General features: G+C 64.4%; 44 protein-coding genes, 1 tRNA gene and 1 pseudogene. 16 read left to right on the forward strand and 30 right to left on the reverse strand.

The features are described from left to right. From tuf to truB, 12 genes are all read right to left on the reverse strand, one after another. On the reverse strand, positions 1 to 1,219 hold a 1,219-nt coding region (tuf, locus tag L0D18_RS07995; RefSeq protein WP_243028357.1), incomplete at its 3' end, for an elongation factor Tu. 56 nt (positions 1,220 to 1,275) lie between these two features. Then, positions 1,276 to 3,351, reverse strand: coding sequence for an elongation factor G (gene fusA, locus L0D18_RS08000; protein WP_243028358.1), 2,076 nt, complete (start codon positions 3,349 to 3,351; stop codon positions 1,276 to 1,278). Positions 3,352 to 3,354: 3 nt separating this feature from the next. Further along, on the reverse strand, positions 3,355 to 3,825 hold the full coding sequence (gene rpsG, locus L0D18_RS08005) for a 30S ribosomal protein S7 (RefSeq protein WP_243028359.1): 471 nt from the start codon (positions 3,823 to 3,825) through the stop codon (positions 3,355 to 3,357). A gap of 7 nt (positions 3,826 to 3,832) precedes the next feature. After that, positions 3,833 to 4,246 (reverse strand): 30S ribosomal protein S12, encoded by a 414-nt coding sequence (gene rpsL / locus L0D18_RS08010; protein WP_019551715.1) that lies wholly within the window; start codon positions 4,244 to 4,246, stop codon positions 3,833 to 3,835. A 204-nt stretch (positions 4,247 to 4,450) separates the two neighbouring features. Then, positions 4,451 to 4,525: transfer RNA gene (locus tag L0D18_RS08015), tRNA-Thr, on the reverse strand. Between the two features lie 40 nt (positions 4,526 to 4,565). Next, entirely contained in the window at positions 4,566 to 5,687 is a 1,122-nt protein-coding gene (locus L0D18_RS08020; RefSeq protein WP_243028360.1) for an ABC transporter permease, read from the reverse strand. A gap of 19 nt (positions 5,688 to 5,706) precedes the next feature. Further along, complete coding sequence (locus tag L0D18_RS08025) at positions 5,707 to 6,135, reverse strand: 3D domain-containing protein (protein WP_243028361.1); 429 nt, start codon at positions 6,133 to 6,135, stop codon at positions 5,707 to 5,709. 200 nt (positions 6,136 to 6,335) lie between these two features. After that, a complete protein-coding gene (locus L0D18_RS08030) occupies positions 6,336 to 7,121 on the reverse strand; it encodes a hypothetical protein (protein ID WP_243028362.1) in 786 nt (261 codons plus the stop codon). A 94-nt stretch (positions 7,122 to 7,215) separates the two neighbouring features. Further along, on the reverse strand, positions 7,216 to 8,781 hold the full coding sequence (locus L0D18_RS08035; RefSeq protein ID WP_243028363.1) for a DAK2 domain-containing protein: 1,566 nt from the start codon (positions 8,779 to 8,781) through the stop codon (positions 7,216 to 7,218). Beyond that, positions 8,774 to 9,115 carry an Asp23/Gls24 family envelope stress response protein gene (locus tag L0D18_RS08040; RefSeq protein WP_243028364.1) on the reverse strand — a complete coding sequence of 114 codons (342 nt, stop codon included), beginning with the start codon at positions 9,113 to 9,115 and terminating at the stop codon, positions 8,774 to 8,776. Before L0D18_RS08040 ends, L0D18_RS08035 begins: the two co-directional genes overlap by 8 nt. Before the next feature lies 1 nt (position 9,116). After that, a complete protein-coding gene (ald, locus tag L0D18_RS08045) occupies positions 9,117 to 10,226 on the reverse strand; it encodes an alanine dehydrogenase (RefSeq protein ID WP_243028365.1) in 1,110 nt (369 codons plus the stop codon). 1 nt (position 10,227) lies between these two features. Further along, on the reverse strand, positions 10,228 to 11,166 hold the full coding sequence (gene truB, locus L0D18_RS08050) for a tRNA pseudouridine(55) synthase TruB (RefSeq protein WP_243028366.1): 939 nt from the start codon (positions 11,164 to 11,166) through the stop codon (positions 10,228 to 10,230). Positions 11,167 to 11,212: 46 nt separating this feature from the next. On the opposite strand from truB, the gene L0D18_RS08055 reads away from it, so the two are divergent. From L0D18_RS08055 to L0D18_RS08070, 4 genes are read left to right on the forward strand one after another with little or no spacing between them, the layout of a single operon-like run. Continuing rightward, on the forward strand, positions 11,213 to 11,998 hold the full coding sequence (locus L0D18_RS08055; protein WP_243028367.1) for an enoyl-CoA hydratase/isomerase family protein: 786 nt from the start codon (positions 11,213 to 11,215) through the stop codon (positions 11,996 to 11,998). A 1-nt stretch (position 11,999) separates the two neighbouring features. Continuing rightward, positions 12,000 to 12,710 carry a pseudouridine synthase gene (locus tag L0D18_RS08060; RefSeq protein WP_243028368.1) on the forward strand — a complete coding sequence of 237 codons (711 nt, stop codon included), beginning with the start codon at positions 12,000 to 12,002 and terminating at the stop codon, positions 12,708 to 12,710. Continuing rightward, on the forward strand, positions 12,707 to 13,252 hold the full coding sequence (hpt, locus tag L0D18_RS08065; RefSeq protein WP_243028369.1) for a hypoxanthine phosphoribosyltransferase: 546 nt from the start codon (positions 12,707 to 12,709) through the stop codon (positions 13,250 to 13,252). The genes L0D18_RS08060 and hpt overlap by 4 nt, the downstream gene beginning before the upstream one ends. Next, positions 13,249 to 13,917 (forward strand): queuosine precursor transporter, encoded by a 669-nt coding sequence (locus tag L0D18_RS08070; RefSeq protein WP_243028370.1) that lies wholly within the window; start codon positions 13,249 to 13,251, stop codon positions 13,915 to 13,917. The genes hpt and L0D18_RS08070 overlap by 4 nt, the downstream gene beginning before the upstream one ends. A gap of 12 nt (positions 13,918 to 13,929) precedes the next feature. Here L0D18_RS08070 and L0D18_RS08075 read toward each other — a convergent pair whose 3' ends face one another. Then, complete coding sequence (locus L0D18_RS08075) at positions 13,930 to 15,189, reverse strand: RNA-guided endonuclease InsQ/TnpB family protein (protein ID WP_243028371.1); 1,260 nt, start codon at positions 15,187 to 15,189, stop codon at positions 13,930 to 13,932. Between the two features lie 120 nt (positions 15,190 to 15,309). Between L0D18_RS08075 and L0D18_RS08080 the strand changes: the two genes are divergently transcribed. Then, positions 15,310 to 16,536 (forward strand): adenylosuccinate synthase, encoded by a 1,227-nt coding sequence (locus L0D18_RS08080; protein ID WP_243028372.1) that lies wholly within the window; start codon positions 15,310 to 15,312, stop codon positions 16,534 to 16,536. Positions 16,537 to 16,700: 164 nt separating this feature from the next. Here the strand turns inward: L0D18_RS08080 and trpD are convergent, their stop codons facing one another. From trpD to L0D18_RS12055, 9 genes and pseudogenes are all read right to left on the reverse strand, one after another. Beyond that, positions 16,701 to 17,690, reverse strand: a complete 990-nt coding sequence (trpD, locus tag L0D18_RS08085; protein WP_243028373.1) for an anthranilate phosphoribosyltransferase — start codon at positions 17,688 to 17,690, stop codon at positions 16,701 to 16,703. Continuing rightward, complete coding sequence (locus L0D18_RS08090; RefSeq protein WP_243028374.1) at positions 17,678 to 18,259, reverse strand: anthranilate synthase component II; 582 nt, start codon at positions 18,257 to 18,259, stop codon at positions 17,678 to 17,680. The genes trpD and L0D18_RS08090 overlap by 13 nt, the downstream gene beginning before the upstream one ends. Next, complete coding sequence (trpE, locus tag L0D18_RS08095) at positions 18,256 to 19,674, reverse strand: anthranilate synthase component I (RefSeq protein WP_243028375.1); 1,419 nt, start codon at positions 19,672 to 19,674, stop codon at positions 18,256 to 18,258. The genes L0D18_RS08090 and trpE overlap by 4 nt, the downstream gene beginning before the upstream one ends. A 241-nt stretch (positions 19,675 to 19,915) precedes the next feature. Then, the gene (gene pruA, locus L0D18_RS08100) at positions 19,916 to 21,466 is read right to left on the reverse strand and encodes an L-glutamate gamma-semialdehyde dehydrogenase (protein WP_243028376.1); all 1,551 of its coding nucleotides are present in this window, start codon (positions 21,464 to 21,466) and stop codon (positions 19,916 to 19,918) included. Positions 21,467 to 21,486: 20 nt separating this feature from the next. After that, on the reverse strand, positions 21,487 to 22,410 hold the full coding sequence (locus tag L0D18_RS08105) for a proline dehydrogenase (protein ID WP_243028377.1): 924 nt from the start codon (positions 22,408 to 22,410) through the stop codon (positions 21,487 to 21,489). After that, the gene (locus L0D18_RS08110; protein ID WP_243028378.1) at positions 22,407 to 23,069 is read right to left on the reverse strand and encodes a GntR family transcriptional regulator; all 663 of its coding nucleotides are present in this window, start codon (positions 23,067 to 23,069) and stop codon (positions 22,407 to 22,409) included. The genes L0D18_RS08105 and L0D18_RS08110 overlap by 4 nt, the downstream gene beginning before the upstream one ends. A gap of 74 nt (positions 23,070 to 23,143) precedes the next feature. Then, on the reverse strand, positions 23,144 to 23,587 hold the full coding sequence (locus L0D18_RS08115; protein WP_243028379.1) for a hypothetical protein: 444 nt from the start codon (positions 23,585 to 23,587) through the stop codon (positions 23,144 to 23,146). After that, positions 23,520 to 23,858 (reverse strand): integrase core domain-containing protein, encoded by a 339-nt coding sequence (locus L0D18_RS12050; RefSeq protein WP_479725463.1) that lies wholly within the window; start codon positions 23,856 to 23,858, stop codon positions 23,520 to 23,522. The genes L0D18_RS08115 and L0D18_RS12050 overlap by 68 nt, the downstream gene beginning before the upstream one ends. After that, positions 23,838 to 24,173, reverse strand: a pseudogene (locus tag L0D18_RS12055) (helix-turn-helix domain-containing protein); the annotation flags it as partial. The pseudogene L0D18_RS12055 and the gene L0D18_RS12050, both read right to left, overlap by 21 nt. Positions 24,174 to 24,347: 174 nt before the next feature. Between L0D18_RS12055 and L0D18_RS08125 the strand changes: the two are divergent. After that, a complete protein-coding gene (locus L0D18_RS08125) occupies positions 24,348 to 25,535 on the forward strand; it encodes a glycine C-acetyltransferase (protein WP_243028381.1) in 1,188 nt (395 codons plus the stop codon). A 23-nt stretch (positions 25,536 to 25,558) separates the two neighbouring features. Further along, a complete protein-coding gene (locus L0D18_RS08130) occupies positions 25,559 to 26,785 on the forward strand; it encodes an Eco57I restriction-modification methylase domain-containing protein (RefSeq protein WP_243028382.1) in 1,227 nt (408 codons plus the stop codon). On the opposite strand, the gene L0D18_RS08135 is transcribed toward L0D18_RS08130, so the two are convergent. Beyond that, positions 26,767 to 27,153 (reverse strand): hypothetical protein, encoded by a 387-nt coding sequence (locus L0D18_RS08135; protein WP_243028383.1) that lies wholly within the window; start codon positions 27,151 to 27,153, stop codon positions 26,767 to 26,769. The two genes, L0D18_RS08130 and L0D18_RS08135, sit on opposite strands and share 19 nt — an antisense overlap. A 143-nt stretch (positions 27,154 to 27,296) precedes the next feature. Between L0D18_RS08135 and L0D18_RS08140 the strand changes: the two genes are divergently transcribed. The 9 genes from L0D18_RS08140 to L0D18_RS08180 all read left to right on the forward strand — a co-directional run bounded on the left by L0D18_RS08140 (position 27,297) and on the right by L0D18_RS08180 (position 37,925). Beyond that, positions 27,297 to 29,234 carry a DNA topoisomerase subunit B gene (locus L0D18_RS08140; protein ID WP_243028384.1) on the forward strand — a complete coding sequence of 646 codons (1,938 nt, stop codon included), beginning with the start codon at positions 27,297 to 27,299 and terminating at the stop codon, positions 29,232 to 29,234. A 204-nt stretch (positions 29,235 to 29,438) separates the two neighbouring features. Beyond that, the gene (locus L0D18_RS08145; protein WP_243028385.1) at positions 29,439 to 29,831 is read left to right on the forward strand and encodes an SCP2 sterol-binding domain-containing protein; all 393 of its coding nucleotides are present in this window, start codon (positions 29,439 to 29,441) and stop codon (positions 29,829 to 29,831) included. Next, entirely contained in the window at positions 29,828 to 30,862 is a 1,035-nt protein-coding gene (locus tag L0D18_RS08150) for an alcohol dehydrogenase family protein (RefSeq protein ID WP_243028386.1), read from the forward strand. The genes L0D18_RS08145 and L0D18_RS08150 overlap by 4 nt, the downstream gene beginning before the upstream one ends. Before the next feature lie 370 nt (positions 30,863 to 31,232). Next, complete coding sequence (locus tag L0D18_RS08155) at positions 31,233 to 31,643, forward strand: hypothetical protein (RefSeq protein WP_243028387.1); 411 nt, start codon at positions 31,233 to 31,235, stop codon at positions 31,641 to 31,643. Positions 31,644 to 31,706: 63 nt separating this feature from the next. Further along, positions 31,707 to 32,717, forward strand: coding sequence for an LptF/LptG family permease (locus tag L0D18_RS08160; protein WP_243028388.1), 1,011 nt, complete (start codon positions 31,707 to 31,709; stop codon positions 32,715 to 32,717). Next, positions 32,714 to 33,757: an LptF/LptG family permease gene (locus L0D18_RS08165; RefSeq protein ID WP_243028389.1), complete on the forward strand. Its 1,044-nt coding sequence runs from the start codon at positions 32,714 to 32,716 to the stop codon at positions 33,755 to 33,757. Before L0D18_RS08160 ends, L0D18_RS08165 begins: the two co-directional genes overlap by 4 nt. A 17-nt stretch (positions 33,758 to 33,774) precedes the next feature. Continuing rightward, the gene (locus L0D18_RS08170) at positions 33,775 to 36,240 is read left to right on the forward strand and encodes an LPS-assembly protein LptD (protein ID WP_243028475.1); all 2,466 of its coding nucleotides are present in this window, start codon (positions 33,775 to 33,777) and stop codon (positions 36,238 to 36,240) included. Continuing rightward, a complete protein-coding gene (locus L0D18_RS08175; RefSeq protein WP_243028390.1) occupies positions 36,237 to 37,238 on the forward strand; it encodes a hypothetical protein in 1,002 nt (333 codons plus the stop codon). The genes L0D18_RS08170 and L0D18_RS08175 overlap by 4 nt, the downstream gene beginning before the upstream one ends. A gap of 3 nt (positions 37,239 to 37,241) precedes the next feature. After that, on the forward strand, positions 37,242 to 37,925 hold the full coding sequence (locus tag L0D18_RS08180) for an SDR family NAD(P)-dependent oxidoreductase (protein ID WP_243028391.1): 684 nt from the start codon (positions 37,242 to 37,244) through the stop codon (positions 37,923 to 37,925). Here L0D18_RS08180 and L0D18_RS08185 read toward each other — a convergent pair. The 7 genes from L0D18_RS08185 to glmU are packed head-to-tail and all read right to left on the reverse strand — an operon-like array spanning position 37,879 to position 43,104. After that, a complete protein-coding gene (locus tag L0D18_RS08185) occupies positions 37,879 to 38,181 on the reverse strand; it encodes a VanZ family protein (RefSeq protein WP_243028476.1) in 303 nt (100 codons plus the stop codon). The two genes, L0D18_RS08180 and L0D18_RS08185, sit on opposite strands and share 47 nt — an antisense overlap. A 40-nt stretch (positions 38,182 to 38,221) precedes the next feature. After that, entirely contained in the window at positions 38,222 to 38,623 is a 402-nt protein-coding gene (gene mce / locus L0D18_RS08190; RefSeq protein WP_243028392.1) for a methylmalonyl-CoA epimerase, read from the reverse strand. A 9-nt stretch (positions 38,624 to 38,632) separates the two neighbouring features. Continuing rightward, positions 38,633 to 39,574, reverse strand: a complete 942-nt coding sequence (locus tag L0D18_RS08195; RefSeq protein ID WP_243028393.1) for a 4Fe-4S dicluster domain-containing protein — start codon at positions 39,572 to 39,574, stop codon at positions 38,633 to 38,635. After that, positions 39,575 to 40,639 carry a bifunctional 3-deoxy-7-phosphoheptulonate synthase/chorismate mutase gene (locus L0D18_RS08200; RefSeq protein WP_243028394.1) on the reverse strand — a complete coding sequence of 355 codons (1,065 nt, stop codon included), beginning with the start codon at positions 40,637 to 40,639 and terminating at the stop codon, positions 39,575 to 39,577. Positions 40,640 to 40,672: 33 nt separating this feature from the next. Beyond that, a complete protein-coding gene (tatC, locus tag L0D18_RS08205; RefSeq protein ID WP_243028395.1) occupies positions 40,673 to 41,416 on the reverse strand; it encodes a twin-arginine translocase subunit TatC in 744 nt (247 codons plus the stop codon). Beyond that, the gene (locus tag L0D18_RS08210) at positions 41,413 to 41,700 is read right to left on the reverse strand and encodes a twin-arginine translocase TatA/TatE family subunit (protein WP_243028396.1); all 288 of its coding nucleotides are present in this window, start codon (positions 41,698 to 41,700) and stop codon (positions 41,413 to 41,415) included. Before L0D18_RS08210 ends, tatC begins: the two co-directional genes overlap by 4 nt. Positions 41,701 to 41,742: 42 nt before the next feature. Then, positions 41,743 to 43,104 carry a bifunctional UDP-N-acetylglucosamine diphosphorylase/glucosamine-1-phosphate N-acetyltransferase GlmU gene (gene glmU, locus L0D18_RS08215; RefSeq protein ID WP_243028397.1) on the reverse strand — a complete coding sequence of 454 codons (1,362 nt, stop codon included), beginning with the start codon at positions 43,102 to 43,104 and terminating at the stop codon, positions 41,743 to 41,745. Positions 43,105 to 43,426: the final 322 nt, after the last annotated feature.

Consider the following 43,426-nt stretch of genomic DNA (forward strand, 5'->3'; position numbering starts at 1 on the left):
ACTCCAGGATCTTGGTGACCACGCCGGCGCCCACGGTCCGCCCACCCTCACGAATGGCAAACCGCAAACCCTCCTCCAAGGCCACCGGCTTGATCAGCTCCACCGTAAACGTCACATTGTCCCCAGGCATCACCATCTCCACACCCGCCGGCAGCTCCACCACCCCGGTCACATCCGTGGTCCGAAAGTAAAACTGCGGCCGGTATCCCGTGAAAAAACCCGTGTGCCGGCCCCCCTCCTCCTTCTTCAAGATGTACACCGAGGCCTCAAACTTGGTGTGCGGCGTAATGCTCCCAGGCTTCGCCAACACCTGCCCCCGCTCCACCTCCTCCCGGCTTACACCCCGCAACAACAACCCCACATTGTCCCCAGCTATACCCTCCGAAAGCGTCTTACGGTGCATCTCCACACCCGTCACCACCGTCTTCCGCGTCTCAGAAGCTAAACCTACAATCTCCACCTCGTCCCCAACCTTCACCTTCCCCCGCTCAATCCGCCCCGTGGCCACCGTCCCACGACCCGTAATCGTAAACACGTCCTCCACCGGCATCAAAAAAGGCTTGTCCACATCCCGCACCGGCGTGGGGATGTACTCGTCAATGGCGTCCAACAACTCCCAAATCTTATCCACCCACTCGTTCTCCCCACGCCGCGTCTTCGGGTTCCGGTGCATCTCCTCCAGCGCCAACAACGCGCTCCCCCGGATCACCGGCACCTCGTCCCCAGGAAACTCGTACTGGTTCAAAAGGTCCCGCACCTCCATCTCCACCAGGTCCAAAAGCTCCGGGTCGTCCACCATGTCCACCTTGTTCATGAACACCACGATGTACGGCACCCCCACCTGGCGAGCCAAAAGAATATGCTCCCGCGTCTGCGGCATCGGCCCGTCCGCCGCCGATACCACCAAAATCGCCCCGTCCATCTGGGCCGCACCCGTGATCATGTTCTTGATGTAGTCCGCGTGCCCAGGACAATCCACGTGCGAATAGTGCCGCTTCGCCGTCTCGTACTCCACATGCGCCGTGTTAATCGTAATCCCCCGCGCACGCTCCTCCGGCGCCTTGTCAATCTCCCCGTAGTCCTTCACCTCCACATTCGGGTTCTCCACCGCCGCCACAAACGTCAACGCCGCCGTTAGCGTCGTCTTCCCGTGGTCCACGTGCCCAATCGTCCCCACGTTCACGTGAGGCTTCGTACGGATAAACTCGCCCTTGGCCATCTTCGCTCTCCTTTCTCCATGCGGGGTAGGCCCTAAGGCCTACCCGAAAGGCATCCTTACTGCCCCTTGATGAGCTTCTCCTGCACCTGCTTGGGGACTTCCTGGTAGTGGTCAAAGAACATGACGAAGGAGCCCCTACCCTGGGTCTTGGAACGCAGATCGGTGGCGTAGCCGAACATCTCCGCCAAGGGCACATAGGCCCGGATCACCTGGGCGTTCCCCCTGGGCTCCATGCCCAGGATCTGGCCCCGGCGGGAGTTCAGGTCACCGATGACGTCGCCCATGTACTCCTCAGGGGTGGTGACCTCCACCCGCATGATGGGCTCGAGGATCACCGGATCCCCCTTCTGCACCGCCTCCTTGATGGCCATGGAGCCGGCGATCTTGAAGGCCATCTCACTGGAGTCCACCTCGTGGTAAGAGCCATCGTAGAGGGTGACCTTCACGTCCACCACGGGGAAGCCGATCAGGGGACCCGACTGCATGGCCTCCTCAATCCCCTTCTGGACGGCAGGAATGTACTCCTTGGGGATCACCCCACCCACGATGGCGTTGACGAACTCAAAGCCTGACCCCCGAGGCAAAGGCTCGGCCTTGATCTTCACATGGCCATACTGGCCACGGCCACCCGTCTGGCGGATGAACTTGCCCTCCACGTCCACGGGGCGGGTGATGGTCTCCCGGTAGGCCACCTGGGGCTTGCCCACGTGGGCGTCCACCTTAAACTCCCGCTTCAGGCGGTCCACGATGATCTCCAGGTGGAGCTCTCCCATCCCGCTGATGATGGTCTGCCCGGTCTCGGGGTGGGTGGAAACCCGGAAGGTGGGGTCCTCCTCCGCCAGGCGGGCCAGGGCCTGGGAGAGCTTGTCCTGGTCCGCCTTGGTCTTGGGCTCGATGGCCACGTCAATGACGGGCTCGGGTACCTCTATGGACTCCAAGACCACCCGGGGAGCACCCTCTCCCACCAAGGTGTCCCCGGTGATGGTCTCCTTAAGGCCCACCACCGCCCCCAGGTCCCCGGCCCGAAGCTCCTCCACCTCCTCCCGGTGGTTGGCGTGCATCCTTAGGAGCCGGGCCACCCGCTCCTTGCGGCCCTTGGTGGTGTTGTACACGTAGGAGCCCGAAGTGATGGTGCCGGAGTAAACCCGGATGAAGGTGAGGCGGCCCACATAGGGGTCGGCCATGATCTTGAAGGCCAAGGCCGCCAGGGGACCCTCGGGGTCGGGGTAGATCTCCACCTCGTTCCCCTCGGGCGTGGTGCCCTTGATAGGGGGGATGTCCAAGGGGGAGGGCAGGTAATCCACCACCGCATCCAGAAGAAGCTGTACGCCCTTGTTTTTAAGGGCCGAACCCAGGAACACGGGGGTGATCTGGATGTCAATGGTGCCCTTGCGGATGGCCGCCACCAGCTCTTCCTCGGTGGGGCTTTCCCCCTCCAGGTACTTGAGCATCACGTTTTCGTCAAAGTCGGCGGCCACCTCGATGAGCTTCTCGTGGTACTCCCGGGCCTGGGGGAGGTACTCTTCCGGAATGGGAATCTCGCGGATATCGGTGCCCAAGTCGTTGCCGTAGGTGTAGGCCTTCATCCTTAGGACGTCAATGATCCCCGAGAAGGTGTCCTCCCGGCCAATGGGAAGCTGCATCACCACCGGCCTGGCCCCCAGGCGCTCCTGCATGGTGCGGATCACCAGCCAAAGGTCCGCCCCCGTCTTGTCCATCTTGTTGGCAAAGGCGATGCGGGGAACCTTGTACTTCTCCGCCTGGCGCCAAACCGTCTCCGACTGGGGCTCCACCCCCTGGCTGGAGTCGAAGACCACGATGGCCCCGTCCAAGACCCGCATGGAGCGCTCCACCTCAATGGTGAAGTCCACGTGGCCCGGGGTGTCGATGATGTTGATGCGGTGGTCCTTCCAGAAGCAGGTGGTCACGGCGGCGGTGATGGTGATGCCCCGTTCCCGCTCCTGCTCCATGAAGTCCATGGTGGCCGCACCCTCGTGAACCTCCCCGATCTTGTGGATCTTGCCGGTGTAGTAGAGGATGCGCTCGGTGGTGGTGGTCTTACCGGCATCAATGTGGGCGGCGATGCCGATGTTGCGGAGCCTCTTTAGGTCGTACTCTACCTTAACCGCCATGGCTTACCACCGGTAGTGGGCGTAGGCGCGGTTGGCCTCGGCCATGCGCTCCACGTCCTCTTTCTTCTTTATCGCTCCGCCCTTGCCCTCGGCTGCGTCCATGAGCTCATGGGCGATGCGCACGGCAGCCCCCCGCTCGGAACGCGCATTGGCCGCCTGGACCAGCCAGCGTAGGGCCAAGGACTGCTGCCTTCTGGGGGAGACCTCCATGGGCACCTGGTAGTTGGCCCCACCCACGCGGCGGGAACGGACCTCCATCCTTGGCTTCACGTTCTCCACCGCCTGCTTAAAGACCTTCAAAGGCTCCTGCCCGGTCTTTTCCTGGATGATGCGGCAGGCCTCGTAGAAGATGCGGGCAGCCAGGTTCTTCTTGCCCTCCCGCATGATCTTGTTGATGAAGGCCGACACCACCACATCCCCGTAGACCAGGTCGGGCTGGAGTTGGCGTACCTCTGCTCTTCTTCTCCGTGCCATAGTTCACCTACTTCTTCTTGGCCGGAGCCGCGCCCTTGGTCTCCTTGGGCTTCTTGGTCCCGTACTTGGAGCGGCTCTTCTTGCGGTCCTTCACCCCTTGGGTGTCGTAGACCCCACGCACGATGTGGTAGCGCACACCCGGCAGGTCCTTAACACGGCCACCCCGGATGAGGACCACGGAGTGCTCCTGCAGGTTGTGCCCCTCGCCAGGAATGTAGGCGGTAACCTCGTACCCGGAGGTCAGGCGCACCTTGGCCACCTTCCGCAAGGCGGAGTTGGGCTTCTTGGGGGTTACGGTGCGCACCACGGTGCACACTCCCCGGCGGAAGGGCGACCCCTTCAAGGCCGGAACCTTGCTCTTCTTCTGGACCTTCTCGCGGCCCTTTCTGACCAGCTGGTTGATCGTCGGCAGTGCCACCACTCCCTTCTTCTTGGACTTGCCCCCGTGTTCTCAAGATCCACCCGGGGGAGTTGCCTTCCCCCGGCTTTTGCCCACACAGGGCACCACCCTCAGGGCCAGGGGCTGGCCCTGAGGGCCCTCAACTTGATTAGTGTACAGGGCTAGGCCTCTTTTGGCAAGCCGGGGGGCGAAGAAAAACCCAGCCCTCGAGGGGCTGGGGGGTTCTGGAGCCGGTGGCCGGATTTGAACCGGCGGCCTACCGCTTACGAGGCGGTTGCTCTACCGCTGAGCTACACCGGCCCGCCCTAAAGAGTCTAGGGCAGAACTCCCGTTTGCGCAACTAGCGCAAGACGACACCAGGCTGGACCCTTAGGGCGCGAAAGAGGGGCAGCAAAGCAGAAAGGAAAGTGGCCAAAAGGCTTGCCCCGCTCACCCAGAGGAAATCCGATAGGCGCATCTCCACGGGCAGGTGGGTGAGGAAGTAAAGCTCCCCGGGAAGGTCCACCGGGCGGAGGGCCAAATAAAGGGAAAGGAGATAGCCGAGGAGGTTGCCTAGGAGCACGCCGCCCACGCCCAAAAAGACCCCTTCGAGGGCAAAGACCAAGCCCACGGTGAGCCTTGAGGCGCCCATGGCCCGAAGGAGGGCGATCTCCGGGGTCTTTTCCACCACCTTGAGCACCAAGAGGTTAGCCACCCCTAAGGCGGCCACCGCCACGATCAAGAAGATCAGGATGCCCAAAACCCTCTTCTGCAAGGAGAGTTGCTCCAAGAGGGTGCGCTGGGTGTCCTGCCAGGCCTGGGGGAAGAACCGGGTACCCGCCAGTTCCCCACCCAGCTCCTTGGCCCGCCAGGGGTCCTTGAGGCGCACCTGGTACCCTTGAGCCCTGATCCCGGAAAGCCTTTCCACCGTCTTTAGGTCCACAAAGGCATAGGCGGAATCCAGGAGATAGTTACCGGTACGGAAAGCCCCCAGGACCTTAAGCTCCACCCGTTCCTGGGTGGCGGACATGGCGTAAAGCCTATCCCCCACAAAGGCCCCCAAAGACTGCTGCAGGGCCGAGCCCAGATAGATGCCCCCGGGCTCCAGCCTTAGGCCCAGCTCCGGGTAAAGGGCCTCCCCGCCTTGGCCCAGGCCCACCAGGGTGGCGAAGTCCACCCCCGGGCCCCTGGCGCCCTCCGCCGGGCGGGTTAAAAGGGCCTTGGTGGCAGCAAAGGGGGCGTAGGCCTCCACCCCGGGATGGTCCCGCCCGGGAAAAGGAGGTAGCTCCTCGCTCAAGCTGAAAAGGACCAGATGGGGATAGGCCTTCAAGGTGGCCCGCACCAGGCCGCTCACAAAGCCGTTGGTGAGGGAAAGGGCGGTGAGGAGGACCGCCACCCCCACCCCTACCCCCAAAAGGGCGAGTCCCGTCTGCAAGGGTCTTCGCTTGAGGTGGGCTAGGGCCAGAAAGAGGGCAAAGCGCACGCCCTTAGGATACGGGGGCCTAGCGCCTGGGGTACTCCACCACCACCAGTTCCACCAACCTCCGGCCAAAGCGCAAGGCGGTGGCCCGGTCGGGAAGCCAAACGTCCACCTTTTCCCGCATCCTGGGGTGCATCACGTCGGCCACCACAAAGACCCGATCCCGGAACAGGTAGTCAAACTGTCCCCGGCCCCGGCCATAGACCGAGCCCAGGTCGCGAAGCCGCACCTTGGTACCATAGGGCAAAACCTTGAGGAGGTCCGGGCTCACCGCCAAAACCCCCAGGCGGGTGCGCATCCCTGTGGCGGTGATGAAGGGGGTGGAGTCGGTTTCCCGGACGCTGGAGGTGTAGGCGGTGGCCTCGAGGAGCATGCTTTTTCGTACCCCAGACTGGGCCCAAGCCCCGGCAACGGCCAGGGCGAAGAGGAGCAGAATCAGGAAACCCCGCATAGCGCCCTTGAGTATGCGGGTTAATCCTGGAGCTTTCTGAGAAGAATGAGGGGGCTGGCTCATCCAAGCCAGCCCCCAAGGGCCATGGAACCATTCCGATCACTAAGCGGCTGCCCCGCCAAGGGACGTTATCGGAAAATACCAGATTAGAAAATCCTTAGGACCCTTTAGCTAGCTCTCAATCCGTTCCCACCCAAAACCTAGGGGCAAGGGGTGGAGGAGATCTCCAGGCGGTAGCGGCCGCTATTCCCCTCGTCAAACCCCGCCCGGACCAAGCCCCGGTCCCGCACCACCAAAAAGGTGGCGGGGGAGATGGGGGCACAGGCCATCACCGGGTCCAGGACCAGAGGAGAGGGGTCTGAGGGGCCCGTGTACAGAAGGGCCACCAGGTCCAAGGGGCCGGAATAGGTGAGCCTTAGGTACCCCGTGGCGGAAGAGACATCGTAGCGGTCAAACTCCCCCACGAACTCTATGGCCCCCTGCCGGGTGCCGGTGGTGAAGACCTCCCCTTTTCCAGCTGGATTGGGGCTAAAGGCGTTGGCGTACAGGGTCACCCGGTCCTCGCTTAGGGCGTAGTTTTCCACCCTCAGGTAGAAGACCTGGCCCGCCTGCCCCTCGAAGTTCAGGCGGTATCCGGGATCGGTGGTGATCTGGGGACGCAGGGAAAGGGGGGTAAGTTCTAGCCGGGCGGCAAACCAGTTCCGGGCCACGCTCACCGCCTGCACTACCCCTTTGTCGTCCAAAAGCACCAGGCGGAGCCGAGCCCTTAGTTGCAAATCGCTGGAAACCGCACTTACCGTTACCGCCCCATCTTGGGAAAGGACGATCCGGTAGACCTTGACCCCCGGACGAAGCTCCCCCCCGCTTTCTTGGGCAGGGGGAAGTTGGGCAACGACATACCCCCCTACGGGCAACTCCCCGCTCACCGGTAGGGTGCCCTGCAGGTTGCAGCCCGCGAGCACCAAGGCCACAAGGCTGGCAAGCAAACCCCTACCTATTCCTGGCCTATCCCACCACATAACCCCCCCTTTTCCCAAGGATAACCCGGGGAAAGGGGGAAAGGGCTTAGGCTTTCTTTAGCTACTCCAAGACCCCCAGATAGGCGTAGAGGTCAGGCCCTCCCGGGAGGATCTCCACCACCAGCTCTGGAAACTTCCCCGCCAGTTCCTCGACCCTTTCCCGGGAAGCATGGGGGCCCAGGAAAAGGGTGAGGACCTCCTTGCCCTCCTGGGCCAGGCGGATGAGGCCCTCCAGCACCTCCTCTGGGGTTTCCCCCATGAGGACCAGCCTCCCATCCAGGAGGCCGATGGGCTTGTCCTTTAAGACCTTAACCCCGTCCAACTCAACATCCCGGCTGGCCCAGGTGACCTCGAGGGTCACCGCCCCCCTCATGGCCTCCTCCATCTCCGGAAGGAGCTCCTCCGCTTCCACCTCGGGGAGGTAGCGCACCGCGGCCGCTAGGCCCTGGCCCAGGGTGCGGGTTTTCAGCACATGCACCTCCTTACCCCATTCCTTGGCCAGTTCCGCCGCCCTCTCCGCCGCCAAAAAGACGTTGGGGTTGTTGGGAAGGAGGATCACCTTGGGGCTGGCCACGCTCCTGATGGCGGCAAGCAGGTCCTCCACGCTGGGGTTTTGCGTCTGCCCTCCCGCCACCACCCGGGCCCCCAGGCTGCGGAAGGCCCGGGTGGGCCCATGCCCCAGGGCCACGGCCACCAGGCCCGTGGGGGGCGGGGCCCCCTCCCCTGCCCCCGCCATGGCCAGGATCTCCGTGTGCTGCTCGGTCATGTCCTCCACCTTGGTGCGCACCATGCGGCCGAAGCGGGCCACGGTGGCCAGGAGGCCATCGGGGTCATCGGTGTGGATGTGCCCCTTCACGTACCCCTCGGCCCCCACCACCAAGAGGGAGTCCCCAAAGGGGGCCACCGCCTCCCGGATCCTCTCAATAGGCACCTCCACCCCCTCCATGAGGAACTCGGTGCAGTAGCCGAACTCCTCCGTGGCGAAGGCGGTCTGGGCGTAGCGCTCCACCTTGGGGGGCTCGGGCAGGGGTAACCTCAGGAGGTACCCCCGTAGGCCCTCCAGAAAGCGCACATACCCCGCACCCCCGGCGTCCACCACCCCTGCCTGCTTCAAAACGGGAAGGAGCTCCGGGGTCTCTTCCAACGCCTCCCGGGCGGCCTTAAGGGCATGTTCCAGGACTTCCTCGAGGACCTCCCCTCTAGCCCCTTCCCCCGCAGCCCGGGCCACGGTGAGGATGGTCCCCTCCACCGGCTTCATCACCGCCTTATAGCCGGTTTCCGCCCCCAGGCGCAGGGCCTCGGCCAGGGTGGGGGCATCCAGCACCTCCTTTTGGCGGAGGGCCTCGCTAAAGCCCCTAAGGATTTGGGAAAGGATCACCCCGCTATTCCCCCGGGCCCCCAAAAGGCTCCCGTAGGCGATGGCCCGGGCCACCTCGGGCATCTTGGAGGTGTCCGCCAGGTCCAGCTCCCGCCGGGCGGACTGGAGGGTGAGGTGCATGTTGGTTCCGGTATCCCCATCGGGCACGGGATAGACGTTGAGGGCGTTGAGCTCCTCCACGAACACGGAAAACCAATCCGTGGCGTAGCGGAAGGCTTCGGCAAGCTCCTCCGGCCCCAGGCTAGCCACGCCCCACCCCCACCACGTGGACCCGCACCTGGGAAAGCTCCACCCCCGCGAGCTTTTTGGCGGCATAGGCCACCCGCTCCGCCAAGGACTCCACCACCGTGGGAATCCGGGTCCCCACCGCCACCACCACGTAGAAGTCCGCGGTGTACCGGCCAGGGTGAGCCGGGTCCTGGCGCACCACCACCCCCTCGCTGGCCTCCTGCCGGCCTAGGATGCGCACCACCTGGTCCTTAAGCCCCGCGGGGGCCATCCCCACCACCCCCGGCACCTCGTGCGCCGCCAGGGCCAACAAGGAGGCCAAGGCGCCTTCGGTTACCGTCACACGGCCGGCCATCCTACCTCCTTAGGGCCTCCTCGGGGGACGTATAGGGCAGGCCGAAGGCCTCGGCCACACCGGGGTGGGTGAGAAGCCCCTTATGGGTGTTCAATCCTTTAAGGAGGGCGCTATCCTCCAGGAGGGCTTCCAGGCCTTTTTCCGCCAGCTTCAGCACGTAGGGGAGGGTCTGGTTGGTGAGGGCGAAGGTGCTGGTCCTGGGCACCGCTCCCGGCATGTTGGCCACCCCGTAGTGCACCACCCCTTCCACCACATAGGTGGGTTCGGCATGGGTGGTGGGGCGGATGGTCTCCACGCACCCCCCTTGGTCCACGGCCACGTCCACGATCACCGAGCCCTCCTTCATGAGGGGGAGCATGTCCCGGGTCACCAGCTTGGGGGCCTTGGCCCCCGGCACCAAAACCGCCCCAATGAGAAGGTCTGCGTGCTGGATGCTCTTCTTGATGTTGGCCTCCGTGGCGGTGAGGGTGACCACCCGGCCCCCAAAGATATCGTCCAGGTACTGCAGGCGCCTATGGTTCACGTCCAGGATGGTCACCTGGGCCCCCATGCCCAAGGCGATCTTGGCGGCGTTGGTGCCCACGGTGCCACCCCCCAGGATGACCACGCTGGCCGGGGCCACTCCCGGCACCCCGCCCAGGAGCACCCCCCGGCCCCCATGGGGCTTCTCCAGGAACTGGGCCCCCACCTGAGGGGCCATGCGCCCCGCCACCTCGCTCATGGGTACCAGGAGGGGCAAGGAACCATCGGGAAGCTGCACGGTTTCGTAGGCGATCCCCGTGACCCCGCTTCCCAACATGGCCTCGGTTAGGGTACGGTCCGCGGCCAGGTGGAGGTAGGTGAAGAGGATAAGCCCGGGGCGCAAAAAGGGGTACTCCTCGGGAAGGGGCTCCTTCACCTTCACCACCATCTCCGCTCCCCAGGCTTCCTCCCGGCTTACGAGTTCGGCTCCGGCCCGTTCGTACTCGGCATCGGATAGGCCGGAGCCTAGGCCTGCTCCCCGTTCCACCAGCACGGTATGCCCCCGCTTGACCAGGCTTTCCACCCCACCTGGGGTCATGGCCACGCGGTTTTCCAGGGTCTTGATCTCCTTGGGTACGCCGATCACCATACTAGGCCTCCTTTACAAAGACACGCCGTATCTTGAGCTTGAAGCCGTCGCCCTCAGCGATGGCCAGAAGCCTCCTCCGGGAATCCACCAAGGCCACATAGCCCAAAGCCGGGATGGGCAAAGGAACCCCTTCCAAAACGCGCCGGGCCTCGGTGTGGGAAAGCTCCACCACGGGAAAGGGCAGAACATCGGTTTCGGGGATGGCCTTTTCCGGGGAGAGTTCGGAAAGCTTCACCGCCCGCTCCAACCCCACCTTGCCGATGCGGGTGCGCACCAGCCCGGAGAGAAAGGCCTTGGTCTTGAGCCTCTCCCCCAGGTCCCGGGCAAAGGCCCGCACGTAGGTGCCGGGGCCCACCACCAGGCGGATCACCGCGGTGGGGTAGGGCCCCAAGGGCTTGGGAAGCTCCACCTTGCGCCCGGCCTTTTCCGCAAGCCGCCAGCCCTTGGCCGAGGGGGCGATGGGATGGGGGATGGGCCCGGGGTCCAAGGCCAGGAGTTCCACCTCCAGGTACTTTACCGGCCTTGGGCCCAGCTCCAAGGGCTTTCCCTCCCGGGCCACCTCGTAGGCCCTTTTCCCCCCCACCTTGATGGCGGAGTAGAGGGGAGGCACCTGCTCTTTCAGCTTCAAAAACGAAGGGAGCACGCTCTCCAGGTCCTTGCGGTCAAAGCGCACCGGGGCCTCCTCGCTTATGGGACCTTCCGCATCCAGGGTGGGGGTGGTGGCCCCGAAGGAAACCCAGGCGATGTACTCCTTCTCCTCCCCCGAGAGGAAGGGGACCAACTTGGTGCCCTCGTCGGAAACCAGGAGGAGAAGGCCCGTGGCCAAGGGATCCAGGGTGCCGGTATGCCCCACCCGGCGGGTAGAGAGAAGGCGCCTCGCCTCCTCCACCACGTCATGGGAGGTGAGGTGGAGGGGCTTGTCCACCGCATAGAGGGCCATGCCTAGGGGATTGTATCACCATTACGCAAGGATGAAGAATGGAAGCATGGACCTACAGGACCGCTACCCCAGCCTCGCCCTCGCCTGGCCCCGGCCCGGGGTGCTGGGGATCACCCTAAAGGGCGAGAAGTTGAACGCCTTGGGCCCAGGGGCCCACCGGGACCTGGCCCGGATCTGGCGGGACCTCCGGGAGCTGGAAGAGGTTAGGACCGTCCTCTTAAGGGGCGAGGGTGGGGTCTTCTCCGCCGGGGGCTCCTTCGCCCTGATTGAGGAGATGCGCGCCTCCCACCGGGCCCTCTTGCGGGTCTTTTGGGAGGCCCGGGAGCTGGTCCTAGGACCCCTGGACTTCCCCAGGCCCGTGGTGGCGGCCGTGGAAGGGGTGGCGGTGGGGGCGGGGCTGGCCTTGGCCCTAGCCAGCGACGTGGTGGTGGCGGGCAAGGGGGCCAGGCTTCTGGACGGCCACCTGCGGCTTGGGGTGGCCGCCGGGGACCATGCGGTCCTCCTTTGGCCCCTTCTTTTAGGCATGGCCAAGGCCAAGTACCACCTTCTCCTGGGCGAACCCCTCACCGGGGAGGAGGCGGAAAGGCTGGGCCTGGTGGCCCTGGCGGTGGAGGACGACCAGGTGTACGAGAAGGCCCTCGAGGTGGCCACCCGCCTGGCCGAAGGCCCCAAGGAGGCCCTGAACTTCACCAAGCACGCCCTAAACAACTGGTTCCGCACCTTCTTGCCCCACTTTGAGGTCTCCTTGGCCCTGGAGTTTTTGGGGTTCCAAGGGGAGGAGCTGGAGGAGGGGCTAAGGGCCCTAAAGGAGAAGAGGAAGCCCCAGTTTTAACATGAAAAGACCCTTGCGCCTGCAAGCCTTCCTGGCTCGAGCCGGCCTGGGAAGCCGCCGGCAAGCGGAGGAGCTGATCCGCCAGGGCCGGGTGCGGGTGAATGGGGCCGTGGCCACCTTGGGACAGAAGGTGAACCCAGGGGACGTGGTGGAGGTGGACGGGAAGCGGGTGGAGCCCTTGGCCGAGAGGGTAGTCCTGGCCCTGCACAAACCCCGGGGCTACACCACCACCCGCCATGACCCCCACGCCCAAAAGACGGTCTTCCACCTCCTGCCCCCTATCCCCGGCCTCCACCCCATAGGCCGCCTGGACCGGGACTCGGAGGGGCTTCTCCTCCTCACCAACGATGGCCACTTAACCCTCCGCCTCACCCACCCCCGGTATGGGGTGAGGAAGGTCTACCGGGTCTGGACGGAAAGGGGGACCCTGCCCAGGTCCGTCTGCCAGAGGCTTCTAGAGGGGGTGGAGCTGGAGGATGGCCCCGCCCGGGCCCTGGCCTGCCGCCCGGCCCCCGGTGGGGCCTTCCTCACCCTGGCGGAGGGCCGGAAGCGGGAGGTGCGGAGGATGCTGAAGAGGGTGGGCTATCCCGTAAAGCGCCTCCTGAGGCTTCAGGTGGGCCCCATCCGCCTTGGCAGCCTGCCCCCAGGAAGGTGGCGGAGGCTTACCGCGGAAGAGGTGGAAGCCCTCCTGCGGGAAATCCCCTTAGAATGAGGTCCATGTTCACCGCGGGAAACGGACCCGTGCAGATTCCCCCCGAGGCCATAGCAAACCGGGTGAAGGAGCTGGGAGCCCAGATCGCCCAGGACTACCAGGGGAAAACCCCGCACCTCATCTGCGTCCTGAATGGGGCCTTCATCTTCATGGCCGACCTGGTACGGGCCATCCCCTTGCCCCTCACCCTGGACTTCATCTCCATCAGCTCCTACGGCAACGCCTACCGCACAAGCGGCGAGGTGGAGCTTTTAAAGGACCTCCGCCTTCCCATCCATGGCCGGGACGTGATCGTGGTGGAGGACATCGTGGATACGGGGCTTACCCTTTCCTACTTGTTGGACTACCTCGAGGCCCGCAAGCCCGCCTCGGTGCGGGTGGCGGCCCTCCTCTCCAAGCCCAGCCGGCGCCAGGTGGAGGTGCCCATCCACTACCTGGGCTTTGAGATTGAGGACGCCTACGTCTACGGCTACGGCCTGGACCGGGCCCAGTTTGACCGCAACCTGCCCTTCATCACCTCCCTTCGTCCGGAGGAGGAATGAAGTACCTGGACCTGATCGCCGTGCTCTTCGCCGCCGTCCTCTTGGTTTCCAACGTGGCCTCCACCAAGCTGGTGATCCTAGGGCCTTTCACCTTTGACGGCGGTACCCTGCTTTTCCCCTTGGCCTACATCTTCGGGGATGTGCTCACCGAGGTCTACGGCTATCGGCGTAGCCGCCGGGTGATCTGGCTGGGATTTTTCGCCCTTCTCCTGGCCACCCTCACCTTCCAAGGGGTGGCCGCCCTCCCCGCCCCCAAGGATGGGGAAAGCCAGCGCTTTGCCGAGGCCTTTGGCCTCCTCCTGGGCCTTACCCCCAGGATCGTCTTGGGTAGCCTGCTGGCCTACTTCGTGGGGGAGTTCGCCAACGCCTACGTGTTGGCCAAGCTGAAGGTGAAGACCGAGGGGCGCTTCTTCTGGCTGAGGGCCCTCGCCTCCACCCTGGTGGGCCAGGGACTGGACACGGGCATCTTCCTCCTGGTGGCCTTCTACGGAGTCTTCCCCCCGGAGGTGCTCCTCGCCGTCTTCCTTTCCAACTACGTCTTCAAGGTGGGCGTGGAGGCCTTCATGCTCCCCATCACCTACGGGGTGGTGGGCTTCCTCAAGCGGGTGGAGGGGCTTGACGTCTACGACCGGGACACGGACTTCAACCCCTTCCGTTTGGCGTGACAACTCCCCGCTCTAGTCAGCCGTAAGGCTATCTTGTAGAGCGGGGCTTCTCGGGGACAAGCTTAAACCTGTCCCCGAAGGCCCCGGCAAGGTAGCCTTTCGGCTGACCCAGGCCTTAGCCAAGATGTTCACTGCCGCCGCCACGTCCCGATGGAGGAGAGCCCCACAAGAGGGACACGTGAACTCCCTGACCCACAGGGGCCTCTTCTCCCGGTGACCGCAGACAGGGCAATCTTGGCTTGTGTACTTGGGGTCTACCTTGATGACCCGCCTACCAGCTTCTGCCGCTTTGTAGGCAAGGATTTGGAGAAACTGCGCCCACCCTGCGTCGAGTAGCCCTTTGGCAAGAGGAGAACGGGATAGTCCGTTTATGTTCAGGTCTTCATGGACAATGGTGCCATAACGGTTTACGAGCTTCCTGGCAAGTTTGTGGTGGAAGTCTTTTCTCTGATTGGCGATTTTTCGGTGCAGTTTGGCAAGCTGTTCTCTAGCCTTCTTATACCGGTTGCTACCCCTTTTCTTTCGGGAGAGCTCCCTTTGTATTTTGGCCAGCTTCTCTTGGGTCTTCTGGTAGTAGCGGGGAGCTTCTACCATCTCCCCTTCAGAGGTGACAAGAAAGTAGGGATTGGTACCCAGGTCTATCCCCACCTGATTGTCGTTGGGAGGTAGGGGCTTGGGGTCCACCTCACAGACGAAGATGATGTACCAGTCATCCCCTTCCCGCTTTACCGTAGCCGTCTTGATCCTGCCTTCCAGAGGACGATGAAGCTTCAGCTTCACCGAGCCGATGCCGTATAGGAGAACCCGTTTCCCCCCTTCTTGGAGTTTGACCCCGGTAGTCCCGGCCTGGGGGAAGGTGAAGGAGTCGTAGCGTCCTTTTCCTTTGAAACGTGGATAACCAGCCCTTTGTCCCTCCTTGACCCGCCGGAAGAAACCTTGAAAGGCCCTGTCTACCCTCTTTATCACATCCTGCAGAACTTGGGAATGGACAAGTTTATACCCCGGAAGTTCGGTCCGTATTTGGGGGAGATACCCCATCTGCTCATGGGCACTGATAGACTTTTGGGCTTTCCTATAGGCGTCCCTCCTCTCTTGTAGAGCGGCGTTATAGAGTTGACGACACAAGGAAAGTACCTTCTCCAGGTCCCGCCTTTGGGGTTTGGTGGGGTAGAGGCGGTACTTGAAAGCCTTCTTGTAGGTGCTATTCTGTATGTGCATCACCTTCCACTCAGGTGGTGCCGGGTCCAGGGTGGGCATACACCGCTGGACCATTTGTTTTTAGTGTAGCCCACTGTGGGGGGCTAATGTAGCTTCGCTGACCCATGTATCCCCGGACTGAAAGTCCGGGGCATTATGGCCCCCCACATCCCTCTTTTCTGTAAGCTTTAGGGGATGCCGGGAGTCGCCATCATCGGAGCCCAGTGGGGGGACGAGGGTAAGGGGAAAGTGGTGGACGCCCTCGCCCAAGAGGCCGATTACGTGATCCGCTACCAAGGGGGGGCCAACGCCGGCCACACCGTGGTGGCCGAGGGGCGGGTCTTCAAGCTGAACCTCCTGCCCTCGGGGGTCATCCACCCCCATGCGGTGAACATCCTGGGGGATGGCATGGTCATAGACGCCTTCCGCTTCCAGGAGGAGCTCGAGGCCCTAAGGAAGGAGGGGTTTAACCCCCAGGTGCTGGTTTCCGAACGGGCCCACCTGGTCCTTCCCCACCACAAGCACGTGGAAAGCCGCCACAACTTCGTGGGCACCACCGGACGGGGCATCGGCCCCGCCTACTCCGACCGGGCGAGGAGGGTGGGGATACGGGCCGGGGACCTCTTAAAGGAGGACGTCTTGAGGGAACGGGTGCGCCGCCTCCTCCTGGAAAAGCCCAACTCCACCCGGGAGGCCGGCTGGGACACGGAGGAAAAGGCCCTAGCCGACCTTCAGCGCATGCGGGAGATCCTGGCCCCCTTCGTGGCCGACACGGGGAGCCTGTTGCGGGAAGCCCTCAAGCGGGGCAAACGCCTCCTCTTTGAAGGGGCCCAGGCCACCCTTTTGGACCTCAACTACGGCACCTACCCCTACGTAACCAGCTCCCATCCCACGGTGGGGGGCATCCTGGTGGGCACGGGGCTTAACCACAAGGCCATCACCAAGGTCTACGGGGTGGCCAAGGCCTACGCCACCCGGGTGGGGGAAGGCCCTTTCCCCACGGAACTTAGCGGGGACTTAGCCCACCACCTTAGGGAAAAGGGCGGGGAGTACGGCACCACTACGGGGAGGCCCAGGCGGGTGGGCTGGCTGGACCTGGTGGCCCTCAAGTACGCCTGTGAGGTGAACGGCTTTGACGGCCTGGCCATCACCAAGCTGGACGTGCTTTCCGGCCTGGAGAAGGTGAAGGTGGCGGTGGAGTACCTGGACGGGGCCCGGCCCGGGGAGGCCAGCCCGGAGGCGGTGCGCTACCTGGAGCTGGAGGGCTGGGGGGACCTCTTTGGGGTGCGAAGCCGGGAGGAGCTTCCCCCTTCCCTAAGGCGCTACCTAGAGCTCATTGAGGAGTACACCGGGGTGCCGGTGGTCCTCTTCTCCACCAGCCCCAGGAGGGAGGACACCTTCGGGGCGGTGAGCTGGGTCTAATACCGCCCCACCCTGGCTTGCGCCAGGGTGGTGGCCCCGGAAAAGCCCTTGGATAGGCGACATCTCTACTAGAACTCGTGGAACGAAACACGAGAAAAGGGTATAAGGCCACCCTGCCCTGTCCCAAACCAAGGTGGGGGACCCGGTGGGTCCCTCGTGGAGGGTTACCCCCTTAAAAAGGCCACGTACCGCTGCAGAAGCCCGTAGGCCTCCCCGGAGGCCAGGACCTCCTGGGCAAGCCGCACCCCTTCCCGCAGGGAGGCCACCTTGCCCGCCACATAGAACCCCGCCCCCGCCGCCAGGGCCACCCCTTGGGCATGGGGACCTTTTTCCTCGCCCTTGAGAATCCTTGTGGCCAGCTGGGCGTTCTCCTCTGGGGAACCCCCTTTCAGGGCCTCGAGGGGAAGCCGCTTAAGCCCCACCTCCTCGGGAAGAAGGGTGTAGGCCCCCTTCCCCACCTCCACCACCTGGTTCTCCCCGAGGACCAGTTCATCCGCCCCTTCCCCGTGGACCACCATCCCCTGGGCCCCCAGGCGCCCTAGGGCCTCGGCCATGGGGGAAAGCCACCTGGGGCTAAAGACCCCCAGCACGTACCGATCGGCCCCCGCGGGGTTGGTAAGGGGGCCAAGCAGGTTGAAGACGGTGCGGATGCCAAGCTCAGCCCGCACCGGGGCCACATGCCGCATGGCGGGGTGGAAGAGGCGGGCAAAAAGGAAGCCAAAGCCCAAAGTCTCTATGGCCTCCCCCACCCGCTCGGGCGGGGCTTCCAGGTTGACCCCCAGGGCCTCCAAGAGATCCGCCGAGCCCGCCTTAGAACTGGCTGCCCGGTTCCCGTGCTTGGCCACCGCCACCCCCCCGGCCGCCGCCACCAGGGCCCCCAGGGTGGAGAGGTTCAAAAGGCCCTTCTGGTCACCCCCGGTGCCCACGATGTCCAAAAGGGGCCTGCGGTTCACCTTCAGGGTCAAGGCCGCCTCCCGCATGGCCTGGGCCATGGCGGCCATCTCCGAAGGGGTTTCCCCCCTTAAGGCCATGGCGGTGAGCACCCCCGCCGCCCTCACCGGGGAGACCTCCCCGGCCATCATGGCCCGCATAAGGCCAAAGGCCTCCTCCTCGGTAAGCACCTCTCCCAAAAGCACCTTTTTCACGGTCTCCATGGGTCCTCCAGAAAGTTCTTGAGGATGAGTTTACCCGCTTCCGTTAGGTAACTTTCCGGATGGAACTGGACCCCGTGGGTGGGGTAGTGGCGGTGGCGGAAACCCATCACCGTCCTCCCTCCCGCCTCCTCCACCCAGGCGTTCACCACGAGGTCCTCGGGCACCGCCTCCACCACCAAGGAGTGGTACCGGGTGGCGGGGAAAGGATTGGGAAGGCCCCGGAAGACCCCGGTGCCGTCATGGTGGATCTCGCTCACCTTGCCGTGCATGATGATGGGAGCCGGCACCACCTTGCCCCCAAAGGCCATGCCGATGGCCTGGTGGCCCAGGCAGACCCCCAGGATGGGGTAGCGGGGGGCGTAGCGACCGATGAGGGGGAGGGATAGCCCCGCCTCCAAGGGGGTGCAGGGGCCAGGGCTGATCAGGATGCGCTCGGGGTTTAAGGCCTCCACGTCCTCGAGGGCAAACCGGTCGTTGCGCCACACCACGGGGCTTGCCCCAAGCTCCCCCAGGAACTGGACCAGGTTGTAGGTAAAGCTATCGTAGTTATCGATCACCAAAACCCTCATAGCCCCTCCTCCGCCATCTCCACCGCCCTCAAGAGGGCCTTGGCCTTGTTCCAGCACTCCTCGTACTCCCTTTCCGGCACCGAGTCCGCCACGATGCCCGCCCCCGCCTGCACGTGCATCCTTCCCCCGGCGATCACGAAGGTGCGCAAGGTAAGGGCCACATCCATGGCCCCATGGTAGGCCAGATAGCCAAAGCTTCCCCCGTAGGGCCCCCGGCGGTGGGGTTCCAGCTCCTCAATGATCTCCATGGCCCGGATCTTGGGGGCCCCCGAGACCGTGCCCATGGGAAGCACGCTGGCCAAGGCGTCCAAGGGGGTCTTGCCCTCGGCCAAAATGCCCTCCACCGTGGACACCAGGTGCATCACGTGGGAGTAGTACTCCACGTGCATGGGCTCCAGGACCCGCACCGTGCCGAAGGCGGAAACCCGGCCGATGTCGTTTCGGGAAAGGTCCAAAAGCATCACGTGCTCAGCCCTCTCCTTCTCGTCCTTAAGAAGCTCCTCCGCAAGCCTTCTATCCTCCTCCTCATCCCTTCCCCGGGGCCGGGTGCCGGCGATGGGCCGGGTGACCACCTTGCGGCCGTCGGAGCGGAGGAGGCTTTCGGGGCTGGCCGAGACCAAGACCACCTCCCCCAGGTCCAGATAGCCCATGTAGGGGCTTGGGTTCACGCTCCTCAGGGCCCGGTACAGGGCGAAGGGGTGCACGGTGAGGGGGGAGGAAAGCCTCAAGGAGAGGACCACCTGGAAGATGTCCCCGGCGCGGATATAGTCCAGGGCCTTTTCCACTGCCCTCAAGTACTCCTCCCGGCTCATGTCGGCCTCAAACCGGGCCCTTCCCCCAGGGCCCTGCCCCGGCACGCCCGGCAGTGGACCCCTAAGCTTCTCCTCCGCCCAGCGAAGGCGGTCCTCCGCCTCCTTTGGGTCAGGGGTGGGGACCACCAGGTGCAGGAGGTTTTTGCTGTGGTCAAAGACCGCCACCACCTCGGGCTCCACGAAAAGGAGGTCCGGAAGGCCCAGGTCGTCGGGCTTCAGGGAGGGCAAGCGCTCGTAGGAGCGGATGAGGTCGTAGGCGGCATACCCCACCACCCCCCCGAGGAAGGGGGGGAGGTCGGGCTGCGGGAGGCCTGCCCCCTGGAGCCCTTCGGGCTGCCCAAGGGGGGCGTGGACCGCCTGGTAAAGGGTACGTAAGGGATCCTGGGTTTCCACCCGTTGGCCATTGATGGTGAAGACCCCATCCTTTAGGCGAAAGGTGCGCCTTGCCCCTACCCCGATGATGGAGAAGCGGCTTTGCCTCCCCCGTTCCACCGACTCCAGAAGAAAGCTCACCGGGGCCTTTTCCGAAAGCTTCAGGTAAGCGGTCACCGGGGTTTCCAGGTCCGCCAGGAGGGTTTTGCCAAAGGGCCTGATGGTTTCCATGTCTCTCCTTACAAAAACCCCCGGGGCCCATAGCCCCGGGGAAAAAGCCCATCCGCCCCGGGGCCTAGCCGGGCCACCAGCGGGCGGCAAAGGAGCTCATGCCCCAAGGATAGCCCAAGGCGCCCCTGGCGTCCAGGGGGACATGGGCTTCCCTGGGTAAGGTACCTATGCCGGACCCCTAAGCCTTCCTCGGCGAAGCCTACGGGGAGCCTCTAGCGGGGTCCCTATCAAGGGGAAAGCATCAGAATCTTTCCGCCACCGTTTTCATCTGCAGGAAGTGGAGGAGGTAGTCGGGCCCCCCGGCCTTGGTGTCGGTGCCGGAAAGGTTAAAGCCACCAAAGGGCTGGACCCCCACCAGGGCTCCGGTAATCTTGCGGTTAAAATAGAGGTTCCCCACGTGGAACTCCCGCCGGGCCCTTTCCAGGTGCTCCCGCTTGCGGGAATAAACCCCACCTGTGAGGCCGTAGACGGTGTTGTTGGCCACCTCGAGGGCCTCGCCGAAGTCCCTCACCCGGATCACGGAAAGCACCGGGCCGAAGATCTCCTCTTGGGCGATCTTGGCGGTGGGCGGCACCTCGGTGAAGATGGTGGGGGCGATGAAGTAGCCCTCCCCCTCCAGGCGCTTCCCCCCCAGGACCAGCTGGCCTTCCTTCTGGCCAATCTCTATGTAGGAGAGGATCTTTTTCTCCTGGGCCTGGCTGGCCACGGGGCCCAGGTCGGGGTTCTCCTCCGCAGGACCCACCACCAGGCGCTCAGCCCGGGCCAAAACCCTTTCCATCAGGGGCTCAAAGGCCCTTTCCGTCACGATGAGACGGCTGGCCGCCGAACACTTCTGCCCCTGGAAGCCGTAGGCGGAGATGAGGATGCCCTCGGTGGCGGCGTCCAAATCGGCGGTCTCGTCCGCGATGATGGCGTCCTTACCGCCGAGCTCCAGGAAAACCCGCTTGATCCAGCGCTGGCCCGGGGCCAGCTTGGCGGCGGCCTGGTGGATCCAAAGCCCCACCTCCAGGCTCCCTGTGAAGTTGATGAACCGGGTCCTGGGGTGCTCCACCAAATAGGCCCCCACCTCGCTCCCCTTGCCCGGCAGGAAGTTCACCACCCCAGGGGGAAAGCCCGCCTCGTGGAAGATCTCAAACACCTTGGCAGCGATGACCACCGTGTCCTCCGCGGGCTTGGCCACCACCGTGTTCCCCACCGCCACCGGCCCGGCGATCATCCCGGTGAAGATGGCGATAGGAAAGTTCCAGGGGGCGATGACCACCCCCGCCCCCAAGGGGATGTAAAAGCTTTCGTTGTCCTCCCCGGGGTAGGGGACCACCTCCACCGAGGGGTACTTGTACTTAAGGGCCTGGCGGGCATAGTACTCCAGGAAGTCTATGGCCTCGGCCACCTCGGCGCTGGCCTCGAGCCAGTTCTTGCCGATCTCGTAGACCAAGGTGGCCTCCAGCTCCCGCCGTCTCCGCTTCATGAGGGCCGCAGCTTTTAAGAGGAGGCGGCTACGGTCCTCCTGGGGCCAGTCCTTCCAGGCTTTAAAGGCCCGCCAGGCCGCCTCTAGGGCCGCCTCCGCCTCGGCCACCCCCGCCTTGGCGGTGCTCCCCACCACCTCGCTGGGGGCGGAAGGGTTGTGGGATAGGATCTTCTCCTTCGTGTCCACCCATGTCCCATCTATGTAAAGGCCATAGTGGCGGCCAAACTCGGCCCTGACCCGCCTCAAGGCCTCCCGCATCTCCCGCTTGGCCTCATCCATCCCAAAGGTCTCTATGGGTTGGTTGCGAAAAGGTTCCACCGTCATGCCTTACCTCCTTTAACCTCCTAACCGCCCAAAAGGCTTCTTAGCACTAAAAACAGGTTCTCCGGACGCTCGGCGATGCGCCGGCTTAGGTAGGGGTACCAATGGGTGCCGTAGGGCACGTAGGCCCGCACGGTGTACCCCTCCCCTGCCAAGCGCTTTTGCTCCTCGGGGCGGACCCCATAGAGGAACTGGAACTCAAACCGGTCCTTGGGGATGCCCATGGCCTCGGTGTAGCGCTTCACCTCCGCGATGAGTCTGGGGTCGTGGGTAGCGAAGGCCACGTAAAGCCCCTCCTTCAGGGCCAGCTTCCCCAGGTGCAAAAACTCGGCGTCTATGAGGCGCTTATCCTGGAAGGCCACCTCCTTGGGCTCCCGGTAAGCCCCCTTCACCAGGCGCAGGTTGGGCCGGTAGGGGAGGAGCTCCCAAAAGTCCCTCTCCGTGCGGAAAAGGTAGCTCTGGAGAACCACGCCCACCCCGCTAAACCCCTCCTCCCGCAAGGCCCTGTAAAGGCGCAAGGTGGCCTCCACCCGGGGGGAATCCTCCATGTCTATCCGCACGAAGACCCCTTTGGGCTCCGCTTCCTTTAGGATCTCCCGGAGGAGGAGGAGAGCCAGGTCCTCGGAAAGGTCCAGGCCCAACTGGGTTAGCTTCAAGGAGATGTACTTGGGCCAGGGGTGCTCCGCCACCCTCCCCACCAACTCCAGGATTCCCCTTTGGAAGGCCCGGGCCTCTTCCTCGCTCCCCACCATCTCCCCCAAGAGGTCCAAGATGGCGTGCACCCCTTGGGCCTGAAGTCTCTCCGCCACCCCAAGGGCCTCCTCCAGGGTCTCCCCCGCCACGTAGCGGCGCACCAGGCTCCGGGCCCGCCCCTTGATGAGGGCCTCCACCCTGGGGTTCCCGGCCACGGAGAGCACCGCCTGCCGATAGACCAAGTCCAGGTTCATACCCCTCCTTTCCTCAGCCTGGCCACCACCAGGTCGCGGAAGCGGTACACGTGGGCCTCCACCGCCCTTTTGGCCCCCTCGGGGTCCCGCCTCCTCAGGGCCTCGAGGATAGCCCCGTGCTCCCTGCGGGTGGCCTCCTCTTGGGAGAGGTTGGGGAGGGCGCTGCGCACCAGGGCTAGGCTGGAGAGGAGGTCCTCGTAGAGGCGGTAAAGGGTCCTGTTCCCGGAAAGCCGTACCAAGGCCCGGTGGAACTCCAGATCCCGGCGCATCTGCTCGGGGTAGTCCTCCTTGGGGGCCTCGTCAATGGCCTTAAGGTGGGCCCTTAGGTCCTCCAGCTCCCATGGCGTGGCCCTGAGGGCCGCTTCCCGGGCCGCCTCCCCCTCCAAAAGGGCCCGCACCCCATAAACTTCCTCCACCTCCTCCGGGGTGAAGGTGCGCACCCTGGCCCCCCGGCCCGGCACCAGCTCCACCAGGCCCTCCTCGGCCAGGCGCATGAGGGCTTCCCGCACGGGGGTGCGGGAAACCCCCAGCTCCTGGGCTAAAAGGGGCTCGGAAAGCCGCTCCCCCGGGGCAAACCGCCCTGAGAAGAGAAGCTCCTTTAGGTGCCGGTAAACCGCCTCCCGCACCTGGTTGGGCCGGCGGAAACCTAAGGTCTGCATCCTGTATACAGGTTACAGCAGAAAAGGGAAAGGGGCAAGGACACCCTTGCCCCTTTCCCTCAGGAAATCCCTACTTAGTAAAGGTAAACGCCAAAGTGGATGTGGGGGAAAACGGAATACAAAAACCCCAGTGTAGCACCCAAACCCCCTCCCGCTAAAGAGAGACCGATTAGGTGAAGCGGGTATACGCTTACACCGCCTCCCAAATAAAACATTTCGTTTATTCGGTAGTCGTAGCCCACGCCAATATACGGGTCAATAAGTAGAATCGTTCCTAGTTCCCAATAGAGCGAGCCTTTTTCCGGATATAAAGGCTCAAAATAGCTTTTATAAGCTATGCCAAGCCCCAAGTTTATGCCAAGAGTAGAAACTATCCCCCCTTTTTCATCGGCAGAGGGCCATCCCAACGCAACGGTGTCCAAACCCACTTGGAACTTAGGCACCCGAGGGTTACCCTCTGCCATCCCAAAGCCAAAAACCAGCGCCAACAGGAGGAAAGTCCAGACTTTCACCTTCATATTTACCTCCCAGTCTTATTCTACATAACTCCCTCTTTTGTGTCAAGAGCATGTAATTGGCCACTACATTTGAGACACCTTGGGGAACCGACCCCTCTTGTATCTTAGCCAGGAACTCCAAAGCGGCAAGGCCACTCAGGGCCATGTGGGGCCTTCTGCGGTTGTAGTAGTCCAGGTAGGCCTTGAGCTCTGCTTGTAGCTCGGCCACCCTCGTTGGCAAAGCCCGGGTATAAAACTCCTCTTTGGGGCCCCTACCCCAAATGAACCTCAGCTCCTCCACCCGGAGGAGGAGCTCCGGCCTCCAGTGCACCTTTCCCCGCAGGCGCCGGGGGCGGCGGGACTTGGGCTTGAGTCCGGCGAGGCCTCCTTCCCTCAACGCCCTTTCCCAGCGGTAGTAGGTGGCCCGGCTGATGCCCAAAAGCTCCTCTATCTCATCCCAGCCCCTTTTGCTCTCCCGCAGGGCCTTGACCAATCTGAGCCTGGGCAGGCGTTTCCCCGCCTCCGGGTCGCCCGCTCCTGCCTCAGCTAACCTCCGAGCTTCCTTAGCCCCTTGCCATATTGCCCGGCCAACCGTGGTAAGATGCATCTGGGGAACCTCCTCCCGAGAATCGGTTTCCCTATTTTTATCACGTTCGGTGTCTCACATGTGTTTGTCCAGGTTCAGAGCAAAGTTACGACAAATCCAAATGGGGTTTGCACACATAACGCATAATGCTAGCGCTGCTTGTCAGAAACCTACTTCCCAAGGTTAGATAGGACCATGAGCCTATCCTTGAAGGCGCGCATACGAGAGGAACTCTCGAGGCTAAAGGAAGAGGGTCTCTACATCCGCCCCCGGGTCCTCGAGGCCCCCCAGGAGCCCGTCACCCGGGTGGAGGGGCGGGAAGTGGTCAACCTGGCCTCCAACAACTACCTGGGCTTCGCCAACCATCCCTACCTGAAGGAGAAGGCCCGCCTGTACCTGGAAAGATGGGGGGCGGGAAGCGGGGCGGTGCGCACCATCGCCGGCACCTTCACCTACCACTTGGAGCTGGAGGAGGCCCTGGCCCGTTTTAAGGGCACGGAAAGCGCCTTGGTCCTGCAGTCAGGCTTCACCGCCAACCAAGGGGTGCTGGGAGCCCTGCTGAAGGAGGGGGACCTAGTCTTTTCCGATGAGCTGAACCACGCCAGCATCATTGACGGCCTGCGCCTCACCAAGGCCACCCGCCTGGTTTACCGCCATGGGGATGTGGCCCACCTGGAGGAACTGCTGAAGGCCCATGACACCGAGGGCCTCAAGCTGATCGTCACCGATGGGGTCTTTTCCATGGATGGGGACATCGCCCCCTTGGACCGCATCGTCCCCTTGGCCAAGAAATACGGGGCCGTGGTGTACGTAGACGACGCCCACGGAAGCGGTGTTCTGGGAGAGATGGGAAAGGGCACGGTCCACCACTTCGGCTTCCACCAGGACCCCGAGGTGATCCAGGTGGCCACCCTTTCCAAGGCCTGGGCGGTGGTGGGGGGGTATGCCGCCGGGGCTTGGGAGCTTAAAGACCTCCTCATTAACAAGGCCCGGCCCTTCCTCTTTTCCACCAGCCACCCCCCGGCGGTGGTGGGGGCCCTCCTGGGGGCCCTGGAGCTCATCCAAAGGGAGCCCGAGCGGGTGGAAAGGCTTTGGGAGAACACCCGCTACTTCAAGGCGGAGCTGGCCCGCTTAGGCTACGACACCCTGGGGAGCCAAACCCCCATCACCCCCGTGCTCTTTGGGGAAGCCCCCTTGGCCTTTGAGGCGAGCCGCCTCCTTTTGGAAGAGGGGGTTTTTGCCGTGGGCATCGGCTTCCCCACCGTGCCCCGGGGGAAGGCCCGCATCCGCAACATCGTAACCGCCGCCCACACCAAGGAGATGTTGGATAAGGCCCTCGAGGCCTACGCCAAGGTGGGCCGGAAGCTGGGGGTCATCCGCTAACCCCCGCCTTGGGGGCCCTTGCCATGCCGGTAAGCCGCACCCTGGGCCGGGTCCTCACCCCTCCCCCTCTTGTTGCCTTCATGGTGGCCTTGGCGGAGGCCCCCAAGGGGGGAAGGATCCTGGAGCCTGCCGCAGCCCACGCCCCCTTCCTCCGGGCCTTCCGGGAAGCCCAGGGCACCGGTTACCGCTTCCATGCGGTGGAGGTGGACCCCCTGGCCTTTGACCCGCCCCCTTGGGCTGAAGGCCAGGTGGCGGACTTCCTCCTTTGGGAACCGGATGGAACCTTTGACCTTATCCTGGGGAACCCCCCTTACGGCGCCTTGGGGGCGGGGGCCAGGCTCCCCGCGGAAAGGCGCGGGCTTTACCGCAAGCGCTTTACCACCTGGCACGGGCGCTACAACCTCTACGGGGCCTTCTTGGAGAAAGGGGTGAGGCTCCTCGCTCCTGGGGGGCTTCTCATCTACGTGGTCCCCGCCTCGTGGATGGTGCTGGAGGAGTTCAGGAAGCTCCGGGCCTTCCTAGCCCGGGAAGGGGGGGTGGAGGTCTACTACCTGGGCCGCCCCTTCCCGGAGGTCAAGGTGGTGGCCACCGTGGTCCGCTTCCGGAAGGGGGAAAGGGGGCTAAGGCTTTACGATGCGGAAGGCCCCCTTTTTCCTAGCCCCGTCCTCCTCCTCGAGGACCCCTCTTGGCAAGGGGAGCCCATCCGCTTCCCCGACCCCACGGCCTTGGCCATGGAGCGGGAAGGGGTGGCCTTGGGGGAGGTCTTCGGGATCCACTTTGCCGCCCGTAGCCCCGAGATCAAGGCCCACCCCCTCACCCGGACCGCCCCAGGCCCCGGCCTGGTGCCGGTGCTCACGGGGAGGAACCTGAAGCCGGGCTTCATAGACTACGATACCCCCTATTCCGGCCTCTACTTCCCCAAGAAGGCCGTGAGCCTCCTTAAACTCTTCTACGCCATCCCCCACCTGGTGGTGGCCCACACCCGGCACTACCAGGTGGTGGCCGCTTGGGACGAGAGGGCTTATCCTTGGCGGGAGGAGTTCCACCTCTTACCCAAGGGTCAGCCGGCGTCAGCCGGCTATCTTGCGGGGGTAAGGGTTGATCCGGCGGCCTTGGTGGCCCACCTGAATAGCCCCCAGGTACAGGCCTACTACCGGGGACTGTACCGGGAAGTGGTGCCTCACCTCACCCGAGCCATGCTGGAGGGGATACCCCTTCCCCCAGACCTCCTTCACCGCCCTGTAAAGTAGACCCTCAAGACCAGGCCCAAGGCGAAGAGGAGCCCCAAGGCCACAAAGACCTCCGGGCGTCTGGGAGGGTCCTTCAGACCCCGGTAGAACCAGCCCCCCGGCTCGAGGCCCCCCAGATAATGCAAGCCGACAGCCAGAAGAAGCCCGTAAAGGAGGTGCAGGCCGTCCTTGGGTCTCAGGCCCGCCCACAGGAGAGCGAACCCCAGGACCACCTGAAGGATGGCCACCCAGGCGGTGCCCCTAAGGACCCGGTAAAACCGCCCAGGAAGGGGGCGCCAAAAACCCCAAAGCCCCACCAGGGCCAAAGCCGGCACCGCCACCAGGAGGAAGAGGCCCAAAAGGGAGTGGAGAAAAACCAGGGCCGGCACAGCGGGCATCTTACGGTCTGGAGCAAGCCCCTGGCAAGGCCAATAATCGGTAATGAACACAGGGAGCTCCGGAAAGCCGCCCCCCATCAAGGCCCATCCTTAAGGGAAAACTCGTGGCCCAAACCCTGTGGTATACTGAAGGGGTGAGCTACGACGCTTCCGCCATTAAGGTTCTCAAAGGCCTAGAGGGGGTGCGCCACCGCCCCGCCATGTACATCGGGGGGACGGGGGTGGAGGGGTACCACCACCTCTTCAAGGAGATTCTGGATAATGCGGTGGACGAGGCCCTGGCGGGTTACGCCACCGAGATCGTCACCACCCTAAACCCCGATGGCTCCCTCACCGTGGAGGACAACGGTCGGGGCATTCCCGTGGACCTGATGCCGGAAGAGGGCCGGCCCGCGGTGGAGGTGGCCTACACCGTCTTGCATGCGGGCGGCAAGTTTGAAAGCGGGGCCTACAAGGTGGCCGGGGGCCTGCACGGGGTGGGGGCCAGCGTGGTCAACGCCCTTTCCGAATGGACGGTGGTGGAGGTCTTCCGAGACGGAAACCACTACCAGATCGCCTTTGGCCGGGGAGAGGTTACCCAGCCCCTCACCGTGGTGGGCCCCGCCCCCAAGGGGAAAAGGGGCACCCGGGTCACCTTTAAGCCCGACCCCCTAATCTTCGGCAACTTGGCCTTTGACCCCAGCAAGATCCGGGCCCGCCTGCGGGAGGTGAGCTACCTGGTGGCGGGGCTCAAACTGGTCTTTAAAGACCTCATCCACGGGCGGGAGGATGTCTTTTTGGACAAAGGGGGTGTGGCCTCCTTCGCCAAGGCCCTGGCAGCGGAGGAGGAGCTTCTTTACGAGAAGCCCTTCCTCTTCCGGGGGCAAGAAGGGGATGTGGAGGTGGAGGTGGGCCTCATCCACACCAAGGGCTACACCGCCGAAATCCTCACCTACGCCAACATGATCCCCACCCGGGATGGGGGCACCCACCTCACCGCCTTCAAGTCCGCCTACAGCCGGGCCCTGAACCAGTACGCCAAGAAGGCGGGGCTCAACAAGGAAAAGGGCCCCCAGCCCACGGGGGATGACCTCTTGGAGGGGCTCTACGCCGTGGTGAGCGTGAAGCTTCCCCAGCCCCAGTTTGAGGGGCAGACCAAGGGGAAGCTCCTAAACCCCGAGGCGGGGAGCGCCGTGGCCCAGGTGGTCTACGAGAAGTTCCTGGAGGCCCTCGAGGAGAACCCCCGCATCGCCAAGACCGTCTACGAGAAGGCCCTGCGGGCCGCCCAGGCCCGGGAGGCGGCCAGGAAGGCCCGGGAGCTGGTGCGCAGGCAAAACCCCTTGGAGTCCGACGACCTCCCCGGGAAGCTGGCCGACTGCCAGACGGAAAACCCCGAGGAAGCCGAGCTTTTCATCGTGGAAGGGGACTCGGCCGGGGGGAGCGCCAAGCAGGGCCGCGACCGGCGCTTCCAGGCCATCCTGCCCCTAAGGGGCAAGATCCTCAACGTGGAAAAGGCTGGGCTTTCCAAAGCCCTGAAGAACGCCGAGGTGCGGGCCATGGTGGCGGCCATCGGGGTGGGGATCGGGGGCACGGGGGCGGTTCATTTGGGGGTTGGGGCCCCCGAAGCGGAGACCCACTTTGACCTGGAGGGCCTCCGCTACCACAAGATCATCATCATGACCGACGCCGACGTGGACGGCAGCCACATCCGCACCCTCCTCCTCACCTTCTTCTACCGCTACATGCGGCCCCTGATTGAAAAGGGGCACGTCTTCATCGCCCAGCCCCCCCTTTACCGCCTGCAGGTGGGCAAGAGGGTGGAATACCTCTACTCCGACGAGGAGCTGGCCGCCCGCCTGAAGGAGCTGGGGGACAAAAACTACGAGGTGCAGCGCTTTAAGGGCCTGGGGGAGATGAACCCCGAGCAGCTTTGGGAGACCACCATGAACCCGGAAAAACGGGTGCTGAAGCGGGTGAGCCTCCAGGACGCCCTCGAGGCCAGCGAGCTCTTTGAAAAGCTCATGGGGCAGGAGGTGGCCCCCAGGCGGGAGTTCATTGAGGAGCACGCCCGCTACGCGGAGCTGGACATCTAATACCCTCCAGGGCCCAGCCGGGGCTGGGCCCCAGGACACGGGACAGCACCAGGCGGTTCATTTGAGGGTTTGGGGGGGCAAAGCGGAAGCCCTCAACCCTAAACCCCCGACCTACGATTGCCCGGGTCGCGGAAGAGCCTAAGCACCCCCTTATGTCCTATTCCGAGGGCGGGTTTATACTCGGTTTAAGGAAAGGGGGAAGCCATGGAACTCTTTGGAGAAGCTTGGGCCCAAGCCTACTGCCAAAAGCTGAACCAGAGCGAAGCCTACAAAAAGGCCGCCGCGGCTTGGGAGGGAAGCCTGGCCCTGGCGGTGCGCCCTGATCCCGCCTTGGGATTCCCCCAGGGGGTGGCCGTGGTCCTGGACCTTTGGCACGGGGCGTGCCGGGGGGTGAAGGTGGTGGAGGGGGAGGCGGAGGCCGACTTCGTCATAGAGGCCGACCTGGCCACCTGGCAGGAGGTGTTGGAGGGCCGCCTCGAGCCCCTTACCGCCCTCATGCGGGGGCTTTTGGAGCTGAAACGGGGCTCCATCGCCGCCTTAGCCCCTTACGCCCAAGCGGCCCAGGAGCTGGTCAAGGTGGCCCGGGAGGTGGCATGAAGGCTTTGGTCTACCACGGGCCCTTCCAGGTGGCGGTGGAGGAGGTACCCGAGCCCAAGCTGGAGGCGGAAACCGACGCCATCGTCCAGGTGGAGCTGGCCGCCATCTGCGGCTCGGACCTGCATATCTACCACGGCAAGATCGCCGGGGTCCTGCCGGGAACCGTCCTAGGCCACGAGTTCGTGGGGCGGATCGTGGAAAAGGGGGCCTTGGTGCCCTTTTCCCTAGGGGAAAGGGTGGTGGGGAGCTTCCAGGTGGCCTGCGGGGACTGCCCGGCCTGCCGCAAGGGGCAGTACTTCGCCTGCTTGAAGGGAGGGGTTTACGGCTTCGGCCTGGCCCTGGGCAACCTCCAGGGAGCCCAAGCGGAGCGGGTGCGGGTCCCCTTTGCCCGGCATAGCCTTTTCCCCATCGGAGACCTGCCCGCAGAGGAGGCCATCCTGGCGGGGGATATCCTCACCACCGCCTACGGGGGGGTGCGGCCCTTCCTCGCTCCGGGGATGAGTGTGGCGGTGGTGGGCTCGGGGCCCGTGGGCCTCATGGCCCAGATGGTGGCCCACACCCTCGGAGCAGGGCTTGTGATGGCCATCGACCTCGAGGAGGGCCGGCTGGAAAAAGCAAGGGCCCTGGGCAGCCTGCCCCTAAACCCCAAGGCAGAAGACCCCGTGGCCCGGGTGCGGAAGGAAACGGGGGGGCTAGGCGCAGACCTGGTGGTGGAAGCCGTGGGCGGGGATGGGGAGGCACTAGGGCTTGCCCTGCGCCTGGCGGGCCCTGGAGGGATGGTCTCCAGCCTCGGGGTGCCCACCGCCGAGAAGCTGGAATATCCTTGGCTTTCCGCCTTCAGCCGGGGCCTCACCCTGAAAAGCGCTCTGGCCAACATCCCTCGCTGGATTGAGGAGGTCCTGGCCCTGCAAAGGGCGGGGAGGCTTAAGGGAAGCTTTGTCTTCAGCCACCGCCTGCCCCTCGAGGAGGCCCCGGAGGGCTACCGGCTTTTCCACGAGCGCCAGGCCACCAAGGTGGCCTTGGTGCCCTAAACGCAAAACCGCCGCCCGCAGGCGGCTTCTTCCTCTGACTTCTTCAGTATACCACGGTTTACCGGTATGTAAAGGGGTATGCAGCAAAACCCGTCCCCGACGGGCTAAAAGCCTCTGGGTCCCCGCTTGGGACCGCGCCAGTAGGGGCCCCAGGAAGCCTTCCCGAAATACCTCGGAACTTTTCCACTTTTTAGGGCAAACCCTCCCCCTTGGAAACCTTCCCCACCGGAAGGCACAAAAGTGCCGTTAGAGGTGTGCGACTGGGGCCCCACCCTAGCTTGCCCCGGGGTGGTATGGCGTTGGGCAATGTAACCTTCCTCCCCCTCCCCTTGGGCAACCGGGCTACCCTCAAGGCAAAGGGGGTGAAGCCATGGCCCGGTATCTGGTGGTGGCCCATCGCACGGCCAAAAGCCCCGAACTGGCGAGAAAGCTTCTGGAAATCCTGGACCAGGACCCCGAGGCCCGCTTCGTCCTCCTGGTTCCCGCCGTGCCCCCTGGGGGCTGGGTCTACGAGGAAAGGGAAATCCAGGAGCGGGCAAGGAAGGAGGCCGAGGCTGCCAAAGCCGCCCTCGAGGCCCAAGGTATCCCAGTGGAAGAGGCCAAGCCTGGGGACGTTTCCCCCCTCTTGGCCATGGAGGAGGAGCTGGCCGCCCACCCCGGGGCCTACCAGGCCATCGTCCTGGCCACCCTTCCTCCCGGGCTTTCCCGCTGGCTCCGCCTGGACGTCCACACCCAGGCCGAACGGTTTAGCCTGCCGGTGATCCACGTGATCGCCCACTGAAGCCTAATCCCCTTCCCCACCTCCCCGGCTTGTTTCTCATCCTGGCCCCGTATACTCGGCCTCGTGCTGGGGCGGTACGTCCTTAGGGAGGTCTTGATCCCCTACCTGGTGGGGGTGGTGCTCTTCGTGGCCCTCCTCACCTTTGACCTCCTCTCCAGCCTCTCCGGGGTGCTCCTGAGCCGAGGGGTTGGGGTGGAGGCCATCCTCAAGCTCATCCTCTACCGCCTACCCTGGACCCTGAGCCTAGCCCTTCCCTTGGGCCTGGTCTTCGCCATCCTGGTGGGCCTGGCCCGCCTCATCCGAAGTTCGGAGCTGAAGGCGGCCTACGCTGCGGGCGTACCCCCCTGGGCCCTCCTAAAACCCCTGGCGCTTTTGGCCCTTCTGGTGAGCCTTTTCAACCTCCTCAACCTGGCGGAGCTCCGCCCTAGGGCCCTCGAGGCCTACGACCGGCACCTGGCCCACCTCCTATACGGGGAAGGGGCCTATAGCGGGGTGCTCCGCCAGCAACTTTATGCCCCCCCGGGCCTCGGGGTCTACTACGCCGAGGAGGTGCGGCCCGAGGTGGGGCAGAACCGGCTTTTTGGCCTCCGAGTGGTGGACGAAAGGGGCCGGGTATACAGCGCCCAGGAAGGGGTCTGGGACCGGGAGGGGTGGCAGTTTCGGGGCTACGTGTGGGATGGGGAAGGACCCAAGCCCTTCGCCGGCCTCCTTCCCTTCCCCGTGGAGTTTCGCCCTAAGGAAAGCCTGGGCTCCCGTGACCCCTACGACTCCACTACCCTCTGGGAGCTTTGGCAGAGAAGCCAGGTGGAGCCCTCGGCCCGCTTCGCCTTCCACCGCCGTCTGGCAGACGCCTTGGGGGGCTTCTTCCTGGGCCTGGTGGCCGCCGCCTTGGGCCTCGCCTTCCGGGAGGCCGCCTGGGCTTTCCTTAGCATCGTCCTCCTCATCTTCGGCTACTACGTGCTTTGGACCCTAAGCGCCCAACTGGCCCGCTATGACGTAAATCCCCTGTTCGCCTACCTCCCCAATGGGCTCTATGCCCTTTTGGGGCTCTACCTGGTCTGGAGGTTACGGTGACCACCCTGGACCGCTACCTGCTGCGGGAAGCCTTGGGCCACTACCTCCTAGGGCTTGGGGCCATCGTGCTGCTCTTCCTGGCAGGTGCGGTCTACGAGGTCCTGGCTCCCCTGGTGGCCAAGGGGGCGGACCCCTACACCCTTCTCCTCTATCTCCTCTACCGCACCCCCGAGGCCTTGGTGCGGGGAAGCCCGGTGGCCTACCTTTTCGCACTGCTTCTCCTCCTCTCCCGCATGGCCGAGGACTCGGAGCTTAAGGCCCTTCTCGCCCTGGGCATCCGGCGGGAACGGGTACTCCTGCCCCTTTTGGCCCTGGGAGGGGTATTGGCCCTCTTGGGCTTCGCCTTAGGGGAAAGCCTGGTGCCAAGAAGCCTGGCGGCGGGGCAGGACCTCTTGAGGCGGCAGGTGTTGGAACGCCCCCGCACCCTCCTCACCCCCGGGGCCAGCTTCCAGGACGCCAAGGGCCGGGTGGTCTACGTGGGGGAGGTGAGCGGGGATAGAATCGGGAAGCTACGGATTCTTTCCCGGGAGGAGGTGGTCTTGGCGGAGGAGGGAAGGTTCGGAGGAGGGGTTTTACGGGTGGAAAGAGGCCTGAGGATCACCTATGAGGGGGACCGGCCAAGAACCGTAACCCGCTTCCAAAGGGGCGAGCTGGTCCTTAAGGACCTCACCTTTGAGCCCTGGCAGAACCCCGCCAACCGCATGACCCTAAGGGAGCTAAAGCAGGAGGTGGAAAGGCTCAGGCAGGCGGGGGTGAAGGCGGGCCTCGAGGCCACCACCTACCACCGCCGCTTTGCCGAACCCACGGCCAGCCTCATCTTCGCCCTCTTCGCGGTGGGGCTGGCCTTTTACCTCTTGGGCGGGTCCCGGAGCCTGGGGCTTGTGGGGGTGGCGGTCCTCACCTTCTTTTACTACGCCACCTGGAGCGTGGGGCGGATCATGGGGGAGCAAAACGCCCTAAACCCCCTCCTGGCCGCCTGGGGACCCAACCTGGTCTACGGGCTTTTGGGCCTCCTTCTCTTCCTGGGAGGGCGGAGGTGAAGGCCCTTGCCCTGGCCATGGTCCTCCTTTACCTTTGGAATCCCGCCTGGGCCCAGGAAAAGGTGCTGAAGGTCCTGGAAGCGGAGAAGCTGGAGCTTAGGCAGGAAGGAGACGAAGAGGTCTACGTGCTCACGGGCAGTCCCGTGCGCCTGGAACGGGATGGGGAGGCCATTGAGGCGGGAAGGGTGATCTATTTCCGCACCCGAAAGCTCCTTTTCCTCTCGGAAGGGGTCCGCTACCGGGACCGGGAGGGAAGGCTTTTGGAAGCGGAAGAGCTGCAGCTTTCCCTTTCCGACGAAAGCTTTGACGCCCTGGAGATGCGCATAGAGGCCAAGGACCTTTTCCTCACCGGGCCCCTTTGCCAGCGGATGGCGGGGGTCATCCTCCTGGAAAGGGGCTACGCCTCCCCCTGTGTCCCCTGCGGCCAGGAGGTGCCCGACTACGGCTTCCGCGCCCGGGAGATCGTCCTTTACCCGGGGGACCGGGTGGTGGCCCGGGGGGTGGTGCTTTTAGTCCAGGAAAAGCCCGTTTTGGAGCTTCCGGTCCTCCTCCTTTTCCTATCGGAGCGCCAACCCCGGTTTGAGGTGGGCCAGGACGAGGGGGGCTTGTATGTGAAGGCGGCCTTGCCCTATGTGGCAGAGTTTGGCGTGGGCTACACCCTTCTTGCCTACTACCAGGGCCGGGGCTATGGCTTCGGGTTTGACCACTTTGGAACGGGGGAGGCCAAGGAACGCTACTTCTTTCTCCACACCCCCCCGGACACCTTCCAGTACCGGGGGGAGTACGCCCTAAAGCGGCGGGACTTCTCCCTAAGCGCCCTCCTGGAACGGGACGACACCCGGGACAGGCTTACCCGCTTCCGCCTGGAGGCCTTTTTGCCCGGCACCCCTTCCCCCCAGGACTGGCGCTACACCCTTCGGGCTGAGGGCTTCCTGGACCACGACCCCACCACCCCACCCCCCAGAACCCTCCAGCGCCTGCCCGAGGTGGAGGCCCAAAGCCCCGTCCTCCGGGAAGGCCCCTTCAGCGTGCAGGGGGGGCTGGTGCTGGGCCGCTATCTGGCGGAAACCAACCCCCTAAACCGCTCCGCCCGGGCCCTTGGGCCCTATGCCCAAGCAGGAAGGGCCCTCCTTTCCCATAGCGAAAGCCTTTTCCTTTCCCCCTGGCCTGGGGCCATCCTTAGGGCGGAAAACCGCTTCCGGGGCTTCTACTACACCACGCAAAACCCGGACGGGGAGTACGAGCGGCAGATAGACTGGGCCACCACGGCCAGCCTCCGGCAAACCCTGGGGGGCTTCAGCCTAGAGGCCAGCTACCTTCGTAGCGTCCAGGAGGGGGAAACCCCTTTCCGCTTTGACGCCCTACCAGAGCGGCGAAGCCACCAAGCCACCTTGAGCTTGGGCCTCCAGGAAAGGCCCCTGGCCCTAAACCTCAAAGGGGGCCGGGACCTGGAAGGAGGGAGGTACCTGCCCTTAGAGGCCCAGGCCAGCCTTCAGGACCAGGGATACCAGCTGACCCTAGGGCACAAGCGGGGCCTCGAGGGGGAAGGGCCCTTGGAGACCCGCCTCGAGGGGAGCCTCACCCCCTACCCCTTCTCCCTCAAGGCCAGCCTCCGCTTTGACCACCCAAAGGCCCTCTTTGACCCCCTCCTCTTGCAGGGGGCCTACGCCCTCCCCGGGGGAAGCCTGAACCTGAGCCACCGCCATGGCCTTAACGGGGAAGGCCCCCTCACCACCGATCTCAGCCTCGCCCTAAGGGAGGGGGTCAGCGCCTACACCCTAAGGGCCTTAAGGGACTGGCAGAAGGATACCCTAAGCCTCCAAGGGCAGGCCATCTTGGGCCCCGAAAGCCTCTCCCTGCAAACCACGTGGGACCCCACCGCCTTGGCCTACACCCTGGGCTACCGCTGGGGAAGCCTCCCTGGGCCCCTTTTGGACCTGGCCCTTTCCGGCCGGTACCAGGAGGGCTTTAGGGCCACGAACCTGCGCTTTGGCCTCACCCAGGCCCAGCCGGAGGTATCCTTCCGCCTAGGCGCCAACCTCCACCTCCCCGAGGTGGAGGACCGGGAGATCTACCTCAAGGATGCCACCTTTAGCGGGGGGATGGAGCTTTGGCCACCGGTGCCGGCGGATGAAGCGGGGGAAGGGGCCATCCCCGGGCTTTCCCTCTCGGGAAACCTCACCTACCTGCGCCAGCCGCAAAGGCCCGAGGGCTATGGCCTCGCCTTGCGCAACTTCGGGCCCACCTTCACCTTCCTAGGCCGGGAGAAGACCAAGCTCCACCTCTCCGCCCTCCTCACGCAAAACCTGCCCGGGGAGCCCTTAAAGCCCCGGTTTGTCCTGGTGCTGGACCGGTGTTGCTGGGCCCTACGCTTCACCCTGGATGCCGCCAAGGGCAGCGTGGGCCTGGCCTTCCTCTACGGAGGGCAGGCGGCGGGGCTTCTCCTTTCCCAGGAGGGCGTAAAGCTGGGAGGTGGCCGGTGAAACGGTTAGGGTTTACTCACTTGGTTTTGGGCAGCTTGGCCCTTCTCCTAGGCGCCTGCACGGGAAGCCAAGAACCCCCCCTGCCGGCCCTGGTGGCCATGGGGGGAGGGGGGGAGGTGCGCTTCTACCGGGCCAAAGACCTCCAGGGGAGCACGGCTAGCCCCGTGACCACCTGGAACACCCCAGGACTCCAAGACCTGGCCTACTCCAATGGCTTCGGAAGGCTTTACCTTCTCCTAGGGGACCGCCTCGAGGCCTACCCCACCCAGGGCTTCGGGGGGGATGCCGCGCCCCAGCCTTCCCCCACCACCGCCAACCTCCCTAGTGGCGTGGACTGCACGGGAGGCTACCTCCAGCTTGGACAGAACCGGCTTCTGGCCCATTGTCCAAGGGCCTCCCGGGCCTTCCTCTGGAACCTGGATGGCTCGGGCAACCTGAAGGAAGCGGACCTCACCGGCCTTCCCCCGGAGGTGCGCCTGGCCCTTTTCCCCCAAGGGGGGGAGGAACTTCTGGCCTACATCACGCAGCAAGCCCTGGGCTACCGGCCGTGGCAAACTCCCACCCCCAGCCTGGAAAAACCCCTGGACCCCCAGGCCAGCCAAGGCCCCTACGATCTCCAGCTGGACCGCTCCCAGGGGCGGCTTTTGGGGCTTGCCGCCACCGCGCTCGAGTTGCGGCTTTACACCCTGGAGGGCCAGACCCTCTCAAGCCGCAAGGTCCTTGGGGATTTTCCCCAAAGGAGCCGTCTGGCCCTGGACCCCGTGGGGGGTGGGGTGGCTTACGGCCTAGGGTTCCAGGTTCTTTTCCCCAAGGACTCGGGGCCCCAGCAAACCTTCAAAACCTACGCGGCCGGCCTGGTGGGGCCGGATGGCTACCTTTACCTGGTCCAGGACCAGACCCTAGAGGTCTACGATCTGACGCCTTCCCCTCCCTTCTTCCTACGTCAGCTGAATTTAGGCTTCAGCCCCACCTCCTTGGCCTTCATCCCCGTAGAATGAGGCATGCTCCAAGGTAAAGCTTTCCTGGTGACGGGGGCTGGGGGGGCCTTGGCCCGGGCGGTGATCCCCGCGCTTTATAGGGCTGGGGCTCGGCTTTTCCTCTCCGACCCTCGGGAGGAGCGGATGGCGGAACGGGCCAGGACCTATGGGGCCCAAACCTTTGTGGCCGACCTCACCCGGCTAGAGGAGGCCGAGGCCCTGGCCCGCTTTGTGGAAGGGCAAGCCCCCCTTTTCGGGGTGGTCCACACCGTGGGCGGGTTCGCCGCCGGGCGCTTCCTGGACTCCGACCCTGGGCTATACGATTGGCTTTTGGACCTGAACCTGCGCACCACCTTTAACCTCCTAAGGGCCACCCTGCCCTACATGGAAGCCCGCCGGGAAGGGTTTTTCGCCGCCGTTGCCGCCGGAACCGCCTGGACGGGGGTAGGGCCCCACCGGGCCCTTTACACCATGGCCAAGACCGCCCTGGCCAGCCTCCTCCGCTCCTTGCAAGGGGAGGTGGAAGGGGTGCGCTTCCTCCTCCTCTACCCCATGGGCACCCTGGACACCGAGGCCAACCGAAAGGCCATGCCCGAGGCCGACCCTAGCCGTTGGATCGCCCCCGAGCTTCTGGCCGAGGCCCTCGTCCTGGCCGCCACCGCTAGGGGCGGAAGGCTTTTGGAACTGCCCATCTACCCCCCCATCTAGCCCCCAGGTACGCCCCCAGGACGTCCGCCAAAAGGTCCAGGCCAAAGGCCTCCCGGCCAGGGACATGGCTTTGGTGCCACTCGTCCACCACCCCGTACATAGCCGCCAGGAAAAAAGCGGAGCGGGAATCCCCAAGGGCTACCCCCAGGAGAAAACCTAAAAGCCCATAGGCCAGGAAATGGGCCCCCTTATCCCAAGGGTGCGGCAAGCCCATCCCGGTAGCAGGCTGGTCGGAAAACCACCACAGTAGGCCCATCTCCCCCAGGGCCAAAAGGGCGGCCAGAAGGCGCCAGGGGCTAGGCACCCTCTTCCTCCACCAGCTCCCAAAGCACCCCTAGGCCAAAGCTAGGGTGGAGAAAGGCCACCCGGTGGCCCCCGAAGCCAGGCCGGGGCACCTGGTCTAGGAGCCTGGCCCCTTGCGCCTTCAGCCGGGCGAGTTCCTCCTCCATCCGGGGAGTAGCGAAGGCCAGGTGGTGGAGCCCTGGGCCCCGCTTGGCCAAAAAGCGCCCCACCGGGGTTTCGGGCCCCATGGGGGCCAAAAGCTCCACAAGGGCCTCCCCTTGGCCCTTCAGCATCGCCACCTGGACCCCCTGGGAGGCCACCTCCCCTTCCGCCACCACGCCAAAGCCCAAAAGCCCATAGCGGGCCTTGGCCTCCTCTAAGTCCTCCACGGCAATGCCCACGTGGTGTAGCCGCATGGGAGGATTCTACAGGTCGTACCAAGGGGGCTTACCCCGGTAAAGCTCCAGCTCCCCGAAGACCTCTTCCTTGCTGGCCTCCTCGAGGCGGATCACCTGGGGCGGGCAGCTTTCCACGCAGGCCCCACACCCCGTGCAGGCCTCCACCTTGAGCCTGAGCACGTACTCCTCCCCCTCCCGCACCCTATAGACCGCCTCCGTGGGGCAGACGTTGGTGCAGACCGGGCAGAGGGTACATCCTTCCTCCACGGCTATCTTGGGCCAGCGCACGGTAGAAGCCCGCTTGGCCGCAAGGAGGCGCAGGCGAAGCTCCGCCGGCAGGCCCTTTTCCCCAGGTTCCGCGGCCAGGGGAGGCTCGGGCACCAGATCGGCGGCGGTGCGCTTGGCGCTTCCCAAAAGGGCCTGGAAGAGCTCCCTCCGGCCCACCTTCTCCCCGGGAAGCTCCCCTTGGCGGACCTCCACCTCCACGGGGTGGTAGCGCCGGGCCTCCTCGGCCATCCTCTCCAGGTGTTGGGGCACCAAGGGGCCCCCAATCCTGCAGGTGGCGCAGTCTCCCCTGGCGAGGATAAGCTGGCCAAAGCGGCTTCCCGCCTCGGCCAAAAGCCCCGGGGTCAGGCGGCCCAGGCACACCACCTCCTCCCCCTTGCCCTCGGCCTTGGAGCAACGGATCTGCCCCTTGCCCCGGATCAGGGCTTCCTGGATACCCCCTAAGGGATACTCCAGGGCCACCCCCGGGCAGACCCCCGTGCAGAGGCCACATCCCGTGCAGAGCACCTCGTCCAGCTCCACCCGGAAGCTTTCCAGCTGCACCGCGCCTTTAGGGCAGACCTGGTAACAGCGGTCACACCCCCCCACGCTGTTCTTGTAGAGGAGGCAGCGGGTTTCAGCATACCGGGGCCTGGGATCGGTGGCCTTCAGGAAGGCATTTAAGAGGTTATCCAAAAGGCCCATCTACGCCCCCAACAGGTCCTGAATGGCCTCCAGGAACGCCTCAAACTGCCGGAAGTCCATCTGCTGCTGGTTGTCGGAAAGGGCCACCTTGGGGTTGGGGTGGACCTCCACGTGCACCCCATCCGCCCCCACCGCCAAGGCCGCCCGGGCCAGGGGGGCCAGGAGGTCCGTACGGCCGGCGGCGTGGGTCACGTCCACCACCACGGGCAGGTGGGTTTCCCGCTTGGCCAAGGCCACCGCGGAAAGGTCTAAGGTGTTCCTGGTCCAGCGCTCAAAGGTGCGGATCCCCCTTTCCACCAGGATGACCTGCTCGTTTCCCTGGCTAAGGATGTACTCGGCGGCATAGAGCCATTCCTCCATGGTGGCGGCAAGCCCGCGCTTGAGGAGAACGGGCTTGCGCGAGCGGCCCACCTCCTTAAGGAGGGCGAAGTTTTGCATGTTACGGGCCCCCACCTGCAGGATGTCGGCGTATTCCGCCACCACCTCCACATCCCGGGTATCCATGACCTCGGTGACGAAGACCAGGCCAAAGGCCTCCGCCGCCTTCCGCCCCAGCCTTAGCCCCTCCACCCCCAGGCCCTGGAAGCCGTAGGGGCTGGTCCGGGGCTTGAAGGCCCCACCCCTCAGGACCCTGACCCCCTTGCCGGCGAGAAAGCGGGCCGTTTCCATCATCTGCTCCTCGGACTCAATGGAGCAGGGGCCGGCGATGAGGAGGGGCTTCTCCCCAAAGACCACGGGGCCCACCCGCACCCGGGTGGGCTCGGGCTTGTGCTGGCGGGAGTAGAGGAACTTCTTCTGATCCTCCTGCTCCTCGAGGTCCAGGCTGGCCTTGAAGATCTCCTTAAATAGCTTCCGGATGGTCTCCGCGGGGAAGGGGCCAGGGTTTTCCGCGGTGAGGTAGGCCAGCATCTCCTCTTCCCGCTTGGGGTCGTAGTGGGGTAGGCCCAGCTCGGTCTGGATGCGGCCGATCTCCTGCACCAACCTCCCCCTTTCAGAAAGGAGGCGCAGGATTTCCCGGTTCACCCGGTCCACCTCTTTGCGCAGGGCCAGGATGCGCTCGTCCATGGGTTATTCTATGGGCTAAGCCCTAAGCGGGTGTCAAGCGGTTTCCTCCTTGGGCCTCGCCCGCTCCGCTACCCGGGCCACCAGCACGGAGATCCAGTAAAGGACCAAAAGGGGGCCAGTGACGATGGCCAAGGAGACCACGTCCACCGTGGGGGTGATGACCGCAGCCAAGGTGAGGAGGAGGACCACGGCGATCCGCCAGTTGCGGGCCAAAAAGGCGGAGGAAAGGATGCCCAGCCGGGCCAGGAGGTAGCTCACCACCGGCATCTCAAACACCAGGCCCATGACGGTCATCATCATGAGCACCTGGCCCATGTAGCGGCCGATGGAGATCTGGGGGGTGATGACATCCCCCAAAAAGCCCAAGAGGAAGGGGATGGCAAAAGGTAAGAACCCATAGTAAGCGAAAAGGGCCCCCAAGGCGAAGCTGAACCCCGCCCCCAACAAGAAGGGGACCGCCAAGCGCTTTTCGTGCTCGTAAAGGCCGGGGGCGATAAAGGCCCAGACCTGGTAGACGATAAAGGGCAGGGCCAGAACGAGCCCCCCAAAGGCCGCCACCTTCAAGGAGACCAAAAAGGGCTCTGTGATGTCCAAGACGATGAGGTTGACCTGGATGTTGTTGGTCTTGGCCGCCAGGTCCAAAGGCCGCTTCAGCCACTCCAAAAGCTGGACCCTAAAGGTCCAAGCCACTCCCGTACCCACCGCCCAGGCCAATAACGACCAGAGGATCCGGGTCCTAAGTTCCTCTAAGTGTTCTACCAGGGGGGCTTCCTTCAAGCCTTACGCTCCTCTTGGGGTTGGGTAACCTCCGGGGCCTTGCTGGAAGCCTCAGAAACGGGCTTGGGCTTCAGCTCCTCCCTAGCCAACCTAGCCCCTTCGGGGCCCTTGTCGTCCCGCACGTCCACGGACTTTTCCAGCTCCTCGCGGATCTCCTGGGCCCCCCGCTTGAACTCGCGGATGCTTTGGCCCAAAGAGCGGCCCAGCTCAGGAAGCTTCTTAGGCCCAAAGATAAGAAGGGCCACCACCAGGATCACCAGGATTTCCTGCATGCCCAGGTTCATGCTCTTCAGTTTACCACCTATCCTGAAGAGAAGGTGAAGCCTCTATCCCTCCTCCCGCTTCCTGCGGGCGTAGCCCAGAAGGTTTCGCTGCCTTTCCCGGGCAATGGCCAAGGCCTCCTCGGGTACATCCTGAGTGATCACGCTTCCTGCCCCCACCATGGCCCCATCCCCCACCCGCACCGGGGCCACCAGGACGCTATTGGATCCGATAAAGGCCCCTTTGCCGATATGGGTTCTGTGCTTGCGCCGGCCATCGTAGTTGGCGGTGATGACCCCAGCCCCGATGTTGGTCCCTTCCCCCACCTCGGCATCCCCCAGGTAGGCCAGGTGCCCCGCCTTGACCCCGGGGTGGAGGAGGCTATTCTTCACCTCCACGAAGTTGCCCACATGGACCCCCTCCTTAAGGACCGCTCCCGGGCGAAGCCGGGCGAAGGGCCCAGCGTCGGCCCCCCTTGCGATCACCGCCCCCTGGGCCACGGTGTGGGCCTGGACCCGGGCCCCGGGTTCCAAGAGGGTGTCTTCCAGAATGGCATAGGGCCCCACCTCCGCCCCCTCGCCGATTTTGGTCTTCCCCTTGAGCACCACCCCCGGCCAAAGGGTCACATCGGGGGCCAGTTCCACGCTGGCCTCCAGGTAGATGCTCTCGGGCAGGATCATACGCACCCCCCTTCGCATCCACTCCCGGCGCAAGGCGGCAAGGAGCACCCCCTCCACCCGGGCCAGTTCCTCCCGGGTGTTCACCCCAAGGGCCTCCTCCGCCACCCCCTGGACCGCCACCACCTTGCGCCCATGGGCCCGATAGATGCCGATGAGGTTAGGAAGGTAGTACTCGCGGGCAGCGTTCTCGTTTTTCACTTCCTTAAGGGCCTGAAAAAGAAAAGCGTCAAAGGTATAGGCCCCGGCGTTCACCTCCCGGATGGCCTTCACCTCCGGGGAAGCATCCTTCTCCTCCACATTGCCCACCACTTCTTCCCCCTGGCGCAGGATGCGGCCATAGCCGGTGGGGTCAGGGAGCTCCACGGTGAGGAGGGCCATCCCCGCCCCCTCCTCTACCCTCTCCAGAAGAGCCCTGAGGGTTTCCGGGCGCAGAAGGGGGGTATCCCCTTGGGTGACCAAAATGGGCCCAGGGAATCCCCTCAAGAAGGCCTCCGCCTGCAGGAGGGCATGGGCGGTGCCCAGCTGTGCCTCTTGCACCGCCACCTCCACCGGGTAGCCCTTTAAGGCCTCCATCACCTGTTTAGCCCCATGGCCCACCACCACCACCAACTTCTCCGGAGCTAAGGCCAAGGCCGTTTCTACCCCATAGGCCAGCATGGGCTTGCCCAAAAGGGGATGGAGCACCTTGGGCAGGCGGGACTTCATGCGGGTCCCCTGCCCGGCGGCCAGGATCACATGGGCGTGCATAGTGTCATTTTAGAGAAAAGGGGGGTGTAGGGGGCTATAATCCCCCGGTTTTCAAACCGGGGATACATGGGTCAGCGAAGCTACATGCGACCGAAGGTCGCTTAGCTCCCCCACGTGCCCCGCAGGAGCACATGGCATGGTGAGCTGCACATGTGTGGTACAATTCCCTTGGGGACAGCGTTCCCCGTGGACCTTGAAACTTGGAGTAGGGGGTTCCATCGGGTAGTCCGATGGGTAAAACTCCAAACGAACACCCGTGGCAGAGCCAGAAGCATTGCGCTCGCCTGCCGATACGGAGTCAAGGTTTTTCTGGGCTCGGGTC

It is taken from the genome of Thermus albus (genome assembly GCF_022760855.1).
GTDB lineage: Bacteria > Deinococcota > Deinococci > Deinococcales > Thermaceae > Thermus > Thermus albus.

Excerpts from the sequence above, each read along its gene's own strand:
- fusA (WP_243028358.1), bottom strand. The coding sequence starts at position 3,351 with ATGGCGGTTAAGGTAGAGTACGACCTAAAGAGGCTCCGCAACATCGGC.
- rpsG (WP_243028359.1), bottom strand. The coding sequence starts at position 3,825 with ATGGCACGGAGAAGAAGAGCAGAGGTACGCCAACTCCAGCCCGACCTG.
- L0D18_RS08025 (WP_243028361.1), bottom strand. The coding sequence starts at position 6,135 with ATGCGGGGTTTCCTGATTCTGCTCCTCTTCGCCCTGGCCGTTGCCGGG.
- L0D18_RS08040 (WP_243028364.1), bottom strand. The coding sequence starts at position 9,115 with ATGGCCGGCCGTGTGACGGTAACCGAAGGCGCCTTGGCCTCCTTGTTG.
- ald (WP_243028365.1), bottom strand. The coding sequence starts at position 10,226 with ATGGTGATCGGCGTACCCAAGGAGATCAAGACCCTGGAAAACCGCGTG.
- truB (WP_243028366.1), bottom strand. The coding sequence starts at position 11,166 with ATGGCCCTCTATGCGGTGGACAAGCCCCTCCACCTCACCTCCCATGAC.
- L0D18_RS08055 (WP_243028367.1), top strand. The coding sequence starts at position 11,213 with ATGGACCTACAGGACCGCTACCCCAGCCTCGCCCTCGCCTGGCCCCGG.
- L0D18_RS08060 (WP_243028368.1), top strand. The coding sequence starts at position 12,000 with ATGAAAAGACCCTTGCGCCTGCAAGCCTTCCTGGCTCGAGCCGGCCTG.
- hpt (WP_243028369.1), top strand. The coding sequence starts at position 12,707 with ATGAGGTCCATGTTCACCGCGGGAAACGGACCCGTGCAGATTCCCCCC.
- L0D18_RS08070 (WP_243028370.1), top strand. The coding sequence starts at position 13,249 with ATGAAGTACCTGGACCTGATCGCCGTGCTCTTCGCCGCCGTCCTCTTG.
- L0D18_RS08075 (WP_243028371.1), bottom strand. The coding sequence starts at position 15,189 with ATGGTCCAGCGGTGTATGCCCACCCTGGACCCGGCACCACCTGAGTGG.
- L0D18_RS08080 (WP_243028372.1), top strand. The coding sequence starts at position 15,310 with ATGCCGGGAGTCGCCATCATCGGAGCCCAGTGGGGGGACGAGGGTAAG.
- trpD (WP_243028373.1), bottom strand. The coding sequence starts at position 17,690 with ATGGAGACCGTGAAAAAGGTGCTTTTGGGAGAGGTGCTTACCGAGGAG.
- L0D18_RS08090 (WP_243028374.1), bottom strand. The coding sequence starts at position 18,259 with ATGAGGGTTTTGGTGATCGATAACTACGATAGCTTTACCTACAACCTG.
- trpE (WP_243028375.1), bottom strand. The coding sequence starts at position 19,674 with ATGGAAACCATCAGGCCCTTTGGCAAAACCCTCCTGGCGGACCTGGAA.
- pruA (WP_243028376.1), bottom strand. The coding sequence starts at position 21,466 with ATGACGGTGGAACCTTTTCGCAACCAACCCATAGAGACCTTTGGGATG.
- L0D18_RS08105 (WP_243028377.1), bottom strand. The coding sequence starts at position 22,410 with ATGAACCTGGACTTGGTCTATCGGCAGGCGGTGCTCTCCGTGGCCGGG.
- L0D18_RS08110 (WP_243028378.1), bottom strand. The coding sequence starts at position 23,069 with ATGCAGACCTTAGGTTTCCGCCGGCCCAACCAGGTGCGGGAGGCGGTT.
- L0D18_RS08115 (WP_243028379.1), bottom strand. The coding sequence starts at position 23,587 with ATGAAGGTGAAAGTCTGGACTTTCCTCCTGTTGGCGCTGGTTTTTGGC.
- L0D18_RS08125 (WP_243028381.1), top strand. The coding sequence starts at position 24,348 with ATGAGCCTATCCTTGAAGGCGCGCATACGAGAGGAACTCTCGAGGCTA.
- L0D18_RS08130 (WP_243028382.1), top strand. The coding sequence starts at position 25,559 with ATGCCGGTAAGCCGCACCCTGGGCCGGGTCCTCACCCCTCCCCCTCTT.
- L0D18_RS08145 (WP_243028385.1), top strand. The coding sequence starts at position 29,439 with ATGGAACTCTTTGGAGAAGCTTGGGCCCAAGCCTACTGCCAAAAGCTG.
- L0D18_RS08150 (WP_243028386.1), top strand. The coding sequence starts at position 29,828 with ATGAAGGCTTTGGTCTACCACGGGCCCTTCCAGGTGGCGGTGGAGGAG.
- L0D18_RS08155 (WP_243028387.1), top strand. The coding sequence starts at position 31,233 with ATGGCCCGGTATCTGGTGGTGGCCCATCGCACGGCCAAAAGCCCCGAA.
- L0D18_RS08170 (WP_243028475.1), top strand. The coding sequence starts at position 33,775 with ATGGTCCTCCTTTACCTTTGGAATCCCGCCTGGGCCCAGGAAAAGGTG.
- L0D18_RS08180 (WP_243028391.1), top strand. The coding sequence starts at position 37,242 with ATGCTCCAAGGTAAAGCTTTCCTGGTGACGGGGGCTGGGGGGGCCTTG.
- L0D18_RS08185 (WP_243028476.1), bottom strand. The coding sequence starts at position 38,181 with ATGGGCCTACTGTGGTGGTTTTCCGACCAGCCTGCTACCGGGATGGGC.
- mce (WP_243028392.1), bottom strand. The coding sequence starts at position 38,623 with ATGCGGCTACACCACGTGGGCATTGCCGTGGAGGACTTAGAGGAGGCC.
- L0D18_RS08195 (WP_243028393.1), bottom strand. The coding sequence starts at position 39,574 with ATGGGCCTTTTGGATAACCTCTTAAATGCCTTCCTGAAGGCCACCGAT.
- L0D18_RS08200 (WP_243028394.1), bottom strand. The coding sequence starts at position 40,639 with ATGGACGAGCGCATCCTGGCCCTGCGCAAAGAGGTGGACCGGGTGAAC.
- L0D18_RS08210 (WP_243028396.1), bottom strand. The coding sequence starts at position 41,700 with ATGAACCTGGGCATGCAGGAAATCCTGGTGATCCTGGTGGTGGCCCTT.
- glmU (WP_243028397.1), bottom strand. The coding sequence starts at position 43,104 with ATGCACGCCCATGTGATCCTGGCCGCCGGGCAGGGGACCCGCATGAAG.